48 protein-coding genes and 2 tRNA genes (2 of these 50 only partly in view) are annotated in these 57671 nt (G+C 61.5%); 16 read left to right on the top strand and 34 right to left on the bottom strand.

Annotated features, from left to right (window positions below; translation table 11 throughout):
* The 11 genes from CWE01_RS20215 to CWE01_RS34340 form a co-directional block, all read right to left on the bottom strand.
* A protein-coding gene (locus CWE01_RS20215; protein ID WP_100942360.1) for a chromosome segregation protein SMC crosses the window boundary here: on the bottom strand, positions 1-599 show its 5' portion. 244 nt of this gene lie to the left of the window's left edge; only the first 599 of its 843 coding nucleotides appear in the window; the start codon lies at positions 597-599; its stop codon lies beyond the left edge, outside the window.
* Between the two features lie 231 nt (positions 600-830).
* Complete coding sequence (locus tag CWE01_RS20210; RefSeq protein ID WP_100942312.1) at positions 831-3737, bottom strand: DUF927 domain-containing protein; 2907 nt, start codon at positions 3735-3737, stop codon at positions 831-833.
* Positions 3734-4006: a DUF3077 domain-containing protein gene (locus CWE01_RS20205; RefSeq protein ID WP_100942311.1), complete on the bottom strand. Its 273-nt coding sequence runs from the start codon at positions 4004-4006 to the stop codon at positions 3734-3736. The genes CWE01_RS20210 and CWE01_RS20205 overlap by 4 nt, the downstream gene beginning before the upstream one ends.
* The gene (locus CWE01_RS20200) at positions 4003-4287 is read right to left on the bottom strand and encodes a hypothetical protein (protein ID WP_100942310.1); all 285 of its coding nucleotides are present in this window, start codon (positions 4285-4287) and stop codon (positions 4003-4005) included. Before CWE01_RS20200 ends, CWE01_RS20205 begins: the two co-directional genes overlap by 4 nt.
* Positions 4284-4445 carry a hypothetical protein gene (locus CWE01_RS33595; RefSeq protein ID WP_177410498.1) on the bottom strand — a complete coding sequence of 54 codons (162 nt, stop codon included), beginning with the start codon at positions 4443-4445 and terminating at the stop codon, positions 4284-4286. Before CWE01_RS33595 ends, CWE01_RS20200 begins: the two co-directional genes overlap by 4 nt.
* A gap of 376 nt (positions 4446-4821) precedes the next feature.
* Positions 4822-5127 (bottom strand): hypothetical protein, encoded by a 306-nt coding sequence (locus CWE01_RS20195; protein ID WP_100942309.1) that lies wholly within the window; start codon positions 5125-5127, stop codon positions 4822-4824.
* Positions 5124-5405 (bottom strand): AlpA family transcriptional regulator, encoded by a 282-nt coding sequence (locus tag CWE01_RS20190; protein WP_100942308.1) that lies wholly within the window; start codon positions 5403-5405, stop codon positions 5124-5126. Before CWE01_RS20190 ends, CWE01_RS20195 begins: the two co-directional genes overlap by 4 nt.
* A 98-nt stretch (positions 5406-5503) precedes the next feature.
* Positions 5504-6343 carry a hypothetical protein gene (locus tag CWE01_RS33920; protein WP_256579388.1) on the bottom strand — a complete coding sequence of 280 codons (840 nt, stop codon included), beginning with the start codon at positions 6341-6343 and terminating at the stop codon, positions 5504-5506.
* Between the two features lie 276 nt (positions 6344-6619).
* Positions 6620-7861, bottom strand: a complete 1242-nt coding sequence (locus CWE01_RS20180) for a tyrosine-type recombinase/integrase (protein ID WP_100942307.1) — start codon at positions 7859-7861, stop codon at positions 6620-6622.
* Positions 7862-8027: 166 nt separating this feature from the next.
* A tRNA-Met gene (locus CWE01_RS20175) sits at positions 8028-8104 on the bottom strand.
* A gap of 115 nt (positions 8105-8219) precedes the next feature.
* Complete coding sequence (locus CWE01_RS34340) at positions 8220-9374, bottom strand: methyl-accepting chemotaxis protein (RefSeq protein WP_371917152.1); 1155 nt, start codon at positions 9372-9374, stop codon at positions 8220-8222.
* Between the two features lie 1224 nt (positions 9375-10598).
* On the opposite strand from CWE01_RS34340, the gene CWE01_RS20165 reads away from it, so the two are divergent.
* From CWE01_RS20165 to CWE01_RS20155, 3 genes are all read left to right on the top strand, one after another.
* Entirely contained in the window at positions 10599-11816 is a 1218-nt protein-coding gene (locus tag CWE01_RS20165; protein ID WP_100942305.1) for an MFS transporter, read from the top strand.
* A 212-nt stretch (positions 11817-12028) separates the two neighbouring features.
* Entirely contained in the window at positions 12029-13969 is a 1941-nt protein-coding gene (locus CWE01_RS20160; RefSeq protein ID WP_100942304.1) for a methyl-accepting chemotaxis protein, read from the top strand.
* 125 nt (positions 13970-14094) lie between these two features.
* Positions 14095-15159, top strand: a complete 1065-nt coding sequence (locus CWE01_RS20155; RefSeq protein WP_218274291.1) for a GGDEF domain-containing protein — start codon at positions 14095-14097, stop codon at positions 15157-15159.
* Positions 15160-15215: 56 nt separating this feature from the next.
* Here the strand turns inward: CWE01_RS20155 and CWE01_RS20150 are convergent, their stop codons facing one another.
* Positions 15216-16274 carry a Fic family protein gene (locus CWE01_RS20150; protein ID WP_256579387.1) on the bottom strand — a complete coding sequence of 353 codons (1059 nt, stop codon included), beginning with the start codon at positions 16272-16274 and terminating at the stop codon, positions 15216-15218.
* A gap of 561 nt (positions 16275-16835) precedes the next feature.
* Here CWE01_RS20150 and CWE01_RS20145 point away from each other — a divergent pair.
* The 3 genes from CWE01_RS20145 to CWE01_RS20135 all read left to right on the top strand — a co-directional run bounded on the left by CWE01_RS20145 (position 16836) and on the right by CWE01_RS20135 (position 19303).
* Entirely contained in the window at positions 16836-17279 is a 444-nt protein-coding gene (locus CWE01_RS20145; protein ID WP_100942301.1) for a DUF3592 domain-containing protein, read from the top strand.
* Positions 17280-17283: 4 nt separating this feature from the next.
* Positions 17284-17871 carry a hypothetical protein gene (locus CWE01_RS20140; RefSeq protein WP_100942300.1) on the top strand — a complete coding sequence of 196 codons (588 nt, stop codon included), beginning with the start codon at positions 17284-17286 and terminating at the stop codon, positions 17869-17871.
* Between the two features lie 379 nt (positions 17872-18250).
* Entirely contained in the window at positions 18251-19303 is a 1053-nt protein-coding gene (locus tag CWE01_RS20135) for a YhcG family protein (RefSeq protein WP_100942299.1), read from the top strand.
* 182 nt (positions 19304-19485) lie between these two features.
* Here the strand turns inward: CWE01_RS20135 and ychF are convergent, their stop codons facing one another.
* The 8 genes from ychF to CWE01_RS20095 form a co-directional block, all read right to left on the bottom strand.
* Positions 19486-20586 carry a redox-regulated ATPase YchF gene (gene ychF, locus CWE01_RS20130; protein ID WP_100942298.1) on the bottom strand — a complete coding sequence of 367 codons (1101 nt, stop codon included), beginning with the start codon at positions 20584-20586 and terminating at the stop codon, positions 19486-19488.
* 22 nt (positions 20587-20608) lie between these two features.
* Positions 20609-21193, bottom strand: coding sequence for an aminoacyl-tRNA hydrolase (gene pth, locus CWE01_RS20125; protein ID WP_100942297.1), 585 nt, complete (start codon positions 21191-21193; stop codon positions 20609-20611).
* Between the two features lie 170 nt (positions 21194-21363).
* A complete protein-coding gene (locus tag CWE01_RS20120; RefSeq protein WP_100942296.1) occupies positions 21364-21957 on the bottom strand; it encodes a 50S ribosomal protein L25/general stress protein Ctc in 594 nt (197 codons plus the stop codon).
* Between the two features lie 138 nt (positions 21958-22095).
* Positions 22096-23037 carry a ribose-phosphate pyrophosphokinase gene (locus tag CWE01_RS20115; protein WP_003171603.1) on the bottom strand — a complete coding sequence of 314 codons (942 nt, stop codon included), beginning with the start codon at positions 23035-23037 and terminating at the stop codon, positions 22096-22098.
* Positions 23038-23083: 46 nt separating this feature from the next.
* Positions 23084-23158: transfer RNA gene (locus CWE01_RS20110), tRNA-Gln, on the bottom strand.
* Between the two features lie 34 nt (positions 23159-23192).
* Positions 23193-24044: a 4-(cytidine 5'-diphospho)-2-C-methyl-D-erythritol kinase gene (ispE, locus tag CWE01_RS20105; RefSeq protein ID WP_100942295.1), complete on the bottom strand. Its 852-nt coding sequence runs from the start codon at positions 24042-24044 to the stop codon at positions 23193-23195.
* 1 nt (position 24045) lies between these two features.
* Positions 24046-24663 carry a lipoprotein insertase outer membrane protein LolB gene (lolB, locus tag CWE01_RS20100; protein ID WP_100942294.1) on the bottom strand — a complete coding sequence of 206 codons (618 nt, stop codon included), beginning with the start codon at positions 24661-24663 and terminating at the stop codon, positions 24046-24048.
* Between the two features lie 4 nt (positions 24664-24667).
* The gene (locus tag CWE01_RS20095) at positions 24668-26392 is read right to left on the bottom strand and encodes a tetratricopeptide repeat protein (RefSeq protein ID WP_100942293.1); all 1725 of its coding nucleotides are present in this window, start codon (positions 26390-26392) and stop codon (positions 24668-24670) included.
* 184 nt (positions 26393-26576) lie between these two features.
* Between CWE01_RS20095 and hemA the strand changes: the two genes are divergently transcribed.
* The 6 genes from hemA to CWE01_RS20065 all read left to right on the top strand — a co-directional run bounded on the left by hemA (position 26577) and on the right by CWE01_RS20065 (position 31942).
* Positions 26577-27866 (top strand): glutamyl-tRNA reductase, encoded by a 1290-nt coding sequence (gene hemA / locus CWE01_RS20090; RefSeq protein ID WP_100942292.1) that lies wholly within the window; start codon positions 26577-26579, stop codon positions 27864-27866.
* Positions 27863-28945, top strand: coding sequence for a peptide chain release factor 1 (prfA, locus tag CWE01_RS20085; RefSeq protein WP_100942291.1), 1083 nt, complete (start codon positions 27863-27865; stop codon positions 28943-28945). Before hemA ends, prfA begins: the two co-directional genes overlap by 4 nt.
* Positions 28946-29776 carry a peptide chain release factor N(5)-glutamine methyltransferase gene (gene prmC / locus CWE01_RS20080; protein ID WP_100942290.1) on the top strand — a complete coding sequence of 277 codons (831 nt, stop codon included), beginning with the start codon at positions 28946-28948 and terminating at the stop codon, positions 29774-29776.
* Positions 29770-30525: a molybdopterin-synthase adenylyltransferase MoeB gene (locus tag CWE01_RS20075; protein ID WP_100942289.1), complete on the top strand. Its 756-nt coding sequence runs from the start codon at positions 29770-29772 to the stop codon at positions 30523-30525. The genes prmC and CWE01_RS20075 overlap by 7 nt, the downstream gene beginning before the upstream one ends.
* The gene (murI, locus tag CWE01_RS20070; protein ID WP_100942288.1) at positions 30518-31309 is read left to right on the top strand and encodes a glutamate racemase; all 792 of its coding nucleotides are present in this window, start codon (positions 30518-30520) and stop codon (positions 31307-31309) included. The genes CWE01_RS20075 and murI overlap by 8 nt, the downstream gene beginning before the upstream one ends.
* Positions 31310-31426: 117 nt before the next feature.
* The gene (locus CWE01_RS20065; RefSeq protein ID WP_100942287.1) at positions 31427-31942 is read left to right on the top strand and encodes an acyloxyacyl hydrolase; all 516 of its coding nucleotides are present in this window, start codon (positions 31427-31429) and stop codon (positions 31940-31942) included.
* A 17-nt stretch (positions 31943-31959) separates the two neighbouring features.
* On the opposite strand, the gene CWE01_RS20060 is transcribed toward CWE01_RS20065, so the two are convergent.
* A complete protein-coding gene (locus tag CWE01_RS20060) occupies positions 31960-38586 on the bottom strand; it encodes a TcdA/TcdB pore-forming domain-containing protein (RefSeq protein WP_100942286.1) in 6627 nt (2208 codons plus the stop codon).
* Between the two features lie 147 nt (positions 38587-38733).
* Positions 38734-39039, bottom strand: a complete 306-nt coding sequence (locus CWE01_RS20055) for a YkgJ family cysteine cluster protein (RefSeq protein ID WP_100942285.1) — start codon at positions 39037-39039, stop codon at positions 38734-38736.
* A 176-nt stretch (positions 39040-39215) separates the two neighbouring features.
* On the opposite strand from CWE01_RS20055, the gene CWE01_RS20050 reads away from it, so the two are divergent.
* Positions 39216-44090: a dermonecrotic toxin domain-containing protein gene (locus tag CWE01_RS20050; RefSeq protein WP_100942284.1), complete on the top strand. Its 4875-nt coding sequence runs from the start codon at positions 39216-39218 to the stop codon at positions 44088-44090.
* Between the two features lie 33 nt (positions 44091-44123).
* Here CWE01_RS20050 and CWE01_RS20045 read toward each other — a convergent pair whose 3' ends face one another.
* The 10 genes from CWE01_RS20045 to CWE01_RS20000 all read right to left on the bottom strand — a co-directional run bounded on the left by CWE01_RS20045 (position 44124) and on the right by CWE01_RS20000 (position 53306).
* Positions 44124-45395, bottom strand: a complete 1272-nt coding sequence (locus CWE01_RS20045) for a cyclopropane-fatty-acyl-phospholipid synthase family protein (protein WP_100942358.1) — start codon at positions 45393-45395, stop codon at positions 44124-44126.
* Positions 45382-46194 (bottom strand): DUF1365 domain-containing protein, encoded by an 813-nt coding sequence (locus tag CWE01_RS20040; RefSeq protein ID WP_100942283.1) that lies wholly within the window; start codon positions 46192-46194, stop codon positions 45382-45384. The genes CWE01_RS20045 and CWE01_RS20040 overlap by 14 nt, the downstream gene beginning before the upstream one ends.
* A complete protein-coding gene (locus CWE01_RS20035) occupies positions 46191-47438 on the bottom strand; it encodes an NAD(P)/FAD-dependent oxidoreductase (RefSeq protein WP_100942282.1) in 1248 nt (415 codons plus the stop codon). The genes CWE01_RS20040 and CWE01_RS20035 overlap by 4 nt, the downstream gene beginning before the upstream one ends.
* Positions 47435-48217, bottom strand: coding sequence for an SDR family oxidoreductase (locus CWE01_RS20030; RefSeq protein ID WP_100942281.1), 783 nt, complete (start codon positions 48215-48217; stop codon positions 47435-47437). Before CWE01_RS20030 ends, CWE01_RS20035 begins: the two co-directional genes overlap by 4 nt.
* Positions 48214-48636 carry a nuclear transport factor 2 family protein gene (locus CWE01_RS20025; protein WP_100942280.1) on the bottom strand — a complete coding sequence of 141 codons (423 nt, stop codon included), beginning with the start codon at positions 48634-48636 and terminating at the stop codon, positions 48214-48216. The genes CWE01_RS20030 and CWE01_RS20025 overlap by 4 nt, the downstream gene beginning before the upstream one ends.
* The gene (gene phrB, locus CWE01_RS20020) at positions 48629-50074 is read right to left on the bottom strand and encodes a deoxyribodipyrimidine photo-lyase (protein ID WP_100942279.1); all 1446 of its coding nucleotides are present in this window, start codon (positions 50072-50074) and stop codon (positions 48629-48631) included. Before phrB ends, CWE01_RS20025 begins: the two co-directional genes overlap by 8 nt.
* A 29-nt stretch (positions 50075-50103) precedes the next feature.
* Positions 50104-51027, bottom strand: a complete 924-nt coding sequence (locus CWE01_RS20015; RefSeq protein ID WP_256346919.1) for a MerR family transcriptional regulator — start codon at positions 51025-51027, stop codon at positions 50104-50106.
* A 1-nt stretch (position 51028) separates the two neighbouring features.
* Positions 51029-51994: a DUF523 and DUF1722 domain-containing protein gene (locus CWE01_RS20010; RefSeq protein ID WP_100942277.1), complete on the bottom strand. Its 966-nt coding sequence runs from the start codon at positions 51992-51994 to the stop codon at positions 51029-51031.
* 113 nt (positions 51995-52107) lie between these two features.
* Positions 52108-52323: a TIGR02450 family Trp-rich protein gene (locus tag CWE01_RS20005; protein WP_100942276.1), complete on the bottom strand. Its 216-nt coding sequence runs from the start codon at positions 52321-52323 to the stop codon at positions 52108-52110.
* Positions 52320-53306 carry an NAD(P)/FAD-dependent oxidoreductase gene (locus tag CWE01_RS20000; RefSeq protein ID WP_100942275.1) on the bottom strand — a complete coding sequence of 329 codons (987 nt, stop codon included), beginning with the start codon at positions 53304-53306 and terminating at the stop codon, positions 52320-52322. The genes CWE01_RS20005 and CWE01_RS20000 overlap by 4 nt, the downstream gene beginning before the upstream one ends.
* A 195-nt stretch (positions 53307-53501) precedes the next feature.
* Between CWE01_RS20000 and CWE01_RS19995 the strand changes: the two genes are divergently transcribed.
* A complete protein-coding gene (locus CWE01_RS19995; protein WP_100942274.1) occupies positions 53502-54404 on the top strand; it encodes a TIGR01777 family oxidoreductase in 903 nt (300 codons plus the stop codon).
* Positions 54405-54417: 13 nt separating this feature from the next.
* Positions 54418-55443 carry a ferrochelatase gene (hemH, locus tag CWE01_RS19990; protein ID WP_100942273.1) on the top strand — a complete coding sequence of 342 codons (1026 nt, stop codon included), beginning with the start codon at positions 54418-54420 and terminating at the stop codon, positions 55441-55443.
* A 37-nt stretch (positions 55444-55480) separates the two neighbouring features.
* Here hemH and CWE01_RS19985 read toward each other — a convergent pair whose 3' ends face one another.
* Positions 55481-56755: a uracil-xanthine permease family protein gene (locus tag CWE01_RS19985; protein ID WP_100942272.1), complete on the bottom strand. Its 1275-nt coding sequence runs from the start codon at positions 56753-56755 to the stop codon at positions 55481-55483.
* A 1-nt stretch (position 56756) separates the two neighbouring features.
* Positions 56757-57395: a uracil phosphoribosyltransferase gene (upp, locus tag CWE01_RS19980; protein WP_100942271.1), complete on the bottom strand. Its 639-nt coding sequence runs from the start codon at positions 57393-57395 to the stop codon at positions 56757-56759.
* Positions 57396-57558: 163 nt separating this feature from the next.
* Between upp and CWE01_RS19975 the strand changes: the two genes are divergently transcribed.
* Positions 57559-57671: the beginning of a hypoxanthine-guanine phosphoribosyltransferase gene (locus CWE01_RS19975; protein ID WP_100942270.1), read on the top strand. It continues 445 nt past the right edge of the window; only the first 113 of its 558 coding nucleotides appear in the window; it begins with the start codon at positions 57559-57561; the stop codon falls past the right edge of the window.

Here is a 57671-nt window from a genome sequence, read left to right as displayed (position 1 = left end):
GTGTTATGTTCCCTTTGAGCCTCGGCAATGTGTTGGTCGACGGTAGCCAACTCCCGCTTCAGTGCGGTCATGATCAGGTGTTGTCGACGATTGTGCTCGGTCGTAGTCGCGAGGTTTTTCGCAGCCTTCTGTGCATCCGTGTTGGCGTTCTTTTCGCCCTCGGTGTCGCCCCATGCCACGGCTTGGGCATAGGCGGTTGCTGCATCGGTTTCGGCTTGCCGGGCTTTCGCCATGTCTTCGGCTGCTTGTTGCTGGATCTGTTCCAAACGGGCGCTGAGGCTATCCCGTTTCTCGTTGAGTTCTTGCTCGTCGGCTTTCCAGTTCGCCATCGATTCGGTGTAACCCGCCATCAAGGTTTCGTGATTGGCGAGATTCTCGCGTCGAGCAATTTTATCGCTCACGATGCTGGCGTGGTGCTTTCGAGAGTCGTAAGGGAGTTTCAGTTCGTTGTACTGTTTCCGTATTTCATATGCTCGATCAGCATCCATGACCTCGTCGCCCTCCAATAGCGCTTCCAGCGGAGCCATCTCGGTATACAGTTGTTCGGCGTCACTCAGGAGCTCGTCGCGGCTGACTTTCAGCCTCTCGATTTCGTCCAGCAGCAGCTGTTTCTTTTCGCAATAGCCGGTCGCTTTACTGGCGCTCGAAATGGGCTGTGCAACGTTTATGGCCCCACTGCTTTTCAGCTCATTGGTCAGTAGTTCGCGTTGTTCGGTGTTTGCTTGGAAAACGTTCATCTGTGTTGTTCCTTTGAAATTTGATTTTGGGTTGGATGAGCGGCTGGCGAGGCCGGGAATAAGCCGGCGTTACCTCTATTAGCGGAGATGCTCTCAGGCAGCCCGAGCCTCGCTCTCATCTGTTCCCGGAATCGTCTTCACGATGTAGCAGCGTTGCGGGCCAAGGCCGGGCAACCGGACCAGACTCGACGCCTTGCCGTCGCTGGCCGGTTCCAGCACGCCGCGTTGCAACAGTTCCTTGTTCACGGCGTTAATGTTCATGCCCCGGAAGATCTCGGAGCGCCACGCCTCGGGCAGCACGTAATAGGTGTTGGTGGTGTGCATGGTGTCGCCCATGCCGTGCTCGAGCGTCTTGCGAAAGCCAAGGCGATCGATGGTGCGTGGGCCGTGTTCATCGATCTTTGCCGCCGCCGATTCCCAGCGGGTGAAGCGGCTTTCGCCAAAGCGCTCAATGACCTGGCGCAGTCGCGCCAAGATCGCATCGCCCTCGAAGTTACCGGCGCCTCCGCGTTCGTTTAGCCAAGCGTTCAGGCACACGCGGGCGGCAGTGGTGGCAGTCCCATCAGGCCAGCCAGTGATGCCCATTGCGGTGGCCAGCTCGCCCGCTGCGGCAGCGAGGCCGAAGCGAGCGGCGGCACGGTGTGCCTGTCCACTGGCTGATGCCGGGAGCGATTTGGCGATAAAGCCTTCTAGCGTGCGGCGCAGAATGGCCGACCAACCGTGGCGCTTGTCGGGTTCGCAAAGCGCCGTCAGGAAGGTGGTGAGTGGTGTGCCGTAGTAGTTCGCTACCCGCGCCTTGAGCGTGTCGGACAGTGCTGCTGCGTCTTCAAAACCGTTCAGCGTGTCGAACATGCCGAGGCCTTTGCTGGCATCGGCCGGGACGGCGAGCATGCGCACCTCCATGCCCGCTTTCAGCTCCTTGTTGGCTTCGGCCATGTGCTGGGCCAATGTCTTCTCGCCGGTGGAGAGGAACAGCAAGCGCCACTCCTGTACCTGTCGGCCTGCTTGGCCTCGATCATTGGCGCGTGCTTTGCCGGTGCCGTTGCCGAGCATGTACACCGTCTCACCGATGATGCGCGGATCGCACATGCCGATTTCGTCCAGTACCAGGAGGCCGTCGGAGTGTGCGGCGGCGATGGACTCCAGCGCGTTGTCGGTCGAGCGCCACGAACGCACCAAGCGCGGTCCGCCGTAGATCGAGGCGGCCACCTGCAGGTGAGTGGTCTTGCCGCCGGAGCTGTCGCCATACAGGTGAAAACCGCCCGACTCATGGCCGAGCATGTGCAGCAGTGGGCCAGCGAACGCCACGCCGACGACAAACGCCAAGCGATGGTTGCCGACACACAGCGCGCCGATCTGCTGTTGCCACTGTTCGAGTGTTCCCGCTTCGCTGATCGGTGGAAGTTGTGCACCGGCTTCGTAGAAGTGCAGGTGCTCGCTGTGCGCGCCAACCTGCTGCTCGGGCAGCAGAAAGGCGCTGTCATGCCAACCCAAACGGGTGACCAGTCGCGCACGTTGCGCGCTGTCGAAGCCGCCGAGGTAGCTCTGCAGGTCGTTACGAGCATTGCGTCCCGAACGACTACCGGCGAGACGTAGCCCCATGTCCACCAAAGGGCCGAGCACGTCCTTTCCGAAGTCGCCGGTCATGGTGCGCGCCGGGATGTTCCAGCGCTTCTTGGTGCCGTCGGGGTCGTCGAATTCGACCAACAGCCCCCAGTTGTGGCCCTTCTCGTCACGGGTACGCGCGAGGATCTCCAGCGGTGAACACACCGGGCGCGCCTCGCCATCGTCACCGGCATAAAACACACCTTCGGAGGTGAGGCGAAAGCCACCGGGCATCAGGTCATTTTTCGATTTTGCGGGACGCTTGGAGGCGGTTTTTGTCTTCGGTTCTGGTTTGGTCTCGGCCTGCTCAGGCTCCGGCTTTTCGACAGCCAAACCGAACAGTTCACCGCTGCTTTCCAACTCGGCGAAGTGGGCCGCTGTCCAGCCTTTGGCGAGCGCATCGGCTGCGTCGTCGCCGTCGTCCCATTGACCACCTTTGGCGAAAGCGGCGCGTTCGTTCTTCAGCGTGGGCTTGCGTTTGAACACATCCAGCGCAATGACCCGGACCGAGGCGGCGCCGATTTCGCGCAGCTTGTCGGCGACAGCTTTCATGCAGACTTTGCCGCTGTCGTCGTTGTCTGGCCACAACAGCACGTCGCGGCCCTTGAGCGGTGTCAGGTCGGCTTTGTGCCAGGAGTTGGAACCGTTCGGCCAGCAGGTGGCCACGTAACCCGTCAGCAGTTCAGTGGCGGCGTCGGCGGCTTTCTCGCCTTCGCAGAGAACTACCGGTACGTTGCCGCGCAGGGACAGTTCGTCAAGGCGCAGCACAGGGCGCGGATCTGGCAGACCCTGCCAGCGCCATTGTGTGGTTTGGCTGTCAACGCGCTGACACCACGTCAGTGGCGCAAAGACCTTCTTCGGCTTGCCGTCTTCATCGGGGCCGAGGTCGAAGCGATAGAGCGCCATAAGTGGCTGGCCCTGCGCATCACGATAGATCCACACCTTGGACGGCGCGCCATGTTCCCGGTGCTTGGCCGGGCACTTGTTCATCGCCTCGGCCGGGATCGGCTGGATAGCGTTCCACTGTGGTGCTTTGACCTTGCCGGGCGTTGCCTTCACCTGTGCGACACCGGGCGAGACGTTCAGCAGCTCTGCCAATTTGTGGCAGGCCTCGACATCGGTCCCGCCGTCCAGATAACGCACCAGATCGATCAGGTCGCCACCCTTGTCACCGGTGGCGAAGTCGGCCCATGTGCCCTTGCTCAAATTGACCTTGAGCGAACCGGCACGCTTGTCGCTGCGGGTAGGGTTCGGGGCGGTGTATTCCTTGCCGCCGTCCACGCGCTTGCCGTTGGGCAGCCAGAGCGACAGGACACGATCAATGTCTTTCAACGCGGCGGCTTTCACGTCGGCGAAGCTCGGACGTTTAGCTGTGCTGTTCCGGCGTTGGCTCATGTGTCAGCCCTCGGCAGAAACAGCGCATCGTTGATGTCATCAATCAGCGCTTTGGCCATCTCGCCCAGGTACAAGGCAGGCCAACTGAAACGCTCGCCGTGGTCGCTCATGGCGGCGTCGAGGTTCAACTGATTGGCGTGATGCTGAAGCTGAGAAACCATCTCCAATGCATCCTCGACCGGGACACCGGCATTGACCCGAAACAGCTTCTGATCGGAGGCGTTGACGCGGGAAAAGGTGGCGTGGCCAAGGGTAGTGGAAGTGCTCATAGTGCACCGCCTTTCTGCACCGCAGGCGTCGAGGTGCTATCGCCGTGCATGGCGAGCGTCTTGATCAAACCAAGGGTGCCGCGCACGTCCCAAAGGACGGCAGCGATGACGTGATTGGCAAGGCGCGAGGATTCGTTTTCGAAGTGGTCTTCAAGCAACGTCAGTACTGAGTCGGCACGGTCAATGGCGCAGGTGATGGCGTCGATGGGGACACCGGCTTCGGCGTTCTTGCTGACGCACAGCAGGTCTTCGGGCAGGGCAAAGCTCAGGGCGTTGTTCATTGGGCACCGCCTGCGGTTTCGAGTGCGCGGGCTTTGGCCATGTGAGCGTTGTAGCGGGTGAGGCGTGTTGCAAGGCTGGAGTTGGCGTGTAGAGCGGCGAGAGCCATTGCACGGTGTGCAGCGGCGCGAATTTTGGACGGATTGAGGGCGTGTTTCATCTGGCGTAACTCCTGTATGTGAGGAGCTGCCACGGTTCGCCGCTAAACGAATTGGGGTGGCAGCTGTGCGCGGGTTAGCGGACCGGGCATACAGGACCCCGGCAGACCCGAAGGTCTCCCACGCACAGCCACCATAAAATAGGAGTGCGGGCACAAAAAAAGCGCCAGCAATCGGTATGGGGGCGCCTGTGCGCCTGTATGTACTCGGGCCGCTAAACCCGGTCGCTGATTTTGCAGCGACGGCCAGAGAGTAACGTCCGTTTTTCGAAAGTGCAACTGCGCTGATGGCTTGCGGATTTTTCAGGTGCGGCATAAATTGTTCGTGCATGTAGATTTACCTCAACGCCTCCGGATCACCCCCGGAGGCGTTTTCGTTTCAGGCATGGGCTTCCCAGCGCAGGGAAAGGAGGGGCAGGAAGCCACTGCTGAGCATGGAACGGGCGTCTTCGTAGGCTTGCGTTTGCTGGCCTTCGTCGACGATCACGGCTCCGGTCTTTTCGCAGTGGAGGGAGAGGGCGCACCAGGTGCCGTCGGACCAGCTGAGTACACTGACCACGCGCCCCTGTTTGTCCTGCTGGCTGCGGTAGCGCTCAAGGCGTTGCATGAGGCGGGGTGAAAAGCCGATCCGGCGTAGCACGGAAAAGGGATGCATCAAGGCTTTATTAGCGATCTTGCGGCTCATGCGGCCACCTGATCACGCGCCTCGATCCGGCTGCGTGCCCATGCCTGCACTTCAGACAGAACCCACGCGACAGGGGCGCCGCGAGCGTTGCTGTTGCTCAATTTGACGGGCTGGGGAAACCCACAGTCGGTGCGCTGCATGAGCTTGTAGATGGTGGAGCGCTTCATGCCCACGATGCCCTCAACTTCTGGCATGCGGATCAATGTCGAAGATGCATCGAAGATTGGGCTTGGAGTAGCGGAGTTAAGGCGGGGAAGTTCGGTGATAGAGGCTTTCATAGGTCTTGCTCTCGACAGGTTAGGACTGAGAGCAATGATCTAGAGGTAGGTCGGCGGTGAGCAGTTCACTTCCAATTGAAATCCAATTGAAATTTCGGTTACAGCACGAAGTCGCGTTTGAGTATGGCCTCCACGCTTTTGCGAGTCAGCGCCTTTTGGGTTTCAAGGGTGATCCACTCGGGACGCTCTTTGGGTGGCTTAGCGACCTCCCGTTTTAGCCAAGCATGCACCGCCGTTGCGACGTTCCTCTCAGGCATTCTGCTCGCCAAATAGTGGCGACCCTGATGAACGATTGCAGCGTCGCGGCCACTGATGTCCTTGTTGCGCTCCATGCTGCTGATGATGCCCCCTTTACTTCGGATGGCGTTCTTGATCGCCCTGTCAGCAATGGGCCTCAGCTCGTCAATGATCAAGCAGGGCAGTGAAGTAATGGGCTCCAGATAGAAGACATACTGATGGAGCGCCTCAATGCGCTCATGCGGATCGACCTGCATCTCTACGAACTGGCAGTAGAGATCCCACGGCCAGTCGGTCGGAGGTTCAGCAACATGCGACCAAGCCTCTTGGTCGGTGGTACGCATCCAGTCAGCTAAAGCTCCCAACGCCTTCACTGCGCAGGCCATGATGTAAGCAGCATGCGCTTCGCGTTCCGATGCCGAGTAGCAGTTGCTGTACTGGCGAACCCAATGCGCTAGACGGGCTCTGTTGTCGGTTGAGGCGTATTGAAAAATTGTCTCTTCATGCATCGTCGTCTTGATGCACATGCTGCTGAGATCGCTGTCGATGTCGCCGGTCTGAATGCGTAGGCAGCACTGATCGATCAGGTCGCACACGTAAGCGAGCTGTTCACGGCAAAGCTCGTAGAGCGGTTGCGCTGAGAGATAATCGATCAGGCCGGTGGTAAACGCTGAATGCAAGGTGGGTGGGTGATCAATCATCACCAAGATCCCCCAATGTGTAACGCTCGATCCCGCGCCCTGAGTTTGGAAGGCGGAGCCAGCGAAAGTCGCTTTGTACGCAAGGGGGCAGAGCGTCTGCCAGCAGCAGAGCACTGACTTTGGCGTTACACGCTAGGGTCGAGTTACATCGGATGTGCGCAAAGCCACTCAAGTGTGTAACGGGCGTGAAAGCCAATAAAACCGGGCGTTTGGCGAAGGGCGTTACACAGGTAACCCCTGTTACACCGGTTTTAGAGAGGGGCTGGGTATGTGCTCTCATACTGCCTTTCCAAATTGGCCTTGCACTACATTGCCAGCCTCCAGCGCATCAAGATGATCTGCATACCATTGCATCATCTGTGTGCGTTGCTCAAGGTACTGAGCCTTGTTGTAAATCCCCCGAACACCTTGTGCCTTGTGGCTGAGTTGGGCCTCGATATGGTCAGCGGGATAGCCATGCTCGTTGAGGATTGTGCTGGCGATGTGGCGGAAGCCATGACCTGTCTGACGGCCTTCGTAGCCAAGGCGTCTAAGTGCCATGAGGAAAACGGTATCGCTGCGGGGTTTGGTGCGGTCGCTTCTACCTGGAAACAGGAGAGGGTATGCCCCGGTGAGATACCGGAGCTCCAATAGAGCTTCGACGGCTTGAGCGCATAGCGGAACCAGATGCTCACGGCCTTTTTTGCGTCCCTTGCGTTCGACAGGAACAGTCCACTGCTTCTTGTCGAAGTCGAACTCTACCCAGTGTGCCTCTCGGAGTTCGCTGGGGCGAACAGCCATCAGGGTCAACAGTCGTAGGCCAAGCTGAACGTCTTTGGCGTGGGGGTAGGAACGTATAGCTCGAAGTAACCCAGGAAGCTCGTCAGGAGAAACATGGGCGTAGTTCTCGGCCTTTCCCGATGACAGAAATTTATGCACTCCCTCCAATGGGTTGTTGACGGCTCTGCCGGTTACGCGAGCCAGGTCATAGATATCTTTGCAGTAAGCCCTTACCCGACTCATCTGTTCCAGAATCCCTTGGCGCTCAAGTCCTCTCAATAGCTCCATCCACTCCATCGACATGATTGAGGTGTAGGGGCGTTTGCCGAGCGAGGGGAATACATGACGTTCAAGTGCGCCGAGTATTCTTTTGGCGGTACCAGCATCCCAGCCGGTCAGGCGAGACGTGTGCCATTCCCTGGCCAATGCTTCAAAGGTGTCGTTGGCGGCGTCGGTCTCAGCAGCCTGACGAGCCTTTTTGGAGGTGATCGGGTTCTTGCCTTCCGACGCGTCTGCTCGCAGATCAGCTGCTTTCTGTCGAGCAAAGGCGCCACCTACTTCTGGATAGCCGCCGAGACCAAGCCATGACCATTTGCCATCCGGTTTTTTGTAGCGTAACTCCCAGGACTTTTGGCCGTTTGGTTTGACCCTGAAATACAGCCCAGGGCTGTCTAGTTCGCGGTATGCCCCGGCCTCAGGCTCCAGGCTGGAAAGTGTTGTATCAGCGAGAGGACGTCGCTTGATATCGGCGCGTTTCATCCGTGTATGCCTCCAGTTCAATTAGTTCTGAAGCATACACGTGGGCATACACGGTGGGGAAGGATAGGGGTAGATAGAGGTGGACAGCCAGAAACAAGAAAGCCCGCACTAGGCGGGCTTCTTGAGGTGATTCATAGACTGCTGTAGACATCTATGGATCGGTACTTGGTGGCTACACAGGGACTTGAACCCCGGACCCCAGCATTATGAATGCTATGCTCTAACCAACTGAGCTATGTAGCCAAGTGGCGCGCATTATTCGCCGGTAACGATATTGTGTCAAGCAAATATCTGAAAATTTTCTCTACGCTATCAACCGCTTAAGGCCCGACGGCGAAAACCGTGGGCCAACGCCGTCTCAACTCAGGCGGAAACGCCCGGTATTGTCGCTCAGAGCCTTGCTGCCTTCGCTCAGGCTGTCCGCCGCACGGTTGACCGCGCGAGCCCCTTCCAGCAGCCGTACGGCCGCCTGGTCGATCTGCTGGATATTGCCGCTGACCTCATCCGCCGTGCTCGCCTGCTCGTCCACCGCCGTGGCGATCTGCGCCAGGGTGTCGGTGACGGTCTGTACCGCTCCGGCGATTTCCACCAGCCGTTGGCCCAGTCCGGTCACCGATTGGGCGTCGGTCTCGGCCTGGATACAGGCGGCTTCCATCAAGGTCACCGCCTGGCTGACCGTGGAGCGCAGGCTGTCGACGGTGCTGGCGATCTGTGCGGTAGACGATTGCGTGCGCTGCGACAGGCTGCGTACCTCATCCGCCACCACCGCAAAGCCACGTCCTTGCTCGCCAGCCCGCGCAGCTTCGATGGCGGCGTTCAGGGCCAGCAGGTTGGTCTGCTCGGCCACGCCACGAATGGTGTCGACCACCAACTGGATCTGCTGGCCCTGCTCGCTGACCCGGCCCAGTGCTTCCGCTGTTTCGTTCAGGCGCTGATTCAACTGCTGGATGCTGGCGGTGGTGCGCTGGCTGTCACGACTGCTTTCCGAGGCAATGCGCTGGGTATTCTGGGCGCTGCCGGAAGCCTGTTCGCAACTCTGCGCCACGCCCAGGGAGGTGGCCGCCAGTTGGGTGGCCGCCGCGGCGATCTGGCTGATCTGCGCCTGTTGCGTCTCGACCTCGCTGAGGGCGCCGCTGGAATGGGTGTTGAGGGTGCGCACGGCCGCGCTCAGTTGCAGGGTCTCGTGGTCGACCCCCTGCAAGCTGGTGCGCAGTTGCACCACGGCGACGTTCAGCGCGGTGCTGATGGCCGCGAGTTCGTCACGCCCCTCCACCGGCACTTGCAGGCAGAGGTTACCGTCGCGCAGGGATTCGGCCAGCAGGGTGATGCCGCTGGCGCTACGGCGGATCGAGGCTTGCAGGCAGACGAACAGGTACAGCGCCGCCAGCAGCAGGCAACCGAAGATCGCCGCCAACAGGCTGAACTGGCGGATGGCCGCGCCGTGGTAATAGTCCAGGCGGCTGTCGAGGGAGGTGAGGCTGTCCTGACGCAGGCTGGCGAGTTCACTCAGCATCTTGTCCAGGGTCTGTTCGAAACCCTCGGGCTTGAGAGTGATGCTGCCGCCGAACATGCCGTCGTCGAGCGCCTTGAGGCCGTCGTCCAGGTGTTTCAGGCTGGCATGGTAACGCTCGGCCCAGTTTTGCAGCTCTGGCGGCAGGCGGCTTTCCAGCAGGTTACCGGTCTTGGTCAACTGTTCACGGGCATCGCCGATACGACCGCGCAGGTCTTTCAATTGCAGGCGGCTTTGCAGGCTGAACTGGCCCGAGACCACGGATGCCTGGCCGACACTGGCCAGACGGCCGACCCGTTCGATCAGGTCCGGTGCGTGCTGGGTGGCGATTTGCGTGAGCAGGTAGGTTTCCATCCACGGGGCGAGGATCAGGCGGCTGTCCATGGCGATCTGCTCGCGCAGCGCCTGCAACGAACTCAGGGCGTTGGTGAAGCGATCATAGCCGTCCGGCCACCAGCCGACCTTGCTCAGGCTGGCGGAGTCGAGACCGGCGAGGGCGCTTTGCAGGGCCTGGTAGCGCTTCAGGGTGTCGGCATCGGCCCCTTCGCTTTGCAGGGTTTGACCCAGTGCCTCGACCGCCTGGTTGATCTCCGGTTGGGCCTTGTCCAGCGTCGCCATGGCCGCCAGGGTGGCGGGTGTCGGCTGCCGATTGGTTTCGGTGGCGCGCCAACGGGCGGCACGATCGCGCTGGGCCTCCAGCAGGTTGTCCAGCGAGTCGAGGGACAGCAGTTGATTGACCCCGGCACGCTCTTCAGTGATCAGTGCCAGCTTGCTGCGATAATCCTGGCCGATCAGGTACAGGCTGCCCATCAGTGGGACGATGAACAACAGGAACAGTACCTGAAACTTGCGGGCGAACCCGAAGCGGCCCAGCAGTCGAATCCCCGGTGATAAAAAAGCGTGCATGGTCGACTACTCCTCAGGGCACCGCGCACGATTTTGGTGCGATCGTAACGGGTGCCGTCATTAGATACTTCGGAAGTCTGGCAGTGAGGCGTTGTAGGTCAGCCGTTGTAGCGAAACTTCCCATTCTCGGCCCCCTTTGTAAGAGAGCGTGCTGTAAGCACTCAGAGCACGCAAGATTCAGACCAATGGCGTTACGCTATCAGCCATTCCGTCGAGAAAAACTCGATTGTTAGCTCAACAAGCATCTGGCGTGGTTGCACCGAAAAATGGCACATTGCTGCACCTGCAACTGTGCATCCATCCGTGTTACGGAATCACTTCATGGCCCTTACTCAAACCTCTGAAGGCTCGACCCTGGCGTCGGTGTCACCGCAAACCAGTCCATTGGTGATGCGCATTATCGGCGCCGTGGCGCTGGCACACCTGATCAACGACCTGATCCAGTCGGTCCTGCCGTCGATCTATCCGATGCTCAAGGCCAACTATGGCCTGACCTTCACTCAGGTCGGGCTGATTACCCTGACATTCCAGGTGACGGCTTCCCTGTTGCAGCCCTGGGTCGGCTTTTATACCGACCGTCATCCCAAACCCTTGCTGCTGCCGATGGGGATGATCAGCACGCTGATCGGGATTCTGATGCTGTCCCAGGTTGGCAGTTTCCCTCTGATCCTGCTGGCCTCGGCCTTGATTGGTATTGGCTCCTCGACCTTCCATCCGGAAGCTTCGCGGGTCGCCCGCCTGGCCTCGGGTGGGCGTTATGGGCTGGCGCAGTCGAGCTTCCAGGTCGGCGGTAATGCCGGTTCCGCCTTTGGCCCGTTGCTGGCGGCGGCGATCATCATTCCGTTCGGCCAGGGCAATGTCGCCTGGTTCGGCTTGTTTGCGCTGTTTGCCCTGGGCGTGCTCTACGGGATCAGCCGCTGGTACCGCGCGCACCTGAACCTGTTCAAGCTCAAGCAGGGCCAGAAGGCCACTCACGGGTTGTCGAAGAATCGGGTGCTTGGGGCGCTGGTGGTGCTTGGGTTGCTGGTGTTCTCCAAGTATTTCTACATGGCCAGCTTCACCAGCTACTTCACCTTTTACCTGATCGAGAAATTCCAGCTGTCGGTGGCCAGCTCGCAGCTGCACCTGTTCCTGTTTCTCGGCGCGGTGGCGGCCGGGACCTTTGCCGGTGGGCCGATTGGCGACAAGATCGGGCGCAAGGCGGTGATCTGGTTCTCGATCCTGGGCGTGGCGCCGTTCACCTTGATGCTGCCTTATGTGGACCTGTTCTGGACCACCGTGCTGAGCGTGGTGATCGGCTTTATCCTCGCGTCGGCCTTCTCGGCCATCGTGGTGTTCGCCCAGGAGCTGGTGCCGGGCAACGTCGGGATGATCGCCGGGGTGTTCTTCGGTTTGATGTTCGGCTTTGGTGGGATCGGTGCGGCGTTGCTGGGGCATCTGGCGGATATTCACGGTATCGAGTACGTGTACACGATGTGTTCGTTCCTGCCGTTGTTCGGGGTGTTGGCGGTGTTGTTGCCGAAGACCAGAAAGGCTTGAGCCTTTAGAGCCGGGCCGCTCTGCAAGGGAGCGGCCGGTATCGATCCAGCTTTATGTCCGTGGCACAAATCAGAACGTTCATTGATTTTATTGTATACAAAAAATCGGCGAATATGACTTGTGTTTAGCCGCAACAGGCTTGGTGGCAAATCGCTATTTGTCCGTGTAGTCTGGCCATTCGCACCCCACTTGCGCGGATGGTGATTGTCGCAATGAAAATAAAAAACAAGCTCGTCCTTGCCTTTGTATTGGTCGCTTTCATCCCGGTGAGCCTGGTGGCGGTGATATCGGTGCTGAATATACGGGCCCAGGCGGTCGATCAGTTTATCGATGGCAGTACCCGTGAAATACGCCAGATCGACGGTAATATCCGGCAGTTTTTCGATGGGTCTCAGCAGAACGTCGATCAAATGGCGGTTGATCCTGTATACACATCGGTTGCAAGCCTAAAACACTATGAAACCTCCGATGCCGCCAGCCAGCCTCTGCCAGCGGCTGCTCGCCAGGTGATCGATGCATTTGCCCGTTATGGCGCGACCCACCCGGCCGCCGCCATCCTGTCCATCGGTTTGGAAGATGGCAGCTACGCGAAATGGCCGGACGACCCGCAGCTGTCGAACTACGACCCGCGTTCGCGCCCCTGGTACAAGGCTGCCATGTCCAGCCCCGGCAAAACGGTGCGCACGCCCGCTTACTACTATGACAAGGACGCTGTGGCGCTGGTCGGTACCGCCCGGGCAATGCTCGATGAGGCGGGCAAGGCCAAGGGTGTGTTTGTCGTCAGCGTTTCGCTGAAGAACCTCACCGAGCTGGTCAAAAGCATCAAGCTCGGCGAAAGCGGCTACGTGATGCTGATCGAAGACGGCACCGTGCTGGTCGACCCGCGTGACGCCGGGCACAGCTTCAAGCAGCTCAAGGACCTGGGCGAGCCCTACGCCAAACTGGCCGCCACCGCGCAGGGGTCCACCGAGGTGGAAATCAACGGGGTCAGGTACATGGCCAATATCTGGACATCGCCCGGCCTGGGTTGGCGTTATGTCGGTTTGATCGAGTACAACGAAGTCATGGGCGCGGCCACGCGCATGACCTATGTGACTGCGGTGATCGTGGTCGTGCTGGTGCTGTTCTTTGCACTGCTCGCGGCGGCGTTCGCCCGGGTGATCGTCAAGCCTATCGGCCAGGTCAGCACGGGGTTGCAATCGATTGCCGAGGGCGAGGGTGATCTGCGCCGCGATCTCGAGGTGCAGGGCAAGGACGAAACCGCGGAGCTGGCCGGTTGGTTCAACAAATTTCTCGCCGCGATACGCCAGTTGATCCAGCGTATCGGCGCTGCCTCGACCAATCTGCAGGATGCCTCGCGGGTCAACAGCGAGGTGGCCAACAACATGAACCAGGCGGCCGGTCGCCAGCGTGAAGCGGTGGAGTTGGTGTCCACGGCGTTCAACGAAATGGTTGCCACCGCCAACGAAGTGGCCCGTTCCTGTAGCACGGCAGCCGACTCCGCCGAGAGCGGGCACCAGCGTGTGGCCGAAGGCAAACAGCAGATCGAGTTGACCACCCAGAACGTCGGCCGCCTGGGGCGTCGTTTGAGTGAATCTTCCCAGGCCATGGTGGAGTTGGAAGAGGGCAGTCGCAACATCAACCAGATTCTCGGCACCATCCGCGCCATCGCCGAGCAGACCAATCTGCTGGCGCTGAACGCGGCGATCGAGGCGGCCAGGGCGGGTGACCAGGGCCGGGGCTTTGCCGTGGTCGCGGATGAGGTCAGGGCCCTGGCCAAACGCACGTCCGACTCCACGGGGGAAATCGACCAGTTGCTCGGTACGCTCGGCAGCAAGACCCAGGAAGTGTCGCAAAAAATGGAAAGTTGCCTGGACCTGTCGCGTGCCAGCGTGTCCTCGATCGAGAGCGCCCGTGACAGCTTTGAAGGCATCCAGCAGTCGGTGAATGAAATCCGCGATCAGAACCTGCAGATCTCGGCGGCGGCGGAAGAACAGCACAGTGTGGCCGAGGAGATCAACCGGCATATCCAGCAGATCTACGACGAAGCGCGGCTGGTCGAAAGCCTGGCCAGCTCCGCGCAAGAAGACTCGGGCCGGCTTTCGCACCTCTCGAATGAGTTGAACGGCTTGGTGGGGCGCTTCAAATCATAGAGGCATTGTGCCATTTTTTGGCTGGCTGATCCCCCGGCGATTCACTACACTTCAGGCTCTACTTGGCTGTCGGCTATCAGGTAGTCAACCTACATAGGGACCGGGAATCATAACCGGAACCTGAGGTGACAGGTTTGATGTCAGGGACTTCCCCAGAAAACCAGCACAAGAGTTATGCGCGTCCCGAGTTCTGGCAGCTTTCCATGCGTTGCTGCCAGTTGGCTGGTGCTGTGGACGTCGCTTTTCTCTTCATTTTTCTCATGCTTGGCTCACCCATCCTGGCCTGGGTCAACGTGATCAGCGTGGCCATGTATGTCTACGCCTATCGCGCGTTCAGCCAGCGGCGCAATCGGCTGGCGATTCTGCTGATCCGCACTGAAGTGCTGGTGCACGCAGGGTTGGGAACGATGCTGATCGGTTGGGAAAGCGGCTTCCATTATTTCCTGCTGATGTTCATTCCGCCCCTGTTCGTGACCATGCATGCCCGTAGCGCATGGATCCTCGCGGCTTGCCTGTGGGCCTACTATGTGGGGCTTGATGTGCTCATGTGGTACATCCCGCCGCTGCAGCCCATTTCCTCCAATGCGCTGTTGGGTGTGCATGTTTTCAACCTGACGGTGGTGTTCTGCATGTTCAGCTATCTGGCGCTGTTCTATGTGGTCACGGTAACCCGGGCCCACAGGAGCCTGGCGCGGATGGCAACGACCGATTCGTTGACCGGCCTGTTCAATCGCCGACACGTGATTGCGCTGACCGAGAAGGAGCTGGCGCGGCACCATCGATGCCCCAGTAACTTGACCTTGATGTTGATGGATATCGATCACTTCAAGCACATCAATGATCAGCATGGTCACGATGTGGGCGACCGGGTGCTCGATGCTGTGAGCCAGGTGCTCAGGGACTCAATGCGCGAGCAGGATTTTATTGGCCGCTGGGGCGGGGAAGAGTTTCTGGCGATACTGCCGGAAACCGATCTTGACCAGGCGGCTGCCAGCGCGGAGCGCATACGCAAGGCAATCCAGGCGTTGGTGGTTGACAGTGACGGCCATGAAGTCAGTGTGACCCTGTCCATCGGCATCACCCAATATCGTGCACAGGAGGCGCTCAGCCACGCCATTGCCCGGGCCGATCGTGCGCTCTACGAGGGCAAGTCGGCTGGGCGTAACAGGGTGGAAGTGGCGCTGGCTTGATTGCGCTGTTGGCGTGCTCAGCAACTGGCCGATCTCACTTGCACCCACGCTTAACCCTACAAAGGGCGGCCAGCACTGATCCAGTTCTCGGTCTGCTTCATCGTCAACCGGTAGCGCGCGCAGTTGAAAACCTCCAACAACTTGAGTTCGTCCATCAGCAAATGGCGTAATAGCTGCGCCTGATCGGCGGGCAGCGACAAGTCTGCGATTGCCTCTTCGTAGCTTTTGCCATCACGCACAATGGCGCCAATGGACTCATTGAGCGCTTCCCTGAGTTGTACCCGAACGGGGTCGGGTTTGCCCATCGCCTCCAGGGTGACTTCGTACTTTCTGATCGAGCGGCGATAGGCCCATTCGAACAGATCCGCGGCCAGCGAAACATCCAGGTGTTCATAGACGCCCATCATGGCGTGTGCATAATCCTGCACATCCACATCCAGAAAGGACAATGGCGCGCTGTTGTACAGCATCAGGGGCACATTGGCCGCCAGACGGCTCGTGCGTTTGTTGCCGTCGTCGAACGGTTGCAGATAGGCCAGGTTGATCCAGAGGAAGAAGGCGGACTCGACCGGATTCTTGATCTGCCTGGCCTTCTCCAGGATGCATTCGAGCATTTCGCCGAGGAGGGAAGGGACCTGGCTGGGGAGGTAGGTGGTATCGCTGATATTGACGACTTTCTGGCGAATGGTGCCCAGGCCACTCGGGTCGGCCAGCAGATCCTGCATCAGGAGTGCATGCAGGTTCTGGATCACGGGAGTGGTCAGGCCGTAGGTGGGGACGGCGTCGACCATGAACTCGATGGCCGCTTTGTGGTTGAGCAGCATCACTGCATCCAGATCGCCGCCGGTGGCGCCACTCTTGAACAGCTCCTCGGTGGCGAGCAATGAGTAGCGGTTGCCCTCCAGGCGCGAAGAGGACCAGGACAGCTCGATAAGCAGGGGGTCCAGTACCTTGCGTGCGTAGGTGCCCGCAGGCTGTTGGCCGCGCATGCGTCCTTCTTCCATCAGGGTCGTGGCGAGTGACGGTGGTAGCAGCGAGGTCTGGTTGGGGACGTAGTTGTCCACGAAGGTGCGTTGGTAGGTGACTGCGTTGCGCATGCCCAGAGGCTTTTCCACGGTTGCACGTAGCGACAGGCTCTGGGCTGACCAGATGGGACCTGTGCCAGTCGTGGGTGTAGTGTTCTGTGTTTTCCTGGTATCGGCAAGCTTGTAGCGTGTCGAGCGTGTTCGACCTTCCTGAATCACAAGACCTGAATCGACCAGTGCCTCAAGGTGCCGCTTTACTGTGGCCAGGCTGGCAGAAACCTCGCTCTTGAGCTCGGTCGAACTGGCCCATGGCTGATCGTTCCGTGCACGCTGAGCTAATGCGGCTAGAAGGTTGCTAGATGTATCGGTCATGGGATTTTCCTTGTTACGGCTCAATTACAGCTCATTTTAGTAAATTACAGCTCACAATGACCCAGTTATAGCTCATTACGGCTCATTTCCGTTCAATAAAACTCATTACAGCTCAGTCAGTCCGCTCCCGCTTAGCTGGGATTCTCAATACTTTCCTTGCTTCGGTCAGCACGTCGCAATGCTCGAACATGTCTCATCCGTCGTGCTGTACAAGGCACTTCCCGAAGGTTTCTTGCTATCCTGACCATCCTCTTTCATGGACGAATACCGAGAGAAGCCATGGCTAACTCCACCCCGTCACGCCTCGGGAAGATACTGCAGGGTCTGTTTTTTGCCCTGATCGGTATCGTCTTGTTGGGCATTTCCGTCAATCTCATGCTTGATCGACGCGAATTCCTCGCCCACGCACAGACCGCCGATGGCATCGTCAGCCACTTGAATGCCGGTGGCTCGCATCCTGAAATTGCCTTCACCGCCAGCAGTGGTGAAAAGGTCTCCTACCCCCAGGGCGGTTTTATTTTCGGCTATCAGAAGGATCAGCCCGTGCGGGTGCATTACCTGCCCGAGCAGCCGGCCAACAGCGCCACCGTCGATGACCCGGCCGCACTGTGGGGCACTCCCGGGGTGCTGGGTGGTATCGGTCTGGTGTTCATCATTGCCGGTCTGCTAAGGGGCATCCGTCAGCGCGGTCGCGGTGCGGTCCATTCACTAAAAGGACTTTGAACGTATGAGCTACAACATCCCGATCCCGGTCAATGAAAGTCGCTGGCTGTATCAGACCGCCAGCGGCGGCGGCCTGAGTGTGGCCCTGCTGGCAGGCAGTGGCGGTTCGATCATCCTGCGTTCGCCCCAGGGCAAGGACGTCAGCTACCGCTACGGTGGCGTCGGGGTGGGTGTCGGATTTGGCGCGCGCCTGCCGCGTTTCGGCAAGATCAATATCCAGCTCAAGGGCAAGAGCGTAGGGGCCGCCGGTGCGGCAGAGGCTTTTCCCAGTACCGGCAAGGTGTTTGTCAGCGACGCCTTGCTCAGTCGTGACCTGACCGATGACGATATCACCGGACCTTGCCTGTATACCGAAGTGGCGGCGGGTCTGGTGGTCGGCGGTTCGGCCACGGCCCTGTTGTTCGGGCTTGATCCCAAGCTGCTGGCGTTGTCGGCGGTGCTGAGCTCCAACCCGGCGACCTCGCTCATTGCCTCCTCCACGGTCAACCGGCAGTTGCTGCAGTCGGCCAAGGGCGCGGTGGTCATGGCCGGCATGAACGCCGGCGTGCAGGCTGGTGGTAGCGCGGCGATCTATATGGGTTATCTGTTCTAGCCGCTTATAGCGGGTCACTTGAGACAAATCCTCACATTGGCGATGTGCTCATGAGTTCGCATTGCCACGGCTCTCGACGAACAGCCGGCAGGGCAGGCAGGCTGAGGACGGCTTGAGAGATGCGATCTCCCTGCTTGAGGCGGAATTCTACGAGGTTGCTCTTGAACCATCGTGCTGGCTCTGATTTACCCGAACGGTTAAGGTTCGACTATTCGTCAATAGCGCCTCGTAGAGAGGTTAGTGGCAGTTAACCTACGCTCCAAGTTCACGGTTGTGCCGCCAACGGGCGAACGGAGTGGACTGTACAAGGTACTGGCCAGACCTCTGCTGCCTGGCAGGGTTAGCAATTGACCCATATGAATCCTGTACCGGAGGTGCCATGAGTCAAACCCCGCTGCTCCATCCGGACGCGCAGCTACAACCGTTACTCGGCAGCCTGGCTGGGCTGATTCGGCAGGCTCGCCAACAGGCGCTGCGGGCCGTGGATGTGTTGCAGGTACAAACCTGCTGGGAGATCGGTCGTTATATCGTTGAGTTCGAGCAGGGCGGTGAGGCGCGTGCGGTCTATGGCAAGAAACTGCTACCGACGCTGGCCAAGGTGCTGAGCGCTGAGTTCGGCAAGGGCTTTGACGCGACAAATCTGCGTCATATGCGTGGCTTTTTTCTGGTCTTTCCAAAATACGACGCACTGCGTCGCGAATTGAGCTGGACGCATTACCGCACGTTACTCAAGGTCGAAAGCGACACTGCGCGGCAATGGTATATGGCCGAAGCGGTTACCCAAAACTGGAGTACCCGTGCACTGGAGCGGCAGATCGGTACCTTGTACTACGAACGCTTGCTGGCCAGTCAGGATCGCGCCGCCGTGGAGCAGGAGGCCGTAAGCAACGTGCAGGCACTGGGTAAGAGCCCACGCGAATTTGTGCGTGACCCGGTCCTGTTGGAGTTTCTCGGTTTGCCGAATGCAGGTGCTTTGCTGGAGAGCGACCTGGAACAGGCGTTGATCCACCAATTGCAGAGCTTCCTGCTGGAGTTGGGCAAGGGTTTTGCTTTCGTGGCACGACAGCAGCGTATCAGTACCGAAAGCAAAGACTTCTATGTCGACCTGGTGTTCTACAACTACCTGCTCAAGTGCTTCGTGATTTTCGACCTCAAGCGTGGCGAGCTGACCCATCAGGACATTGGCCAGATGGACATGTACGTGCGCATGTATGACGACCTCAAGCGCGGCCCGGAAGATGGCCCTACGGTCGGCATCATTCTTTGTGCGCAGAAGGATGCTTCAGTGGTGCGCTATTCGGTCTTGCAGGGTAATGAGCAATTGTTCGCCAGCAAGTACAAGTTGGTGCTGCCGACTGAGGAGGAGTTGCGCGCGGAGTTGGATCGCGAGCGGGCCTTGTTGGATGTGAACCCTTCTTTGGGATCGTATTAAACAAGATTTGAGGCAAGTCGGGTTATGTCGTCCGGACTTGAGTATGACCGGCTCTGTAGCTGGTTAGAGTTCGGATCACAGCGAATCCCCGTGGAAGCTACTGGATAAGAAAAACCCCCGTATCACTGCGTGAGTACGGGGGGTCAGTTTCCGTCAGCGTCCGCCGGAATCCGGCTTCGCGCTTACACGTTGAAACGGAAGTGCATCACATCACCGTCTTTAACGATGTATTCCTTGCCTTCCAGACGCCATTTGCCGGCTTCCTTGGTCCCGGCTTCGCCCTTGTACTGGATGAAGTCGTTGTAGGCGATCACTTCGGCGCGGATAAAGCCCTTCTCGAAGTCGGTGTGGATCACACCGGCGGCCTGCGGCGCGGTTGCACCGACACGCACGGTCCAGGCGCGGACCTCTTCAACACCGGCGGTGAAGTAGGTCTGCAGGTGAAGCATTTCGTAACCGGCACGGATCACGCGGTTCAGGCCAGGCTCTTCAAGGCCCAGGGCTTCGAGGAACATGTCCTTCTCTTCACCGTCGTCGAGCTCGGCGATTTCCGCTTCGATCTTGTTGCACACCGGTACCACGACCGCGCCTTCTTCCTCGGCAATGGCCCGGACCACGTCCAGCAACGGGTTGTTCTCGAAGCCGTCTTCGGCGACGTTGGCGATGTACATCACCGGCTTGGTGGTCAGCAGGTGGAAGCCACGGATCACCGCCTTCTCGTCGGCGCTCATGCTCTTCATCAGGCTGCGCGCTGGCTTGCCTTCGGTGAAGTGGGCGATCAACTGCTCCAGCAGGCCCTTTTGCACCACGGCGTCCTTGTCACCGCCCTTGGCGTTGCGCGTGACTTTCTGCAGTTGCTTCTCGCAGCTGTCGAGGTCGGCGAAGATCAGTTCCAGGTCGATGATCTCGATGTCGCGTTTCGGGTCGACGCTGTTGGAGACGTGAATCACGTTCTCGTCTTCGAAGCAGCGGACCACGTGGGCGATGGCATCGGTCTCGCGGATGTTGGCGAGGAACTTGTTGCCCAGGCCTTCACCCTTCGAAGCACCGGCCACCAGGCCGGCGATGTCGACGAACTCCATGGTGGTCGGCAGGATGCGCTTGGGATTGACGATGTCGGCCAGGGCCTGCAGGCGCGGGTCGGGCATCGGCACGATGCCGCTGTTCGGCTCGATGGTGCAAAAGGGGAAGTTCTCCGCCGCGATACCGGATTTGGTCAGGGCGTTGAACAGGGTGGATTTGCCGACGTTGGGCAGGCCGACGATGCCGCAATTGAATCCCATGGTGTTTCCCCTCGGATAAGAGTCAGGCCTTCTGGCTGTGCAGGTTTTTCATCGCGCGGTTCCATTCCCCGGCGAGGATATCCGGCAGCACGCCGAGGGCAAAATCGATGCTGGCATCGAGTTTTTCCTGTTCGGCGCGTGGCGCACGACCCAGGACAAAATTTGAAACCATACTGGCAACGCCCGGGTGGCCAATGCCAAGCCGCAAGCGGTGAAAGGTATTCTGATTGCCGAGCTGCGCGATGATGTCGCGCAGGCCGTTGTGCCCGCCGTGTCCGCCGCCCTGTTTGAGCTTGGCGACGCCGGGAGGCAAGTCCAGTTCGTCGTGGGCCACCAGGATTTCTTCAGGCGTGATGCGGAAGAATCCAGCCAATGCCGAGACGGCCTGGCCGCTACGGTTCATGTAGGTGGTGGGAATCAACAGACGAACATCCTGACCCTGGTGACTGAAGCGCCCGGTCAGGCCGAAATATTTGCGATCGGCCACCAGGTTGACACCTTGGGCGTGGGCGATGCGCTCAACAAAAAGGGCCCCCGCGTTATGCCGGGTCTGTTCGTATTCGGTGCCTGGATTTCCCAGGCCAACGATCAGTTTGATGGCAGTCACGACAGGGGCCCTTCCTAGGAGTTGTGGATAACATCGCGGCTAATCAGCGTAGCGGCGAACGTGGACGAAACATGCTCATTTACATGATGCAAACTTCGCGATCCCGCCCGCTTTACTCGCTACTTGCCAGCTCGCGATGTTTCCATGACTCCAACGTTACGGAGTAAATATTACTCGGCAGCGTCAGCTTCCGGTGCAACACGTGGCGCGTGAACGTTGGCAACAGCCAGGTCGTTACCGTGAGCCAGTGCAACGAACTCAACGCCTTTAGGTGCTTTGAGGTCCGACAGGTGAACGATCGAACCGACTTCGGCATCAGCCAGGTCGACTTCGATGAACTCAGGCAGATCTTTCGGCAGGCAGGTCACTTCGACTTCAGCCACAACGTGGGAAATCTCGCCGCCTTTCTTGATCGCTGCGGCTTCGTTGATGAAGTGCACAGGAACGTGAGCGGACAGTTTCTGACCGGCAACAACGCGGACGAAGTCAGCGTGCAGCACGTGGCCTTTGGCTGGGTGACGTTGCAGAGCTTTGATGATGACGTTCTGCTTGGCGCCGCCAATGTTCAGCTCGATGATGTGGCTGTAAGCCGCTTCGTTTTCGAGCAGTTTGGCAACTTCCTTGGCCAGCATGCTGATGGATTCAGGGGCTTTTTCGCCACCGTAAACTACAGCTGGAACCAGGCTTGCGAGACGACGCAGGCGGCGGCTCGCACCTTTCCCCAGGTCGGAACGCACTTCAGCATTCAGGGTAAATTCGTTCATGTTGACTCTCCAAATTAACCACATCCACCCTAGCGTTTGCGACCAGCGCTAAAGGCGGTATGGGCAAAAAAGCCCCGCCCCAACAGGTGTTGGGGCGGGGCGCTTTTCGTCAACGAGAGATCCGAAAGGGCAGGGCCCTTAGCGGAACATCGCGCTGATCGATTCTTCGTTGCTGATGCGGCGAACCGCTTCGGCGACTACCGGTGCAATATCCAGTTGACGGATACGCGCACAGGCTTGTGCTGCAGCGGACAGCGGGATGGTGTTGGTCACCACCAGCTCGTCCAGCACGGAATTTTCAATGTTCTCGATCGCGCGACCCGACAGCACAGGGTGTGTGCAGTAGGCAAAGACCTTGGCAGCGCCATGTTCCTTGAGGGCTTTCGCCGCGTGGCACAGGGTGCCGGCGGTATCGACCATGTCATCGACGAGAATACAGGTGCGGCCTTCGACGTCACCGATGATGTGCATCACTTCGGAGTGGTTGGCCTTCTCACGACGTTTGTCGATGATGCCCAGATCCACGCCCAGCGACTTGGCAACGGCCCGTGCACGCACGACGCCACCAATGTCCGGAGACACGATCATCAGATTTTCGAAGCGTTGGTCTTCGATGTCATCCACCAGAACGGGGGAGCCGTAGATGTTATCTACCGGAATATCGAAGAAGCCCTGGATCTGGTCTGCGTGCAGGTCAACCGTGAGAACACGGTCGATGCCGACGACGGTGAGCATGTCAGCAACGACTTTCGCGCTGATAGCCACACGCGCGGAACGCGGACGGCGATCCTGACGGGCATAACCAAAGTAAGGGATCACCGCAGTGATTCGAGTGGCTGAGGAACGGCGGAAGGCATCAGCCATCACGACGAGTTCCATCAGGTTATCGTTGGTCGGAGCGCAAGTCGGCTGAATAATGAAGACGTCTTTACCGCGGACGTTTTCATTGATCTCGGCAGTAATTTCGCCGTCGGAGAATTTACCGACAGAGATGTCACCGAGAGGGATATGCAGCTGACGTACAACACGCCGAGCCAGATCGGGGTTAGCGTTCCCCGTAAAGACCATCATCTTGGACACGCGCAGTACCTGAAGGCTGAGGGTAACCTGGATGAGTATAGGAAAATGGCAGGGGCGGCTGGATTCGAACCAACGCATGGCAGGATCAAAACCTGCTGCCTTACCGCTTGGCGACGCCCCTGTATCTGTTGCAACGAGTACCCAGTACTCGATTCCTAGAGCAGACTCTGTAGCGTGCGATGCAACATCGAAACGTTGCTTCCCTTTGCCACAAACCCTGTTTGGGTCTCTGTAAGAAGGGCCGAGACTTTATCAGCTTCAGCTTTGTTTGGGAAGGCCCCAAACACACAACTTCCAGTTCCGGTTAACTTTGCTTCGGTAAATTTACCTAACAAATTCAAAGCGTTACGTACCTCTGGATAACGCCTTGCGACAACCGGCAAGCAGTCATTACGACTGTTTCCCTTGGGAACGGGGCGCACTTTAATGGGCGCGGAGTCACGTGTCAACAGCGGATCCGAAAAAATTTCTGCTGTACTTACAGAGACTTGCGGAACGAGCACGACATACCAGGGTTCTTCGGGGTCTACCGGGGTGAGTTTTTCCCCCACGCCCTCGGCGAAAGCCGCGTGGCCACGGACGAAAACCGGCACGTCGGCGCCCAGTGTCAGGCCCAGCGCAGCCAGGCGATCCTCGTCCCAACCCAGTTGCCAGAGGTGGTTGAGGCCGAGCAGGGTGGTCGCGGCATTCGAGCTGCCGCCACCGATGCCGCCGCCCATGGGCAGGACTTTTTCGATCCAGATATCGACGCCCAGGGTGCTGCCCGATTGTTCCTGGAGTTTTTTCGCGGCACGCACGATCAGGTTGCTGTCGTGGGGCACGCCTTCGAATTCGGTGTGCAGCTGGATCACGCCGTCGTCACGCACGGCGAAACTCAGCTCGTCGCCGTAATCGAGAAACTGAAACAGCGTCTGCAACTCGTGATAACCGTCGGCACGGCGACCGAGGATGTGCAGCATCAGGTTGAGCTTGGCCGGCGATGGCAGCGTCAGGCGGGCGGCGCTCATGTCACTGGCCCAGCTGGCGCGGCTGCCAGTCCTTGATCACCAGGGTCACGTCGAGGTCGCGGCCGTGCAGCTTGATGCGCTCGGGCAACCAGTAGCCGTTCTGCTCGCTGTAGCTCAGGTACTCGACCTGCCAGCCATCTTGCTCCAGGGAGGCCAGGCGGCTGTCGTTATCCAGGCTCAGGCGGCTCTTGCTGTCCGGCGCGGGGAGACCACGGACCCACCAGACCAGATGGGACACCGGCAGCTCCCAACCCAATTGCTCCTGGAGCAGGGCCTCGGGGCTGGTGGCGGCATAGCGGCCCTGGTTGGCGACCTCCAGGGTCACCTGGCCGGGACGCCCGGTCAGGCGGGCAGCGCCGCGCCCCAACGGGCCGGACAGGCGAATGTCGTAGTAATCCTGGCGTTGCAGCCAGAACACCGTCCCGCTACCGGAATCCTTCGGTGCACGGATACCGACCTTGCCATTGATCTGCCAGCCGTCGAGGCTGCTCAATTGCTGTTTGTGCTTGGCCCAGAGGGCCGGGTCGCCGTGGCCTTCGACGGACTCACGGGCGCCGAAGCCCGCACAACCGGCGAGCAGGGCGATCAGGCTGAAAACAACGAGGTGGCGCAAAAACATAAGCTTAAAGAGTCTCGGAACCGGTCAGGCGCTTGATGGTGCTGCGCAGAAGTGGGCTGTCGGGCTGATCCTTGAGGAACTTGCCCCAGATTTGCTTGGCTTCGCGCTGCTTGCCATTGGCCCAGAGGACTTCGCCCAGGTGCGCGGCGACTTCCTGGTCGGGGAAACGCTCCAGGGCTTGGCGCAGCAGGCGTTCGGCTTCGTCGAGATTGCCCAGGCGGAAGTTCACCCAGCCGAGGCTGTCGAGCACGGCCGGATCTTCCGGGTTCAGCTGGTGAGCCTTCTCGATCAGTTCCTTGGCTTCGGCGTAGCGGGTGGTGCGGTCCGACAGGGTGTAGCCGAGGGCGTTCAGCGCCATGGCATTGTCCGGTTCGCGCTTGAGGATGGCGCGCAGGTCTTTCTCCATCTGCGCCAGGTCGTCACGCTTTTCCGCCTGCATGGCACGGGTGTAAAGCAGGTTCAGGTCGTCCGGGTACTGCAACAGGGCTTGCTGCAGGACACTCCAGGCGCGATCGCCCTGATGGTTGGCGGAGAGGATCTCGGCCTCGATCAGGTAGAGCTGGATCGCGTAGTCCGGCTGCTCGTCGCGGGCCGTCTTGAGTTTGCTCGACGCCTCGGCGCCGCGCCCGGTGGTGACCAGGATATCGGTCTGGCGCAGTTGTGCCGGCAGGTAATCGTTGCCCGGCCCGACCTGGCTGTATTCATCCAGGGCGGTCTGCAGGTCGTTGTGCTCTTCGGCGATGCGGCCCAGGTTCAGGTGCGCCGAGTCGACATGGCTGTCGCGGGTGATCAGTTCGTCCAGGTAACCCTTGGCTTCATCCCAGGCCTTGGCCTCGAGGCAGACGAGCGCCAGGGAGAAACGCAGTTCGTCGTCCTCCGGGTATTGCTGCACCAGGCTGGAGAACTGGGTCTTGGCGTCGGCCATGCGATCCTGTTCCACCAGCATGCGCGCATAGGTCAGGCGCAGGCGCTTGTCGTCCGGGTACTGCTTGATGCTTTTTTCCAGGATCGGCAAGGCTTCCTTGCCGCGATTCAGTGCTTGCAGCAAGCGTGCACGCAGCAGGATCGGGGCGATTTCGCCGTCTTCCGGCGGGTTTTTCTCCAGCAGCGCCAAGGCGCCCTGGGTGTCGCCATCCTGTTGCAGCAACAGCGCCTTGCCGAAAATCAGCTGGCTGTTCTTCGGGTGCTTGACCAGCAGGCGGTCGAAACTTTTCTTCAGGCCGTTGCGGGTGTCCTGGTCGGTATCGGCGGCCGACAGGGCGAGAAAGTCGAAATGCGTGTCGCCCTTGCCCTGCAGGACCTTCTCCATATAGACCATGGAGTCGTCATAACGCCCGCTGCGGGCCAGCTGGATGGCGGCCGCGCGTTGCGCCTCGAGGTCGTCCGGGGCGTTTTTCGCCCAGATCAGCGAGGTGTCGAGGGCGGCCTGATCGGCGCCCAGGTACTCGGCAATCCGGAAAGCGCGCTCGGAAACCCCCGGATCCTGGGTGTTGATCGCCTGGGTCACGTAGTTATCCAGCGCGATATCGAAACGATTTCGCTGTCCGGCCAGCTCCGCGCTCAACAGGCTGAACACCGTATCTTCGGTGAACGAGCTGTAGACCTTGGGCTTTTCCGGGGCCGGAGTGGTGTCTTCAGCCGGCGGCGCATGCCCCGGCGACACGGGTGCCAAGGCCTGGCAGCCGCTGAGGAAGACAAAAGCGAGGAGCAACGCGGAGGATCTATTCATATAGGAGAAGGACGACTTACCTGCGGGTCGGGGCATCATGACACAAGCGGCGGGCAGAACCATACCCGAGACGCTCACCAGACACTTATAGCAACGTTACATTAGGACAATAGACGGCAATGGTTGTTCTGAATCATTCGAAGGTGGACAATTGTCGGCTTCTCGACATCATCAGCGACCCTGAATGGCCTTCCTCGCACTCGGCATCAACCACAAGACGGCGTCCGTAGACGTGCGCGAGCGCGTGGCTTTTACCCCCGAGCAATTGGTGGAGGCCCTGCAACAGCTGTGTCGCCTCACCGACAGCCGTGAAGCCGCGATCCTCTCGACCTGCAATCGCAGTGAACTGTATATCGAGCAGGAGCACATTACGTCGGACACGGTCTTGCGCTGGCTGGCCGATTATCACCACCTGAACCTCGAAGACCTGCGGGCCTGTGCCTATGTGCACGAAGACGATGCCGCCGTTCGTCATATGATGCGCGTGGCCTCGGGCCTGGATTCGCTGGTATTGGGCGAGCCGCAGATTCTCGGCCAGATGAAGTCGGCCTACGCGGTGGCGCGGGAGGCGGGAACCATCGGGCCGTTGCTCGGGCGCCTGTTCCAGGCCACCTTCAGCGCCGCCAAGCAGGTGCGTACCGACACTGCCATCGGCGAGAACCCGGTGTCGGTGGCCTTTGCCGCCGTCAGCCTGGCGAAACAGATTTTCAGCGATCTGCAGCGCAGCAGTGCGTTGCTGATCGGTGCCGGCGAAACCATCACCCTGGTTGCCCGCCACCTGCACGAGCAGGGCGTCAAGCGTATCGTGGTGGCTAACCGGACCCTGGAGCGGGCCAAGATCCTTGCCGAAGAGTTCGGTGCCCACGCGGTATTGCTGTCCGATATCCCCCAGGAACTGGTGCACAGCGACATCGTCATCAGTTCCACCGCCAGCCAGTTGCCGATCCTCGGCAAGGGCGCGGTGGAAAGCGCCTTGAAGCTGCGCAAGCACAAGCCGATCTTCATGGTGGATATCGCCGTACCCCGGGATATCGAGCCGGAAGTCGGCGAGTTGGACGACGTTTACCTCTATAGCGTCGACGACCTCCACGAAGTGGTCGCCGAAAACCTCAAGAGCCGCCAGGGTGCCGCCCAAGCCGCCGAAGAACTGGTAAGCAGCGGCGTCGACGACTTCATGGCGCGCCTGCGCGAGCTGGCCGCGGTGGATGTCTTGCGCGCCTACCGCCAGCAGAGCGAACGCCTGCGCGACGAAGAGTTGCACAAGGCCCAGCGTCTGCTGGCCAACGGCAGCAGCGCCGAAGAGGTGTTGATGCAACTGGCCCGTGGCCTGACCAACAAGTTGATGCATGCGCCCAGCGTGCAACTGAAAAAATTGTCCGCCGAAGGCCGCCTCGATGCGCTGGCCATGGCCCAGGAACTCTTTGCCCTCGGTGAGGGCTCATCGGATAGCTTTTCGGATAAGAAACCGCAATGAAAGCGTCACTGCTCAATAAGCTGGACATCCTCCAGGACCGTTTCGAGGAACTGACCGCCTTGCTCGGCGATGGCGAAGTCATTTCCGATCAGAACAAGTTCCGTGCCTATTCCAAGGAGTACGCCGAAGTCGAGCCGATTGTCAGCGCCTACAAGCAGGTGTTGAAGGTCCAGTCCGACCTCGAAGGCGCCCAGGCGCTGCTCAAGGACAGCGATCCGGACATGCGTGAAATGGCCGTCGAGGAAGTCCGCGAAGCCAAGGAACAACTGGTCGAGCTGGAGGGCAACCTGCAACGCATGTTGCTGCCCAAGGACCCCAACGATGGTCGCAACGTGTTTCTCGAAATCCGCGCCGGCACCGGCGGCGACGAGGCGGCGATCTTCTCCGGCGACCTGTTTCGCATGTACTCGCGCTACGCCGAGCGGCGTGGCTGGCGCCTGGAGATCCTTTCGGAAAACGTCGGTGAGCATGGCGGCTATAAAGAAGTCATTGCCCGGGTCGAAGGCGACAACGTCTACGGCAAGCTGAAATTCGAATCCGGTGCCCATCGCGTCCAGCGCGTGCCGGCCACCGAATCCCAGGGCCGCATCCACACCTCGGCCTGCACGGTCGCGGTATTGCCCGAGCCGGACGAACAGGAAGCCATCGAGATCAACCCGGCGGACCTGCGCATCGACACCTACCGCTCCTCCGGTGCCGGTGGCCAGCACGTCAACAAGACCGACTCGGCGATCCGCATCACCCACTTGCCTTCGGGGATCGTGGTCGAATGCCAGGAAGAGCGTTCCCAGCACAAGAACCGTGCGCGGGCGATGTCCTGGCTGTCGGCCAAGCTCAACGACCAGCAGACCAGCGCCGCGGCCAATGCCATCGCCAGTGAGCGCAAGCTGCTGGTGGGCTCGGGCGATCGCTCCGAACGTATCCGTACCTACAACTTCCCTCAGGGCCGGGTCACCGACCACCGTGTCAACCTGACCCTGTACTCCCTGGATGAAGTCCTGGCCGGGGGGGTGGAAGCCGTTATCGAACCGCTGTTGGCCGAATATCAGGCCGATCAACTGGCCGCCTTGGGTGATTGAATGACCATTATTGCCAGTCTGCTACGCGCCGCCGACCTGCCTGATTCGCCGACCGCGCGCCTGGACGCCGAACTGCTGTTGGCGGCGGCCCTGGGCAAATCCCGCAGTTACCTGCACACCTGGCCGGAAAAGATCGTCAGCAGCGAAGCCGCGCTGGCCTTTGCCGACTTCCTCGTGCGTCGTCGTGGCGGCGAGCCGGTGGCCTATATTCTCGGCCAGCAAGGGTTCTGGAAGCTGGACCTGGAAGTCGCGCCGCATACCCTGATTCCGCGGCCGGACACCGAACTGCTGGTGGAAGCCGCCCTTGAGCTGTTGCCGGCGACCCCGGCCCGGGTGCTCGACCTCGGCACTGGCAGCGGCGCGATTGCCCTGGCCCTGGCCAACGAGCGTCCAGCCTGGCAAGTGACGGCGGTGGACCGCGTGCCGGAAGCCGTGGCCCTGGCCGAACGCAATCGCCAGCGCCTGGGGCTGAACAATGCCACGGTACTGAGCAGCCATTGGTTCAGCGCCCTGGACGGCCAGCGTTTCCACCTGATCATCAGCAACCCTCCGTACATTGCTTCGAGCGACCCGCACCTGGCCGAGGGCGATGTGCGTTTCGAACCCGCCAGCGCCCTGGTGGCCGGTGTCGATGGCCTGGACGATCTGCGCCTGATCATCGCCCAGGCACCCAAGCACCTGGAGGCCGATGGCTGGTTGATGCTCGAACACGGTTACGATCAGGCCGAAGCCGTGCGCGAGTTGCTCTCGGCGCAAGGTTTCAGCGAAGTCCACAGCCGTACCGATCTGGGCGGCCATCAACGCATCAGTCTGGGGCGCCTATCGTGCTGAGCGACCAGGAGCTGTTGCGCTATAGCCGGCAGATCCTGTTGCAACAGGTCGATATCGACGGCCAGTTGCGTCTGAAAAACAGCCGGGTGCTGATCGTCGGTCTTGGCGGCCTCGGTGCCCCGGTGGCGCTTTACCTGGCGGCCGCCGGGGTCGGCGAACTGCATCTGGCGGACTTCGACACGGTCGAGCTGACCAATCTGCAACGCCAGATCATCCATGACACCGCCAGCATCGGTTCGAGCAAGGTCGACTCGGCGCTGCGCCGGCTGGCGGCAATCAATCCTGAAGTGACCCTGGTCGCCCATCGCCAGGCCCTCGACGCCGATTCACTCGGCATCGCGGTGGCGGCGGTGGATCTGGTGCTCGATTGCTGCGACAACTTTTCCACCCGCGAGGCCGTCAACGCCGCCTGTGTCGCCGCCGGCAAGCCGCTGGTGAGCGGCGCGGCGATTCGCCTTGAGGGGCAACTCTCGGTGTTCGATCCGCGCCGTCCGGAAAGCCCCTGTTACCACTGCTTGTACGGGCACGGCAGCGAAGCCGAACTGACCTGCAGCGAGGCTGGCGTCATCGGTCCGCTGGTTGGCCTGGTCGGCAGCTTGCAAGCCCTGGAAGCCTTGAAGCTGCTGGCCGGTTTCGGCGAGCCGCTGGTCGGCCGCCTGCTGCTGATCGATGCCCTGGGTACGAAATTCCGTGAGCTGCGGGTCAAGCGCGATCCGCAGTGCAGCGTCTGTGGTGGCGGCGATGCGTGACGCACCGATCGCGGTAATCGACTCTGGCGTCGGCGGCTTGTCGGTGCTCAAGGAAATCCAGGCCCTGCTGCCCAATGAGTCGCTGTTCTATGTCGCCGACTGCGGGCATATCCCCTACGGCGAAAAGAGCCCGGAGTACATTCGCCAGCGCTGCGCGGCGATCTCTGGTTTCTGTCGCGAGCAGGGTGCCAAGGCGCTGGTGATTGCCTGCAATACCGCCACGGTGGCCGCTGCCGCCGATTTGCGCCAGCGTTACCCGGACTGGCCGCTGGTGGCCATGGAGCCGGCGGTCAAACCCGCGGCGGCGGCCACCCGCAGTGGCGTGGTCGGCGTGCTGGCGACCACCGGGACCTTGCAAAGCGCCAAGTTCGCCGCCTTGCTCGACCGTTTTGCCAACGATGTACGGGTGATCACCCAGCCTTGCCCTGGCCTGGTGGAAATGATCGAAGACGGCGATTTGCACAGCGAGGCCTTGCGCCAGTTGCTGCGCAGCTATGTCGAGCCCTTGTTGGCGGCGGGCTGCGACACCATTATCCTCGGCTGCACCCACTATCCCTTCCTCAAGCCGCTGTTGCTGGAGATGATTCCGGCGTCCATCAGCCTGATCGACACCGGCGCCGCCGTGGCCCGGCAACTTCAGCGCCTGCTGGAAGCGCGCGACCTGCTGTCCCCGGGACCTGCGCGCGAGGCGCAATTCTGGACCAGCGCCGATCCGGATCATTTCAGGAAAATTCTGCCGATGCTCTGGCAGAAGTCCGGGGTTGTGCAAAGCTTCACAGGGTAAACGTCGGCATAGAGCGGCGAATCCCCGTGAACCCAGGCTTAACGCCAAGCTTCATATTGCGTATTGCGGGGAGCTGTTTGGCTGCACCTGAAATGCGTTGGAAATAGGATATTTCTCATGAAGCGATTGTTCTGCCTGGCTGCATTTGCGGCCACCCTGGGGTATGGCGCCATGGCACAGGCGGCCGGTGTCGAATTCTCCGTTGGCCAGACCAGTGATTCGACCCGGGCCTATCGCCTGGGCCTGCAATCGAACTGGGACAAAAGCTGGCTGCAAAGCGATGTGGGCCGCCTGACCGGCTACTGGAGCGGGGCCTACACCTACTGGGAAGGCGACAAGAGTCCCAGCAATCACAGCCTGTCGTTCTCCCCCGTATTCGTCTACGAGTTTTCCGGGGCCTCGATCAAACCCTATATCGAGGCGGGGATCGGCGTTGCCCTGTTTGCCCACACCGAAGTGGAAGACAACAAACTGGGCTCGGCCTTCCTCTTCGAGGACCGCTTGGGTTTCGGCCTGCGTTTCGCCGGTGGACAGGAGGTGGGGATCCGCGCGACCCACTATTCCAACGCCGGTATCCGCACGCCGAACGAGGGCATCGAAAGCTACGCCTTGCACTACACGATACCGTTGTAACGGCTGTTCGTTCAGCGTCAGCCTCCTTCGCTCTGGCGTTTGAAGCGGGCCAGCGCGGCAAATACATCGTCGTCATCGATGGGGTAGCGATCGATCTGGATCAACGTCCAGTCGCCGTTGTCCCCGAGCTTTTCCAGCGCCTCGTCCGTTCCGATGTAGCCCCAGAGGGCACTGTGATTACTGGCGCGACAGCTGCGCGGGAAGTGTTCCTGCAGCGCCTGGCGTGTCGCGTCCGCGGCAGCCCACCGTTGCACACCGGCCTTGAGTCCGCTGACGCCAGTGAACTCGCTCAATGCCGGGGTTGACGCGGGCACCCACAACAACAGCGTACCCTGCTGGGGATCGCCGAGTATCAGGATGTCATCGGACGTATAGCCGTTGATACTCAAGCGGTGCACCTGCACCTGGCGCGGTCCCGGAGTCGGGTGCTCGCGTTCGTGGCGGGGCAGCAGTTGCAGCATCATTGGGTACGCGGTGTCCGAGTAGTCGCCTTGCAGGCGCGCGCGCTGCACCTCCAGCCGGTATTGCGCCCGCAGATAATCGCCATAGTACTGCTCGTTGCCGGGCAAGCCGTCGGCCGGGTGGGCACTCCAGAATCCCGCCGAGCGCCCGCCGAACTTCTGATACTCGGCGTTCAGATAAGCCGTCAGTTCGACCAGTGTCGCGGCGGCCTCCTGGACTTTCTCGCGCTGCGGGCTGGGGGCGATCACCAGCATTTCGGGTGACGCCGGGATCTGGTACAGCTCCTCGCCGTGATCCTCCCCGTCCACGGGAATGGCCGCGAAGCTGCCATCGGTGGGTCGATAGTAGATGCCACGGCCCGGACATTCCGGCACCGACAGGTCTTCGACAAGCACCGGCGTGCCCAATGGCTGCTGGCCTTGCAGCGTTTGCAGGCGCTGCACCAGCGTACTCATGTTCTCGTGGTCCCGGGCGCTCAGGGTCACCAGCATGCAGCGCCCGCCGGCAAGATCCAGCCGGTAGGCCTCATCGCGCTGGTTGACCGCATACAGGACTTCATTGCCCTGAACCTGTACCACGACGTCACCCACCGTCAGCCGGCCGGGCTCAAGCCGCATGTCGTCCGGGCGACCCAGGTGATCGGTGTGCAGCACCCAGGTGGAGGGCCTGGACGTGGTGCAACTGGACAGATTGATCGTCGCGCCGTCACTCAGGTAGAGGTCATATTGGCTACCCTGGCCTTCGATGTCGTAGCTCAGGTACTGAGCCCCTTGCGTCAAATCGTCCATGACCAACGGCGGCGCGGTCTGCCCCAGGCTGACCCGGATACGCGTGGCTTGGTAGTGAGGCTCGAGCTTTTCCACGACCTTCTGGAAGACCGCGACCCATTCGGCTTCGATGAACTTGCCCTGGGTCTTTTGTTCGAGGGCCTTGAACACCTGCAGTTCGGCGTCATTGCGCTGGGTGGCGCCCACCAGCCAGCCGTATTGCGGCAGGTAGGTGTGCTTGGGCGTGCCCGGAAGATGCAGCATCCGGATGCTCTGCGAAACGGGCAACGGCCTCTGCCTGGGCAGTTCCAGGACCAGGCCGACATCAATCGCCTGGCGTTCGTCCAGGACTACGCGTGGATCGCCCGACGACAAATAGTCGACGGTGTAGATCTTCGGGCTGCCCAGGTAGACCTGGCCGTTGCGCTGATCCAGATGGGTCACCACCACGGGACCGTCCATGCGCAGCGCATGGGTGTCAGGATCCTCGACATACCCGGCGCGATAGGCCTGGACCTCCCGGGTGAATTGCTCGCCCGTGGCCAGGACCTGGTGGGCCTTGGCGAAGAACACCGACACCAGGCTGCTGGCGCCCAGGCCCAGGCCGGCCAGGGGTATCGACAGCGGACCGAGGAACTCGGCGCCCTCGGCAAATCCGGCCAGTACCGTGCCCAGCGCGAGGGTATCGAGCCCGACGTTGGTGCCGTAGGTGGCTTTTTCCTCGGCGCTCTCGGCATGGGCCAGCAGGTAACTGTCCACTCCGAGGCTGGCCAGGACCAGCAAGGCATTGCCGGCAGCCAGCAATCCACCCAGGGTCAGCGTCTTGCCGCCCAGGCGGATACCCCGGCCGGCCTTGTCCAGCAGGCTGAGGCTCTCTGCGCCCAGGTGCCCGGCATCCTTCAGGCCGAGGTAAATCGCCCGGGCGAGTATTGTCCCGTCGCAGGTTACGCCGACGACCACCTGGGCCAGTTGCGTGTAGAACTGCACCTGGACCGCGCTGGCCAGTTCCGCCGACAAGACATGGCGCCTGCCGCTATTGAGCAGCAACAGCGCGAAGCCGGTATTCAGGCTGTTCAGGCCATCGAGTTGGGCCAGGCCGTGGACCACCTCATGGTGGGTGACGCCTGGGCGCGGGAGTAACTGGCCGCCCTGGAATTCGAAGTGTTGGTGGATTGTGTCTACGCAGTTGCGGATGCGTGTCGAGAGCCTGGCCAGTGCGCTGTTTTTCTCCAGTTCCAGGTGCTGGCGGGGTTTACTGGCCAGGCCGATCAGCGGCATCGTGTAACCTGCGGCGCTGGATTCGATGGCGTTGAGGTCGGGGACCCGGCCGGACACTGCCGCGTCGGCTCCGAGCCTTTGCCACTCCTGTTGCGCGGCCTGGCCCAGCTCGGCGAACGCGCTACGTTGCATCCGGGATTGCTCGGCCATGGGGGGATAGGGCCTGCGCATATCGCCGCCCAGCCCCGGGGCGTCCATAAGCTGCCACGAACCGTCGGTACGGCGTTGCACCTCATAGGTCGAGCGCCTGAAACCTTCGGTGGCATGGATGATCCTGAACCGGTCGCGGAAGGCCCGGACTTCGTAGCGCAGGCCTTCATGGAGGATGTACGTCCTCCCGTCCGGCGTGCGATACAGGCCTCGCGCATCCGGTCCGGCCGGATCCAGCGCCGATCGGCTGTGCATCTCATATCCCCTAAGCCAGGCTGGCTGCGACTGCGTCGAAGGTCCGGCTTCTCCTGTGTTCGGAAGAGCCGCGTTCAGCACTCTGTTCAGTTGGGCCAGGCTGCTGAGCGTGTGGAGCGGGTTGGCCAGTGCATGTCGAATCCTGGCATTGTCATGGGTGTTGCTGGTCAGTTGGGTCCACATCTTGTCGAGGACCCGGCCCGATTTCTTCCTGAGCAAGGCAAACAGTTCGGGTGTATCGAGCAGAAGCTGGAGCCTGGCATTGGCGAGATAGGCCGATCGGAAGCAATGTCGGCTCCATGAAGGGGCATTGGTCTTGAAGGGCAAAAGCAGGGGCGCGATTTCCTGGAAGCCCATTTGCCGGGCTACAGCCAGCAGTTCCTGCTGATGTTCGAGGAGTCGGGTCAACACGTCGTCAGTCAACGACTTTATCCCGTCTGCGTTTTCCAGCAGGTTGATACGGATGATGCCGGCATCCGCGCAGCGGGCGATCAATCGCAGTCTGTCCGTTGAAATTTGCGGGTCGTGGAGCAAATGGGCGATTTGATGGGTGTTGAGCCCCTCTTCCAGGGGCGGGGTCAGGTTCGCTGAACTGAAAATGATATCGACCCGCTCCAGCAGCGCCGGGACGCGACCGAGCACGGCCCTGATCAAGTCACGTCGCGCGCTGATCTGATTGCCGATGTGCTGGAGTGCATACAGGCGTAGCTGGGTGGCTGTCACCCCATACTCCAGCAGGATATGCCGGACGCTGTCATTGAAAATGAAGGTGTGGTGAATCAGGAAGTCGATATCTGTCGCTTGTGAGGGCCCGATCAACAGCGTTTCCAGCAGCAGCCTGCGCCGCGGCTCGTCGACCCACAGGGACAGTTCCGGACGAGGGGCGGCATCAATATAGCGATCAATGATCTGGCGTATTTCGGCGGGTAGCGGGCGCAGGTCATGGCGCTCACGAACGGAGTTGAACGCATCGTCGACGGCGGCTCTGATCCTCGGTGAGCGTGACGGCAAGGTCGTCTCCAGGTAACGGATGACCGGCTGAAAGAGACCGTACGGATTGGCGGAGCCCTTGAGGATGGCGGTCAACTCTCGATAGCTGCTATCGCCCAGCCAGATATTCAGCTCCAGGCAATGCTCCAGTGCCTGGGCATAGAGAGGCAAATGCTCCGCGGTCACGAAGGGCGCGATATCCGGATTGTGTTCGATATGATCGGCGGCGGCATTACGCAGTCTCTCGACCGTGAATGTGCCGGGCTCATGGCCCCGGTTCAGCGACAGGGCCACGGCATGAAAGAAGCTGTCCTGTCCGGCGGGGACGTCCACCGGGTTGCCGTCGAGCCAGACGCGATAATGATTCGGACTGTATCGGTACAGCACCACATCATGGAGGGCACCGAACAGCTCCGGGTTGACCCGGTATCCATAGGTGTCTTCGCGCAGTCCCTGCCGGTAGCGTACCGACCAGCCAAATCCCGGGTCGCGGGCGTCGATAATCACCAGGTTACTGTCTTGCGGCCACTCCGCCAGGCTGGGCATGAGGGGCGCAATGATGTCCATGACCTGTGAGTTCCAGGACCCCAGGCGAACCAGGCCGGCCAGGGTTGAAAGTCGCGCTGAGACGGCAGGAGACAATTGCCCGCTGAGGGATGGCCCCGTCGGCGCACCGCCCAGCAACCGTAGCCGCATTGTGCCGAGGGGCTGGCGTGGCGCAGGGATCGCTTGCAGTACCGGGCCGGCAGTCAGCAAGGTCTTGCCATCGGCACCCGTCCGGCTGACCAGGGTCGCAATGTCCGTGCTCTCGGGTGGCAGGGTGTCGGTGCCGCTTGTGCCCTGGCGATCTGTCGCCTGGCTGCCGGGCAGCACTGCAATGTCTGTTTGTCCGGTCGCCCTTATTCGCCCCAGCCAATCCTTTCCGGGCAGGAAGGTGCCGATCAAGCCGGCGTTCTTCTGGCCCGCTGCGGTGCCAAATGCCCACTGATCGATGAGTGATTGCCGGTTACTCGCGGGCTTGCCGGGGAGACGCTGGCGGGCCTGCTCGATCAGCGCGTCACGCTGTATTTCGTAGAGGCACTGATGCACGTTGCCCGGCATCGGGATCAGTTGGATGTGAGCGGCGTTTCCCGGGGGCGCCGACTGCAGGGTTGGCGTACTGGATTTTCTCAGCCGCGCGGCAACATAGTCCCGCCACGGCGGTTCCTGGAAATACCGGTCCAGGTCACCGCGTTGGCTCAGTACCCTGAGGTCGTTGTCATCGGCTGAATCCGGGGTATGCAGCACCACACTCGGGTCGTCCGGGTCCGCGCTGGTGATCGCGAGTACGCCGCCGCCAATGATATGGAGTGTGCTCTGGGCATTCTCGTGATGTACCCACAAACCCAGCGCGTTGGCGCTGATGACGTGTGTGCCGATCGTGGGGCGAGTGGCCGGGGTCGGATAGTCGAGCACCACCTGGACCCACTGTCGCTGGCGCGCAGGGATTCGGCCAAGGAGCGTGGCGTCTAGCAGCGCCAGTTGCAGGCACGCGGCATTGGCGTATTGCCAGGTATCGCGTATCGCCTGTGCCCGCTGCGCGCTGGTCGAGACCGACGGCTGCTCGCTCAGGGCCTGGACGATGGCATCCAGTACTGCCTGATCCGGGATGCTCGGCCCGCCGCGGCTGTCGTTGGGCGAGGTTGGCGGCAGTGCATCGATCAAGGCCAGGGCCAGCGCCAGGCTGCCGGCCTGCACTTTGTCGGCGGCTACTCTGTAGCGCTGCCAATCTTGCCTGTCGGCCTCCTTGAAGACTTGCCGCCAGATCCTGTATTGCAAGGCTTGTGTGCGCCGATTCACGCGCGTGCCGATATCCAGAATATCACGCAGGTCCGCAGCGGCTTCGAGGCGTTCCAGCATTGCCTTCGACGTGTCCGCCGGGAAGGCGGCAAACACATCGTTCACCTGCTTTTGCTGGGCGTTGCACAGTGACCGGACCTGCCAGTCGAACAGGTTTTCGTGCTTGTCATCGCTGGCACTGAAACGGTCCGCGATTTTTTGCCCGGTTCGCACCAGCAGTGTCGTGTACAGGATTCTGAGGGAGGAAAAGGCTTCGAGACCATATTCCAGGGTGTAGAGCACGACCCGTCCGAGATCACTGTGGGTCTCGACCACTTTCTTGCCCTTGAACTGCTTCGGGTCGGGATCGCTGCCCAGCAGCACGGCGCCGTCGTGGCTGGTGATCACGAGTGCGCCAGGCCATGGGGCCGAGGTGTTTTTTTCCAGGAAGGAAATGCCATACACCCCGGGTCGATGGACGACGGGCAGGACCGGCAGTGCACTTTCCCGTTGTTCCCGTGTGGGCAGGCTCAGTACCTGATCAATCAGTTGCCGGTCGTCGGCGTCCAGCGTCCCATCGACGCTGCGCAGTTGCGCCTCGGCCCGCAGTTGCGTCTCCAGGGTCAGTGCGAGCCATTGATCGGAGGGCAAACCGCCGGTGGCGCTATTGGGTTGTGTCCAGAACTGCTCCAGCTGCGCCAGATAACCCTGTCGGAGTTGGCGTATCAGCTCAGTCTTGTCGGTCGCCGGATTCACCTTGGGCATGGCCGGGCGCGGCAGTTCATCGAGCAGGGCGACCACTTGCGCATTGGAGGTGTTGAGCGACAGCAACTGCTGCGACTGGAGCGGCGCGCTGTCGGTCGGCGCCGGCAGGGTATCGGCTGCGCAGGGGGGCGAAATACAGGGAGGGTCTAGGGTCTTCATGAGCCAGTGATCTCAGGGTCCGGGGACAACATTGAGTTGCCCGCTACTTGTGACGTGCGGTCCCAAGTGTGGATTGAGCGGGTTCACCGGATATATGAGACGTGTCTTTGACTTGGGGATGAAATCGCCCTGATTCGGCCCTTCGATTCAGCGATATGCCGTGGCGATTCCGCGGCGCTCTTCCAGGCAGTCCTCCGAGCCTGTTTCGAACTCGCGGCAGATCAGCGGGCGTTTCTCGTAGATGGTGCAGCGCATGCTGTCGCGATCCAGTGCCGCGCACCAGCCGTCGTCCAGGCGCAACATCACTTCGCCGCCCCAGTCGTCGATGTCGATGTAGCGTTCGGGGACACCGGTATCAGTGATCAACATGACCTCCAGCCGGCAGCAGCAGGCCGCGCAGGAAGAGCAACTGATTGCCGGTGGGATGAGGTCGGTCAGGGGAATCGTGGTCATGGGCGCCAGTGTATGCCGTTGCCACGGCGCTGTATGCCCGCAGGGCATGTCTCTCGATAGCCGGATACCGCATGGCCTTGGCGTGTCAGGTGCCTACTTCCCCTGTACCTGTGTTCGGTGCCGGGCATGGCGCTTGAACCCAAGCCTGTCGGATCTGTTTGAGGGGAATAGTCTGTATGAATGACGCAATCACACTGTCGGGCCCGTCGCTTGAGCACGAGATCGAGGCGGCCAAGGCGCTTTTCGCCCAGCCGCCGACGTTGCGGGAAGTGGCCTTGTCGGCCATCCAGGGGTATTTTTTCAGCCGCTGGAATCCGCAGCGCAATGCCTCGCATCTGTATGTCGGCAAACTCCAATGGCTGGAGCGCGATGGAAAAAGGTTCTCGGGCGGCTTTCAATACCGGGCCGTGATCGACCTGGTGCTGGAGCATTTCATGACCGGAGTCGCGCCGGTTTTTACCGCCGAGCATGTGCTGGAGATCAAGCTCGACAGTTTGCCCGGCGACCGGCTTGTGGTGAATGCGCCGGCCATCCAGGCCGTGCTCGGGTCCTGGGGCGATATCCTGCTGAAACTCTATCAGCAGGCATTGGTCGACTACTGGAACGCTGAGGATGAGGACGGTTACAGCCGCTTTTATCGTCTTGGCAGGATACTGGTGCGGATGTTGTCCGCCGATCGTGAACAGCATCGGGCCTTTCTGTCGATCAATCTGGAAAGGCCCGAGACGCAGCTTGCCCTCTATGGCGTGCAGGCCGTGAGCAAGGACACCTGGGGCGGCGCTTATCCGGAAGCCTTGCCCGTGCTGGTGGCCCGCCGCAAGGAACGGGGGATCGAGCAGAACCCGCTGGTGCTCAGCCTGGCCAAAGGCCTTTTCAGGGCCGACAGCACGGACATCGGGCAACTGGTGCCCTTGTTCATGAGTGTCCGGGCCAATGGTCGGAATATCGAGTATCGCGAGCGTCTGCTCTGGCAGTCCGGCGACCCGGATCTGCAGTTGGAACAGGCCTTCGCCAGGCTTGCCGAAACCCTGCTGGAAAACCAGCTTCAGGCGATTTCGCTGATCGGGCTCGATAGCGAGTGGACGCTCGAAGACTACCAGCGCCAGCTCGATCTGATTACCCGTACGGATGACTGGTTTTTCACGCCGGTGCGGGCAGAGCCCCATACCGTGGTCGAGTTGCCCGAAGCGCTGGCAACCCTTAGTGACGGCTTGCCGCATTGGTTGCTGGGGGCGCCGAGCGAAGACCTCGGCACCTACCGCGCCCTGCTGGAAAAACTCGCCGAGGTACAGCGCGCATCGGGCGGCAAGGCCTTTCTCGATGATGTGGGTGATCTGCCAGGCTTCGCCGCCAAGGCGTTGCTCAAGAAGATGGGCGAGGACCATCCGCAAACCGCCGATATCGCCAGCCCCGACGATATTCGCCTGGAACTCGACAAGGTCATCGCGGTGGCCGCTGCCGGGGGCGCGGGCGGGGCGCTGGGGACGGTGGAAAAGGTGCGCATGAGCCTGACCGAGTTTGCCCTGGAGAATCTCGGCGGCTTTCGGCACGCGAAGATGGCGATCAGTATCCGCCTTTGTGGCGTGGAAAAGCCGCTGCCCGAATGGCTGACCCCGGACTACGTCAAGGGACTGGTCACGTTTGTCGATATCGGGCGAACCTACCTGGATGCGCTCAAGGCCAAGCTGATCGATGATGCCGATGAGGCTCGGCGTCGGGAAGGCCTGTTCAGCGAGCAACTGCGGGTGCAATTGCCCATGGCGGCGCTGGAGCTGAAGATTCGCGGCGAAGCGAATTTCGACGAAGCGGGATACCGCACTGTCGAAGCGGTCTTGCAGCCCGAAGCGGTGAAGCGTCAGGTGGCGGGCCAGGAGATCGTCCTGCGCGCCCTGGCCTTCAAGGCCGAAACCGATGCGCCAGCGGATGTCGTGGCGTCGATGTTCATTATCGGCCCGCGGGACACTCGCCATGGCCCGTTTATTCTCTATCGTCCGCTGCTCGCCAAGGCCGGCCCCCAGGCGTCGGTCTTCCAGCAGTTCCAGTCGGCACCGGGCCAGGACTTTTGTCCTCACGACAACGACGCCCGTCCCACGCCTCCGGTCGAGCCACTCCTGCAATACCCGACGTTGGCGGCCCTGTTCGAGGCGCTCAAGCAACCCGGTGAATTGCAGGACAGCGTTCTGACCTGGTTGAGCGATGAGGCCCGGCGTACCTATGCCAATGGCGGCTTTGTCGAACCCCATCTGCGGCGCTCGTTCGAGGACGATTTTGCCGCGCTGCTGCCGGTGGCGCCGGCCACGCTCGATGAGGCGGTGGTCCAGGGCGACTACCTGCATCACCTGTTCGTCTCGATGGCCAGGACCCTGATCGCCCTGGCGGACCGGCAATCGGTGTCCAATGCCGAATTGCGCTGGAACACCTTGAAGGAGGGCGGCTGGCAACTGTTCAACGTGGTGCTGATGTTTATCCGTGGTCCGGCGGCGGTGGCCGGCTGGATTTTCGCCGTGGTCGCCAGTGTCGATGCCGACTTTCGACGGCTGCAGGAAAAGGACCCCGGGGCCAAGGCCAGTGGCTGGGCCGATGTCCTGGTGAATATCGCCTTTATTCTCGGGCATCGCTTGAGCCATCAACAGGCGCGCGCCAAGGCACCGAGACAGATCCCGATAGACGAGGGCCAGCGCCCGCCGCACCGGGCCACGGTCAGCGAAGGGCCGGACCGGCTGCTGCCGATGAAACTGGACAATCCCGTGGCGCCCGGCACGCTCTCCCCGCGTCCGAGTGTGAGTTCGTTCACCTTGAAGATTTACCCGTATCCCTGGCCCGAGCCCAAGACCCTGGGGGAAGTCGTCGCCTCCGGTGACTTGAAGGGACTGATCCGCTTGAAGGAGTCAAACCGGCTGGCGGCCTACTTCGGTGGCTGGCTGTTTGCTGTGAAGACGGATAGCGAGGGCAATGTCCAGGTGGTCGCGCCGGACGGTCGTAGCAAAGGGTTCTACCTGAAAAACGATGGCGCGGGAACCTGGACGCCGGACTTGAAGCTGCGTCTGCGCGGCGGGTCGGGGCGCCCGGGAAACATCGGCAAAAGAAGAGCCGCCCTGCTTGAGGAAAAGCGCCGGGAGCAGGAACAGCGGGAGCGGGTCGGTTCGCGCTTCATGGAGGAGTGGAATAAGGGGGTTGAGGAGCAGGGGACGCGGGCGGAGGCGCTGCTTCCCGAGTCGCAAGCCTTGAGGGCGATGGAAGGTAATCCCGAGCGCTATACCGACCAGCAGTGGTTCGCCCGAATGGACCGGCTCGGCGAGCGGGTAAAAGCCTTTGTCGACGGTTACGAGCAACAGATCAACACGTTGCGGATGAACGAAACCGTCCTCCTGCGGGGATACAAGGGGACACTCTTTGCCTGCTTGCATCAGTTCGTCGTGGGGATGCAGTTTGCCCTGGACTCGATCAAGATCGTCGAACTTCGTTGCCAGCGGATCATGGGGCGGCTGCCCTATCAGGATGCTGCGGGTCGGGTCTTGCCGGAAAGGCAACAGGCGGAGCAACGGGAAAACCGCGCCGCGGACCTGTATATCGACTGGGCAGAGCGGGAGAAACAGGCGTTTACCGAACTGGGCCGCCATCGCAACCGGGATCTGACGGAATACCAGGGTATCCACGAGGTCAGGGGCCAAGGGAGCAATGTGCCTGGATTGAAAGCCGTCAGGGCCTGCCGGCTCGGGTTGTATTGTTTCCGGGAGCTGGATCCGCAGCACCTTGAGAGCGATATCTGGACGAAGTTCGAAGATCTGCGCAGTGCCTTGGCTTCCCAGTCCATTCTCGACGAGCGGTCTGCCTTGCCCCTGTCCGCCGAGGCCGACATGGAGGTGCTCAACACCTGTGTGAGCCAATATAACGAAGTGCTGGCCATGCTTGAGTACAAGGCCGGCTTGTTGCCGCAAGGTACCCGTCTGGTCTGGGGCGATCTGTTTGTCCGGCGCCTGGGCGAGTTGCAGCAGGAGGCCGAGCGCAGCCTGGTCGAGCGCATCGAGGCGCAGGCCCCGGAGCAGGACGAACCTGAGCTACCGTCGCAACAACCCGGCAAGACCCGGAAGGTCATCCGTACCCGGCGCAAGAAAAACTACCTCGGCTATGTTCGGGACACGCGTCAGGATGGCCATGAGGTCGTCGAGTTGATGGACCCCCAGACCGGCCAACCGATCGATTCCTTTGTTGAAGAAGAGGACGGCTACTGGCAGCCGCTGCCCAAGCCGGCGGCCGCCCCCTTGCCCAGACCCCTGCCGCAGCCGGGCCTCAAGCGCCTGGTGCAGATGGCCGAGAGCCAGATCCGCCAGGCCGCCCGGGAGGTCGAGATGGCCAAGCGGCAGATCCCCGTCGCCAAGGACCCGGTCTATCTGCAGGATGTGCTCGAAGTCCGGGCGCGGGAGCTGGAGGCGCTGGCCGGGCAAATCGATCGTGCGCAGGCCGAGTCGAGCAGTTCGGTGACCCAAAGCGAAATTTCCGCCGCCAAGGTTCAGGTTTCGGAACTGCGCCTCCAGGCCGGGACCGTCAGGCATGAGGGATTGCTGGCGCGAATCGCCGTGACCAAGTCGAGTGCACCGGACACCGAACGGTTGCTGTTTCTCAAGGAACACAACGAGGTCGAGATCTTTCGCCACGGGCCGCGGACAAAACTCGGGAAAGAGGATTTTCTCCAGGAGTATGTGGTGCGTGACAAGGCGGCCGGCAAGAACATCTGGGTGGCGCATTTCCACTATCCCGAAAAAGCCACCCCGGAGGAGTTGTTCGTGATGCGCGGCGCCTTGGGCAAGGATGGCAAGCCACAAGCCCATGGCGCCCATCTTAAGCGCTGGGACGAGCGTTTTCTCGGGATCAAGGCCCAGGCCCGGGCCGAGCAGGAGCGGTTTGAACGCATTCGCCAAGGCCAGCCCGGGCGCGCCCTCGAAGTGTTCCGGATCTGGCGCAGCGAGATCAGCCTGAACATGGCGCGCCAGCTGTTTTTCAATGCCTCTGAACGGGAAGTCGTGGTGCGTGAGCAACTGCGCAAGCTCTAGCCCGTCCGGGCCAGGGCGCGGCCAACAGCCGTCTTAACTATCGAAACGCCCGAGCAGCGGTTGTGTTCGGGCGGTCGGCCTGGCCAGCAGCAATTGCGCGGTGCCGATGCTGCGTTCGAGGAAACCGCCCTCGCAATAGCACAGGTAGAACTCCCACAAGCGCAGGAAATAGTCGTCGTAGCCCAGTTCGCCCAGCCGCCCGTGAGCCCGGCGGAAGTTCTCGTGCCACAGGCGCAGGGTGCGCGCGTAGTGCAGGCCGAAGTCCTCCATGTGCAGCAGGTTCATGTCGGTTTCGCGGCTGACCACCTCGAGCATCTTCTGCACGCTGGGCAGGGCGCCGCCGGGGAAGATGTAGCGCTGGATGAAATCGACCGTGCTCTTGGCCTGCTCATAGCGTTGTTCGCGGATGGTGATGGCCTGCAGCAGCATCAGGCCATCGCTCTTGAGCAGGTGCGCGCATTGCTTGAAATAGTTGTCGAGGAACTGATGGCCGACGGCTTCGATCATCTCGATGGACACCAGCTTGTCGTATTGGCCGCTGAGGTCGCGATAGTCTTCGAGGAGCAACGTGATCTGGTCTTGCAGGCCCAGGCTGTCGATGCGTTGCCGGGTGTAGGCGAACTGTTCCCGGGACAACGTGGTGGTGGTGACCTTGCAGCCGTAATGCTGCGCGGCATAAATCGCCATGCTGCCCCAGCCGGTGCCGATCTCCAGCAAATGGTCTCCCGGTTGCAGGTCGAGCTTCTGGCAGATGCGTTCCAGCTTGTTCAGCTGGGCCTGTTCGAGGCTGTCGTCGGGACTGAGGAACTGCGCGGCGGAATACATCATGGTCGGGTCGAGAAACTGTTCGAACAGTTCGTTGCCGAGGTCGTAGTGTGCTGCGATATTTTTCCGCGAACCCTTGCGGGTATTGCGGTTGAGCCAGTGCAGGGCCTGGATGAACGGCCGACCGAGTCGGGCCAGGCCACTCTCCATGGCATCGAGCACTTCCAGGTTGCTGACAAATACCCGCACCACCGCGGTCAGGTCCGGGCTGCTCCAGTAGCCATGGATAAAGGCTTCCCCGGCGCCGATGGAACCGTTGCCGGCGACCATGCCCCAGGCCGCCGGGTCGTGGATATGGATCTCGCCTTGCAGGCTGGCGTCGGCGTGGCCGAACAGTTGCCGCTCGCCGTCTTCGACCACCAGCAACTGGCCATGACGCAGTTGGTTCAGTTGGCGCAGCACACCCCGGCGCAAGACGGCGCTGGACAGGCTGTTGGCGCTGAACCGATTGGCCCTGGTCACCAGGCTAGAACTTTTCATGGCGTTGCTCATGGTGTCGCTCCTCGGTTTGCGTGGCGGCAAGGCTGAAGGCGCCGTCGGCGGCCTGGTGGGAGAAAATCGGTGTGCGTTTGAGAAACAGGCGCAGGGCTTGCCAGTAGATCGCCAGGCAGGTCTTGGCGGTCATCCAGGGAAAGCGCCGCAGGTAGCGGTGCAGGCTGGCGCGATCAAGGGTTTCGCGGTGCAGGCTGAGGGTTGCGTCGAAGACCTTGAGATCGCCCTGCCAGTCGGCCATGTGCACGCCGAGTCGTTCGGCGGGCGGGCTGAAGCTCATGCGGTATTCCAGGTCCCGGGGCAGGAACGGCGAGACATGGAACGCCTTGGCCACGCTGACGTGCTGGTGGCCGTCGCCCTCGGCGGGCAGCACGTAGTGGTAGTGCTCGCCCCAGGGGGTGTTGGTGACTTCGCAGAGAATCGCCAGCAGCTTGCCGTCGAGGTCATGGCAGTAGAAGAAGCTCACCGGGTTGAACGCCAGGCCCCAACTGCGGGCCTGGGTCAACAGGCGGATCGGGCCTTGCGGGGGTTGCCCGAGGGCTTCACCGACTTGCTGGCGAACGGCATCGATCAGGCGCATGCCCTGGCGCGTGAAGCTGCGCAGGTAGTCGGTTTCGCGAAACGCGAAGGGCGCCAGGCGCTGGCTGCCGGCCAGGGGCGAGAGCCCGAGTACCGCGTCCTGTTCGTCGAGGTCCAGGTACAGCAGGCCGATCCGGTAGCGGAACCCATGGGCCCGTGGCGAAAAGCGCCGGTGGCTGATCCAGCCGCTGTACAGGGCGCTGTTCACAGGGACTCACCAAAGGCGGCGCAGACCCGCAGGGCGCTGGTCACGCCGTCTTCGTGGAAGCCGTTGGCCCAGTAGGCGCCGCAATAGTAGGTATGTCGGGCGCCATACAATTCTTCCCAACGATTCTGCGCGGCGACGGCGTTCAGGCTGTACTGCGGATGGGCATAGGTGTAGCGGGCGAGGATCTTCAGCGGATTGATCTCTGCACTCTGGTTGAGGCTGACACAGAAGGTGAGGTCGCTCTCGATGCCCTGCAGGATGTTCATGTTGTAGGTGACGGCGGCCAGGCGTTGGCCTTCGCCGCCCAGGCGATAGTTCCAACTGGCCCAGGCCAGCCGGCGATCCGGCAGCAGGCGGGTGTCGGTGTGCAGCACCACCTCGTTGTCCGCGTAGGGCAGGGCGCCGAGGATTTGCTTTTCGGCCTCGCTGGGGGCGGCGAGCAGGCGCAGCGCCTGGTCACTGTGGCAAGCGAAGATCACCTTGTCGAAGCGCTCGCTGCCGGCGGCGCTGTGGAGGGTCACGCCGTGCTCATCGCGCTCGACCCGGCTCACCGGGCAGTTGAGGCGGATGTGCTGGCGAAATCCGGCGATCAGCGGCTCGATGTACTGGCGTGAACCGCCTTCGATCACCCGCCATTGCGGGCGATTGCTGACCGAGAGCAGGCCGTGGTTCTTGAAGAAACGCACGAACAGTTGCAGCGGGAAATCGAGCATGTCGGCCAGGGACATCGACCAGATCGCCGCGCCCATGGGCACGATGTAGTGCTGTATAAAGCGCTGGCCATAGCCACCGCTGCGCAGGTAGTCGCCGAGGGTGGTGCTGCTGGCGATGCGTTGCTGTTCGAGGTCGTCGAGGGCCTGGCGATTGAAACGCAGGATGTCGCGCAGCATGCCCCAGAAAACGGGTGACAGCAGGTTGCGCCGCTGGGCGAACAGGCTGTTGAGGTTGTTGCCGTTGTATTCCAGGTTGGTGGCCGGGTCGCGTACCGAAAAGCTCATTTCGGTGGCTTTGTAACCCACGCCGAGGGTGTTCAGCAGGCGGATGAAGTTCGGGTAGGTCCAGTCGTTGAACACGATGAAACCGGTGTCCACGGCATGGCGCTGGCCATTGACCGTCACGTCGACGGTATGGGTGTGGCCGCCGATCCAGTCGGCGCCTTCGAACAGGGTGATTTCGTGCTGGCGGCTTAGCAGATAGCCGCAGGTCAGCCCCGAGATGCCGCTACCGATCAGGGCAATTTTCATGAGCTGCCCTTGTCGTGGTCAGGGGTGCGAGCCATGCGTTTGCCGATGGCCAGTTGCAGCCGTTTGGGCAGGCGCGAGAGGGGCCAGAGCGCGGCCATGAACAGTGCCGGAAAAGCAATTTCCAGGGGGCGCTGCCTGAGCTTTTCACAGATGTAGGCAGCGGCTTTTTCGGCCGACCAGCTGAGTGGCATGGGGAAGTCGTTTTTCTGGGTCAGCGGGGTGTCGACGAATCCGGGACTGACGACGGTGACGGTGATGCCTTCATGGGCCAGGTCGATGCGCAGGGATTCGAACAGGTAACGCATCCCGGCCTTTGACGCGCCGTAGGCTTCGGCCCGGGGCAGCGGCAGGAAGGTGACCGAACTGGCGATGCCTACCAGATGCGGCTGGAAGCCGGCGCGCAGCAGCGGCAAGGCGGCTTCGATGCAGTAACTGCTGGCCAGCAGGTTGGTGCGCACCACCCGCTCGATGACCGAGGCATCGAAGGCCTGGGCATCGACATATTCACAGGTGCCGGCGTTGAGGATCACCGTGTCCAGGGCGCCCCAGGCCTGGGTGATGCGCTCGCCGATTTCGCGGACCTGCTGGCTGTCGGTCAGGTCGCCGGGCACCAGCAGGACCTGGTCGGGATAACGTTCATCCAGGGCTTGCAGCGGTTCGAGGCTGCGGGCGCTGACGGCCAGCTGCACGCCGTCCTTGAGCAGGATTTCGGCGATGGCCGCGCCGATGCCGCTGCTGGCACCGGTGAGCCAGACACGTCGTGGAGGTGTAATGCTCATCCCAGTCTCCTTTTCAACCAGGCCGTTGCGTGGCCCAGTAGCGGCACGTGGTCATACAACAAAGCCCCGGCATCGAAGTAGTCGCGATGCCGATAGACCTTGTCGAACCACAACAGATGCGAACACCCATCGACGTGAACAGGCCTTCCCCTGGCCAGTCTTGGATGACGATAGCTCATGTGCCAGCGCAGATAACCTTCGCCTTCATCGACGCGATCGAGGCCGTGAATGTTGTATTGCAAATCGCTGATCGAGGCGTACATCTGTGCGAAATAGCGTTCCAGGTTCGCCAGGCCGCTGATCTCGTGCAGCGGGTCGGTGAACAGCACATCGTCGCTGTAGAGTTCGCCGAGGCGTTGCAGGTTGTTCTTGTCCAGCCGGACGAATTGCCGGGCGAAGTGGTGCAGGAACTCACTCATGGGCCCCTCCGAACTCCAGCCGTGTCGGCAGGTTCCTGAAGGCGGCGAGGGCGCGGTCGCGACTGCGGCCCAGATCGACCATGGGCTTTGGATAACCGGCTACGCCGAACAGGCTGCCGAGTGCCGCCGGGTTATGCACAGCCTTTTTGTCCAGGCCGGCCAGTTCCGGTAGCCAGTGCTTGATGAACAGCCCTTCGCGGTCGAATTTTTCCGATTGGCTCAGCGGGTTGAAAATCCGGAAGTAGGGCGCCGCGTCGGTGCCGGTGGACGCGCTCCATTGCCAGCCGCCGTTGTTGGCCGCCAGGTCGCCGTCGATCAGGTGACGCATGAAGAAACGTTCGCCTTCGCGCCAGTCGATCAGCAGGTTCTTGGTCAGGAACATCGCCACCACCATCCGCAGGCGGTTGTGCATCCAGCCGGTTTCAAGCAACTGGCGCATGGCCGCGTCGATGATCGGCAAACCGGTGCGGGCCTCCTGCCAGGCCGCCAGTTCTTCCGGCACCTGGCGCCAGGCCAGGGCTTCGGTTTCCGCGCGGAAGGCGCGCTGCTTCGAGACCCGTGGATAGCCCACCAGGATGTGTTTGTAGAACTCGCGCCAGAGCAGTTCGTTGATCCAGGTGACGGCGCCGGGACTGCCGCTTTCGAACTCGCCCTGGTTGCTTTGCAGCGCCGCGTGCAGGCACTGGCGGGGTGAGATCACGCCGGCGGCGAGGTAGGCGGACAGCTGGCTGGTGCCGGGCTTGGCCGGGAAGTCCCGTTCGTCCTGGTAGTAGTCGATCTGCTGGTCGGCGAAGGTGGTGAGGCGTTGCCGTGCCTCGTCCTCGCCGGCGGGCCAGAGGTCGCGCAGGGCCTGGCTGGGGGGCGCGAACCCGTCGACTTCGCCGGGCAGCGGATCGGCTGCGATCGTCAGCATGGCCTGGGCTTTGGGCGTTGCGATCAGGCGTGGCAAGGCGCCGTGCAGACGGTTGTAGCAAACCTTGCGGAACTGGCTGAAGACCTGGAAGTAGGTGCCGGTACGGGTCAATACGCTGCCGGGCTTGAAGAACAGTTGGTCCAGGTGGCTGTGGAAGCTCACGCCCTGTGTTTCAAGTGCGTCGGCCACGGCCTGGTCGCGGCGGCTTTCGTGAACGCCGTACTCTTCGTTGACGTGCACGGCATCGATCTTCAGCGACTGGCACAAGGTGCCCAGCACCTCGGGCACCTGGTCCCAGGTATGGGCATGACGGACCAGCAGCGGGATATTCAGCGCGGCCAGGGCCTTGCTCAATACCTGCAGGTTGCGCAACCAGAAATCGACCTTGCACGGCGCATCGTCGTGCAGCTGCCATTGCCCGGGTGTTATCAGGTAAACGGCGACCGTCGGCCCTTGCCCGGCGGCTGCGGCCAGGGCGGTGTTGTCATGCAGGCGCAGATCGGTGCGCAGCCAGAGCAGTTGCATAGTCATTCCTTGCTTCGTGGACGAGGGCGCTAGATCAGGCCGAGCCGGGCCAGGCTCTGGTAAGCGGACAACGGGTCTTCGACCAGGGTCATATCAGCGCTCTCCTGGGTACTTACGGATAACTCGGCGAAATGGATGCATACCGTTGGTCCGGCAATCAGGATCGGGCAGTGGATGCCGCTCAGCAGCTTGGGCAGGGTTGCCAGGTTCATTGCCTTGCTCGAATACAGCAGCACCGCGCGACTCTTCAGGTGCTCGCAGGCCAGGGCCAGTTCACTGGCCGGCAGGGGCCAGTCGAAGACTTCCACCGGGCAGTCGGCGCTGCTCACCAGCCAGGCGGTCAGCCACAGGTGGGGCTCCATCGGCAGGTCCGAATGGTTGACCAGCAGGATCGGCGCGCCCTTGAGTTGCCGGTTGTTGTGGTAGACCCGCGCCCCCAGCTTGCTGCGCAGCCAGGTGTAGAAGAACGTCCGCTCCATCTGCCCGCCGAACTGGCCCCGCCAGCGTTGCTCGAGGTCCGCCAGCAGCGGCATCAGCAACTGTTCGCACAAGGTCCGTGGCGGGTACAGCGACATGGCCTGGTTGAAGCGGTCGTCGACCTGGCGCTCGGCCAACTGGCTGATGGCCTGGATCAGGTCCTGGCGCAATGCCTGCCAGTCGTTGGCGGCCGGCTCGCTCGTGGGCGGGCCGCTGTCGAGCAGTTGCTTGATCTGGCTGACCGCGACGCCGCGATTGAGCCAGGTGAGAATGGCCTGGATACGTTGCACGTGTTCAGCGGAAAACAGCCGATGGCCCTTGGGGGTTCGGTGCGGCACCACCAGGCCATAGCGGCGTTCCCAGGCTCGCAGGGTCACGGCGTTGACGCCGGTCTGCCGGGCCACTTCGCGAATGGGCAGCCAGCCCTGTTCCAGTGCGCTGGCGTAATCGACGGGCGCTTCGAGGGAGTCGGTCATATCAGATGGCATTTCGCAGGCTGAGGTTTTCCGGGTGCGGTTGCAGGTACACCTGGCGGGCGATGTAAGGATCGGGGTGTTGCCGGAAGTGGTGCTTGAGCAGGGTCAATGGCACCACCAGTGGCACAATGCCCTGATGGTATTGGCCGATGACCTGCAGCACTTCCTGTTTGTCTTCGGCGCTGATGGATTGCTTCAGGTAGCCGGTGAGGTGTTGCAGGACATTGGTGTGGGTGCGGCGGGTCGCGCATTTTTTCAGGGCGACCATCAACTGGCTGAAATAGCGTGGCCCAATGGTTTCGGCATCAGTGTTGCCCATGCTGCCCAGCAGTTTGCCGAGCACCTTGTACTGCAATGGGTTGTGAGCCATCAGCAGGTATTTGTAGCCGGCGTGGAACTCGGTCAGGCTGCGTCGCGTGAGGCCGGCTTGGCGCAGCTCCTGCCAGGCCGCGTAAGCGAAGACCCGGGTCAGGAAGTTTTCCCGCAACACCGCATCGTTCAGCCGGCCGTCCTCTTCCACCGGCAAGTCGGGGTGTTGCGCGCAAAACGCCTGGGCGTAGATGCCGCGTCCGTCTTCGGCGGGCCGGCCGCCCTCCTGGTAGACCTTGACCCGCTCCAGTCCGCAGGACGGCGACTTCTGCATGAAGATATAGCCGCAGATATCCGTGAGTTCGGCGGCCATCTGATTGCCATAGTCGGCCAGTGCCCGGGTCACATCCGTCTCGGCGTGCACGCTGCCCACGGCCCGTGGCTGCTGTGGGTCGCCCACCAGGCGAATCGGCTCGCGGGGGATGCCCAGGCCGATGGCCGCTTCCGGGCACAGCGGGATGAAATCGAAGTATTCGCTGAGGATGCGGCTGCACAGTCGCGATTCCTTGTGCCCACCGTTGTAGCGCACCTCAATGCCCATCAAGCAGGCGCTGACAGCGATTTTTGGCTTGCGCGGCAACTCGGTGGTGGCGGGCATGGGAACCTCGAGAGAAATACTTGTACAGGCAAGAATGCTTGTACAACTAAAGCTCATCATAGGTTCTGTCTTGTACAAGTCAAATTATTTGTACAGGTTTTCCTGGGCTGTGTTTATTGCCAGCCCATGCGCCAGGTCTCGGCATCTTGCAGATGGGTCCAGCTGATGCGCTGGTTGCGTAGGCTCATCACCGCTTGCAGCTCGACTTCGAGCACGGTGCCTTGTTCATCGCGAAACAGTTCGGTGACCAGGAAGTGTTTTTCCCGGTTCAGCGGGCGGGCTGCCGTCCATTTCGACAGCAGCAGCTTGCGCGGGTTGATGCGGTTCAACCCAGGTGTTCCATCAGCCGCCGGGCCGCTTCCTGGCCGCTGAGCCAGGCGCCTTCGACACGTCCCGACAAACACCAGTCGCCACACACGTACAGGCCCAGGTCGGCATCGGCCAGCGCCCCCCATTCCCGTGCCCCGGCCGGACGGGCGTAGAGCCAGCGGTGGGCGAGGGTGAAGACCGGGGCCGGCATGCTGGCGTGCAGCAACTCGGCAAAGGCGCCGTGCAACTGCTCGATCACGGCCTCCTTGGACAGGTCCAGGTGCTGCTTGCTCCAGGTGCTGGTGGCGTGCAGGACCCAGGTGTCGAGGTGGTTGTCGCGGGCCGGCTTGCTGCGGTTGCGGGCCAGCCAGTCGAGGGGGCTGTCCTGCACGAAGCAGCCTTCCATCGGCGTATCCAGTGGCGTATCGAAGGCCAGGGCGATGGCCCAGGTCGGCTCCATCTGCACGCCGGCGGCGGCCCCGGCAAGTTTCGGCGCGGCGGCCAGCAGGGCGGTGGCCTGGGGCGCGGGCGTGGCGATGATCACCTCGCTGAACGGACCGTGGGTGTAGCCTTCGGCATCCTGCAGGTGCCAATGCTGTTCACCACGGAACACCTCGGTGATCCGGCAACTGAAATGTGCCTGGAGGCGGCCGAGCAAGCCGCGGGTAATGGCGCTCATGCGTGGCGTGCCGACCCAGCGGGTCTGCTCGTCCGGCGACAGGCTCAGTTGGCCGTTCTGGAAGTTGTAGAGCTGCGGGTCCCATTCGGCGACCCAGCCTTCACCCTGCCAGCGCTGGACTTCCTTGACGAAACGGCGGTCGCGGGCGGTGAAGTATTGGGCGCCCAGGTCCAGCGCGCCAGCATCGCTGCGCTTGCTGGACATGCGTCCGCCACTGCCGCGACTCTTGTCGAATATTTCGATGGAATACCCGGCATCGTGCAGTGCCCGGGCGGCCGAAAGTCCGGCGATGCCGGCACCGATTATTGCGATGGGTACAGTCATGGGTGGGCCTCGTTACCTGTAAGCACAGACTACGCCGTCAGCAAAACCTGTACAATCTTGTTTTTTGGTATAAGTTACGACCTGCCTGTCGGTTCACTCTGTCCTATTGTTAAAACATATTTCGGTCGAGAGAAAAGAGCCCTGTTTTAAAAATAGACTAACGCTCTCGACAAAACGTTACGCGAGGACGCACTCATGCACATATTGCTGACCGGCGGTACTGGTTTGATCGGACGCCAACTGTGCGCGTACTGGTCGACGCAGGGGCATCGGCTGACGGTGTGGAGCCGTCGACCCGAACAGGTGGCGCGTTTGTGCGGTGCCCAGGTGCGGGGTGTGCGGCATCTCGAGGAGTTGGCCGGCGAGCCGCTGGACGCGGTGATCAACCTGGCCGGCGCGCCGATTGCCGACCGGCTCTGGACCCACAAGCGCAAGGCCCAGCTCTGGAGCAGCCGGATCCAGCTGACCGAAACCCTGCTGGCCTGGCTGGAAGGCCGTGAGCAGCGTCCCGCGGTCCTGATTTCCGGTTCGGCGGTGGGCTGGTACGGCGATGGCGGCGAGCGTGAGCTGACCGAGGATTCGCCGCCGGTCAGCGAGGATTTCGCCAGTCGCCTGTCGATTGCCTGGGAAGAAACCGCGCAGCGCGCCGAGGCCCTGGGGATTCGTGTGGTGCTGGTGCGAACCGGCCTGGTGCTGGCGGCCGAGGGTGGCTTTTTGTCGCGCCTGCTGCTGCCGTTCAAACTGGGGCTGGGCGGCCCGATCGGCAACGGTCGGCAATGGATGCCGTGGATACACGTGCGCGATCAAATCGCCGCGATTGATTTTCTTCTGCATCGTAGTGATGCCCGCGGTCCCTATAATGCCTGCGCGCCCAAGCCGGTTCGCAACAAGACGTTCGCCAAGGCGTTGGGCAAGGTCCTGCATCGCCCGGCGCTGGTTCCGTTGCCGGCCTTTGTCCTGCGCCTGGGCCTGGGTGAGCTGGCGCTGCTGCTGCTCGGTGGCCAGCGCGTGACGCCGGCGCGGTTGCTGGCGGCGGGATTTGTTTTTCAGTTTAACGATCTGCCCGCGGCCCTCGACGATCTCTCGGGCCGCCTCTGAAATAGGACGTTGCATGACCGATCACGCCTTGCTTCTGGTCAACCTGGGTTCTCCGGCTTCCACTTCGGTCGCGGACGTGCGCAGCTACCTCAATCAATTCCTGATGGATCCCTATGTGATCGACCTGCCTTGGCCGGTCCGTCGCTTGCTGGTATCGCTGATCCTGATCAAGCGCCCGGAGCAGTCGGCCCATGCCTATGCCTCGATCTGGTGGGAGGAGGGCTCGCCGCTGGTGGTGCTCAGCCGTCGTTTGCAGCAGCAGATGACCACGCAATGGACCCAGGGCCCGGTGGAGTTGGCGATGCGTTATGGCGAGCCGTCGGTTGAGACGGTGCTGGCCCGCCTGGCCAAGCAAGGCATCCGCAAGGTGACCTTGGCCCCGTTGTATCCGCAATTTGCCGACAGCACCGTGACCACGGTGATCGAGGAAGCCCGTCGGGTGGTGCGCGAGCGCAAGCTCGATGTGCAGTTCTCCATCCTGCAACCCTTCTATGATCAGCCGGAATACCTGGAGGCCCTGGTGACCAGTGCCAGGCCGCATCTGGCCCAGGGTTTCGATCATTTGCTGCTGAGTTTCCACGGTTTGCCGGAGCGGCACCTGACCAAGCTCGATCCCACCGGCAGCCATTGCTTCAAGGATGCCGATTGCTGCAAGAACGCCTCGCCGGCGGTGCTCGCCACCTGCTACCGCGCCCAGTGCCTGCGCACGGCGTCGGCATTTGCCGAGCGCATGGGCCTGGCGGACGGGCAGTGGTCGGTGTCGTTCCAGTCGCGCTTGGGCCGGGCGAAGTGGATCGAACCCTATACCGAGGCGCGCCTGGATGAGTTGGCCAAGGCCGGGGTGAAGAAGCTGCTGGTGATGTGCCCGGCGTTTATTGCCGATTGCATCGAGACGCTGGAGGAGATCGGTGATCGCGGCCGTGAGCAGTTTGTCGCGGCGGGGGGCGGGGAGTTGGTGCTGGTGCCGTGTTTGAACGATGAGCCGCAGTGGGCGGCGGCGTTGAATACCCTGTGCGAGCGGGCGCCGCTGGCACTGTAGGAGCCAGCAAGCCGACTCCTACAGTTGGCGGACGGCCTTACAACAACGGCTCGTCCGCCTTCTTGTTCTTCCAGCCGTCATTACCCGGCAACAGCAGGTTCAGCGCAATCGCCACAACGGCGCACAGCGCAATACCCTTGAGACCGAAATCATCCGGACCGGTGCCGGTTCCCACCAGCACACCGCCGATACCGAACACCAACGTCACCGAAACGATCACCAGATTGCGTGCCTCGCCCAGATCGATCTTGTGACGGATCAGGGTATTCATCCCCACCGCCGCAATCGAACCGAACAGCAGGCACAGGATCCCGCCCATCACCGGCACCGGAATACTCTGCAGCAGCGCGCCGAACTTGCCGATAAACGCCAGGCTGATGGCAAAGATCGCCGCCCAGGTCATGATTTTCGGGTTGTAGTTCTTGGTCAGCATTACCGCGCCGGTCACTTCGGCATAGGTGGTGTTGGGCGGGCCGCCGAACAGGCCGGCTGCCGTGGTGGCGATACCGTCACCGAGCAAGGTGCGGTGCAGGCCAGGCTTCTTCAGGTAGTCGCGACCGGTCACGCTGCCCACCGCAATCACCCCGCCGATATGCTCGATGGCCGGCGCCAGCGCCACCGGGACAATGAACAGGATCGCCTGCCAGTTGAATTCCGGCGCCGTGAAATGCGGCAGGGCGAACCAGGGAGCGGCGGCGATCTTCGCCGTGTCGACCACGCCGAAATAGAACGACATGGCAAACCCGACCAATACCCCGGAGATGATCGGCACCAGGCGGAAAATGCCCTTGCCGAACACGGCGACGATCAGGGTGGTCAGCAGTGCCGGCATCGAGATCAGCATGGCGGTCTGGTAATGAATCAGCTCGGAACCGTCACCGGCCTTGCCCATCGCCATGTTCGCGGCAATCGGCGCCATGGCCAGGCCGATGGAGATGATCACCGGGCCGATTACCACCGGCGGCAGCAGCCGGTCGATAAAACCGGTGCCCTTGATCTTCACCGCCAGGCCCAGGAAGGTGTAGACGAAACCCGCCGCCATCACCCCACCCATGGTCGCGGCCAGGCCGAACTGGCCCTTGGCGAGGATGATCGGGGTGATAAAGGCAAAGCTCGAAGCGAGGAACACCGGCACCTGACGCCCGGTGACCACCTGGAACAACAGAGTCCCCAGGCCCGCCGTGAACAGCGCGACGTTCGGGTCGAGGCCGGTAATCAGCGGCATCAACACCAGGGCGCCAAAGGCCACGAAAAGCATTTGCGCGCCCGACAGCACCGTGCGCCAGAGCGGGTCGTTGAACTCATCCTGCATATCAGCCGTCCTTCTGTTTGGTGCCGAAGATCTTGTCGCCGGCATCGCCCAGGCCCGGAATGATGTAGCCGTGTTCGTTGAGTTTTTCGTCGACGGACGCGGTGTAGATGGTCACGTCCGGGTGGGCTTTCTCGACCGCGGCGATGCCTTCCGGCGCGGCCACCAGGACCATCGCGCGGATGTCCTTGCAGCCGGCTTTCTTCAGCAGGTCGATGGTCGCGACCATCGAGCCGCCGGTGGCGAGCATCGGGTCGATGATCATCGCCAGGCGTTCGTCGATTTCCGGGACCAGCTTTTCCAGGTAGGTGTGGGCTTCGAGGGTTTCCTCGTTGCGGGCCACGCCCACGGCGCTGACCTTGGCGCCCGGGATCAGGCTGAGCACGCCTTCGAGCATGCCGATACCGGCGCGCAGGATCGGCACCACGGTAATCTTCTTGCCGGCGATCTTCTCGACCTGGACGGTGCCGCACCAGCCCTGGATATCGTAGGTTTCCAGGGGCAGGTCCTTGGTTGCTTCGTAGGTCAGCAACGCTCCGACTTCCTGAGCGAGCTCACGGAAGTTCTTCGTGCTAATGTCAGCGCGGCGCATCAGGCCGAGCTTGTGGCGGATCAGCGGGTGGCGGATCTCACGGATGGGCATGGGAATAGGCTCCGGCGGCGGGCAAAAAACGGCTTAGATTAATCTATCCGCAGGTGTTGTCCTATAGATCAGCCGTACGTTAGTCCAGAAACCCTTGATCTGGTCGCGCGGGGTGCGTACCTTTGCCCGCTTTTCTTACATAAGCCCCCTTTTGGAGAGCGCCATGTCCGCTGATCTCGAGCATATCCGTCAAGTCATGCGCGAAGCCGACTGCCTGTACAGCAACGCCGAAGTCGAAGCGGCCATCGCCCGTGTCGGCGCGCAGATCAACGCCGA

This window comes from Pseudomonas sp. QS1027 (assembly GCF_002814235.1).
In the GTDB taxonomy this organism is placed as follows: domain Bacteria; phylum Pseudomonadota; class Gammaproteobacteria; order Pseudomonadales; family Pseudomonadaceae; genus Aquipseudomonas.
The sequence above is the reverse complement of the archived record's forward strand: the minus strand, read 5'-3'. Positions and strand labels throughout refer to the sequence as shown.

What these genes read in the sequence shown, in the direction of transcription:
- prfA (WP_100942291.1), top strand. Translation starts at nt 27,863, where the DNA reads ATGAAAGCGTCACTGCTCAATAAGCTGGACATCCTCCAGGACCGTTTC.
- CWE01_RS20010 (WP_100942277.1), bottom strand. Translation starts at nt 51,994, where the DNA reads ATGCCCGCCACCACCGAGTTGCCGCGCAAGCCAAAAATCGCTGTCAGC.
- ychF (WP_100942298.1), bottom strand. Translation starts at nt 20,586, where the DNA reads ATGGGATTCAATTGCGGCATCGTCGGCCTGCCCAACGTCGGCAAATCC.
- CWE01_RS20200 (WP_100942310.1), bottom strand. Translation starts at nt 4,287, where the DNA reads ATGAACAACGCCCTGAGCTTTGCCCTGCCCGAAGACCTGCTGTGCGTC.
- CWE01_RS20190 (WP_100942308.1), bottom strand. Translation starts at nt 5,405, where the DNA reads ATGAAAGCCTCTATCACCGAACTTCCCCGCCTTAACTCCGCTACTCCA.
- CWE01_RS20050 (WP_100942284.1), top strand. Translation starts at nt 39,216, where the DNA reads ATGAATGACGCAATCACACTGTCGGGCCCGTCGCTTGAGCACGAGATC.
- CWE01_RS20000 (WP_100942275.1), bottom strand. Translation starts at nt 53,306, where the DNA reads ATGACTGTACCCATCGCAATAATCGGTGCCGGCATCGCCGGACTTTCG.
- lolB (WP_100942294.1), bottom strand. Translation starts at nt 24,663, where the DNA reads ATGTTTTTGCGCCACCTCGTTGTTTTCAGCCTGATCGCCCTGCTCGCC.
- CWE01_RS20015 (WP_256346919.1), bottom strand. Translation starts at nt 51,027, where the DNA reads ATGACCGACTCCCTCGAAGCGCCCGTCGATTACGCCAGCGCACTGGAA.
- CWE01_RS34340 (WP_371917152.1), bottom strand. Translation starts at nt 9,374, where the DNA reads ATGCTGAGTGAACTCGCCAGCCTGCGTCAGGACAGCCTCACCTCCCTC.
- hemA (WP_100942292.1), top strand. Translation starts at nt 26,577, where the DNA reads ATGGCCTTCCTCGCACTCGGCATCAACCACAAGACGGCGTCCGTAGAC.
- CWE01_RS20060 (WP_100942286.1), bottom strand. Translation starts at nt 38,586, where the DNA reads ATGAAGACCCTAGACCCTCCCTGTATTTCGCCCCCCTGCGCAGCCGAT.
- CWE01_RS20030 (WP_100942281.1), bottom strand. Translation starts at nt 48,217, where the DNA reads ATGAGCATTACACCTCCACGACGTGTCTGGCTCACCGGTGCCAGCAGC.
- CWE01_RS20210 (WP_100942312.1), bottom strand. Translation starts at nt 3,737, where the DNA reads ATGAGCCAACGCCGGAACAGCACAGCTAAACGTCCGAGCTTCGCCGAC.
- prmC (WP_100942290.1), top strand. Translation starts at nt 28,946, where the DNA reads ATGACCATTATTGCCAGTCTGCTACGCGCCGCCGACCTGCCTGATTCG.
- CWE01_RS20055 (WP_100942285.1), bottom strand. Translation starts at nt 39,039, where the DNA reads ATGACCACGATTCCCCTGACCGACCTCATCCCACCGGCAATCAGTTGC.
- hemH (WP_100942273.1), top strand. Translation starts at nt 54,418, where the DNA reads ATGACCGATCACGCCTTGCTTCTGGTCAACCTGGGTTCTCCGGCTTCC.
- CWE01_RS33595 (WP_177410498.1), bottom strand. Translation starts at nt 4,445, where the DNA reads ATGAAACACGCCCTCAATCCGTCCAAAATTCGCGCCGCTGCACACCGT.
- CWE01_RS19995 (WP_100942274.1), top strand. Translation starts at nt 53,502, where the DNA reads ATGCACATATTGCTGACCGGCGGTACTGGTTTGATCGGACGCCAACTG.
- CWE01_RS20095 (WP_100942293.1), bottom strand. Translation starts at nt 26,392, where the DNA reads ATGAATAGATCCTCCGCGTTGCTCCTCGCTTTTGTCTTCCTCAGCGGC.
- upp (WP_100942271.1), bottom strand. Translation starts at nt 57,395, where the DNA reads ATGCCCATCCGTGAGATCCGCCACCCGCTGATCCGCCACAAGCTCGGC.
- CWE01_RS20195 (WP_100942309.1), bottom strand. Translation starts at nt 5,127, where the DNA reads ATGAGCCGCAAGATCGCTAATAAAGCCTTGATGCATCCCTTTTCCGTG.
- CWE01_RS20180 (WP_100942307.1), bottom strand. Translation starts at nt 7,861, where the DNA reads ATGAAACGCGCCGATATCAAGCGACGTCCTCTCGCTGATACAACACTT.
- CWE01_RS20120 (WP_100942296.1), bottom strand. Translation starts at nt 21,957, where the DNA reads ATGAACGAATTTACCCTGAATGCTGAAGTGCGTTCCGACCTGGGGAAA.
- CWE01_RS20045 (WP_100942358.1), bottom strand. Translation starts at nt 45,395, where the DNA reads ATGAAAAGTTCTAGCCTGGTGACCAGGGCCAATCGGTTCAGCGCCAAC.
- CWE01_RS20205 (WP_100942311.1), bottom strand. Translation starts at nt 4,006, where the DNA reads ATGAGCACTTCCACTACCCTTGGCCACGCCACCTTTTCCCGCGTCAAC.
- CWE01_RS20160 (WP_100942304.1), top strand. Translation starts at nt 12,029, where the DNA reads ATGAAAATAAAAAACAAGCTCGTCCTTGCCTTTGTATTGGTCGCTTTC.
- CWE01_RS20025 (WP_100942280.1), bottom strand. Translation starts at nt 48,636, where the DNA reads ATGAGTGAGTTCCTGCACCACTTCGCCCGGCAATTCGTCCGGCTGGAC.
- CWE01_RS20165 (WP_100942305.1), top strand. Translation starts at nt 10,599, where the DNA reads ATGGCCCTTACTCAAACCTCTGAAGGCTCGACCCTGGCGTCGGTGTCA.
- CWE01_RS20145 (WP_100942301.1), top strand. Translation starts at nt 16,836, where the DNA reads ATGGCTAACTCCACCCCGTCACGCCTCGGGAAGATACTGCAGGGTCTG.
- CWE01_RS33920 (WP_256579388.1), bottom strand. Translation starts at nt 6,343, where the DNA reads ATGATTGATCACCCACCCACCTTGCATTCAGCGTTTACCACCGGCCTG.
- murI (WP_100942288.1), top strand. Translation starts at nt 30,518, where the DNA reads ATGCGTGACGCACCGATCGCGGTAATCGACTCTGGCGTCGGCGGCTTG.
- CWE01_RS20035 (WP_100942282.1), bottom strand. Translation starts at nt 47,438, where the DNA reads ATGAAAATTGCCCTGATCGGTAGCGGCATCTCGGGGCTGACCTGCGGC.
- CWE01_RS20135 (WP_100942299.1), top strand. Translation starts at nt 18,251, where the DNA reads ATGAGTCAAACCCCGCTGCTCCATCCGGACGCGCAGCTACAACCGTTA.
- CWE01_RS19985 (WP_100942272.1), bottom strand. Translation starts at nt 56,755, where the DNA reads ATGCAGGATGAGTTCAACGACCCGCTCTGGCGCACGGTGCTGTCGGGC.
- ispE (WP_100942295.1), bottom strand. Translation starts at nt 24,044, where the DNA reads ATGAGCGCCGCCCGCCTGACGCTGCCATCGCCGGCCAAGCTCAACCTG.
- CWE01_RS20140 (WP_100942300.1), top strand. Translation starts at nt 17,284, where the DNA reads ATGAGCTACAACATCCCGATCCCGGTCAATGAAAGTCGCTGGCTGTAT.
- phrB (WP_100942279.1), bottom strand. Translation starts at nt 50,074, where the DNA reads ATGCAACTGCTCTGGCTGCGCACCGATCTGCGCCTGCATGACAACACC.
- CWE01_RS20065 (WP_100942287.1), top strand. Translation starts at nt 31,427, where the DNA reads ATGAAGCGATTGTTCTGCCTGGCTGCATTTGCGGCCACCCTGGGGTAT.